Origin of the sequence: Pseudomonas sp. MN1F (genome assembly GCF_009391885.1) — a bacterium.
GTDB lineage: Bacteria > Pseudomonadota > Gammaproteobacteria > Pseudomonadales > Pseudomonadaceae > Aquipseudomonas.
The window spans coordinates 1-57405 of record NZ_VZII01000008.1 but is presented as its reverse complement, the minus strand read 5'-3'; the positions used below and the strand labels follow the sequence as shown (position 1 = coordinate 57405).

The 57405-nt window shown below is 63.2% G+C and carries 48 protein-coding genes; 15 read left to right on the top strand and 33 right to left on the bottom strand.

Features of this window, described 5'->3' with window-relative positions; genetic code table 11:
• Positions 1–84 precede the first annotated feature (84 nt).
• The 4 genes from F6X59_RS04810 (at position 85) to F6X59_RS28580 (ending at position 6048) form a co-directional block, all read left to right on the top strand.
• Positions 85–702, top strand: coding sequence for a TetR/AcrR family transcriptional regulator (locus F6X59_RS04810; RefSeq protein WP_152954947.1), 618 nt, complete (start codon positions 85–87; stop codon positions 700–702).
• Between the two features lie 175 nt (positions 703–877).
• Positions 878–2026, top strand: a complete 1149-nt coding sequence (locus F6X59_RS04805) for an efflux RND transporter periplasmic adaptor subunit (protein WP_152954946.1) — start codon at positions 878–880, stop codon at positions 2024–2026.
• A 9-nt stretch (positions 2027–2035) separates the two neighbouring features.
• Entirely contained in the window at positions 2036–5353 is a 3318-nt protein-coding gene (locus F6X59_RS04800) for an efflux RND transporter permease subunit (RefSeq protein WP_152954945.1), read from the top strand.
• Positions 5354–5748: 395 nt separating this feature from the next.
• On the top strand, positions 5749–6048 hold the full coding sequence (locus tag F6X59_RS28580) for a hypothetical protein (protein ID WP_256669065.1): 300 nt from the start codon (positions 5749–5751) through the stop codon (positions 6046–6048).
• Positions 6049–6168: 120 nt separating this feature from the next.
• Here F6X59_RS28580 and F6X59_RS04795 read toward each other — a convergent pair whose 3' ends face one another.
• Both F6X59_RS04795 and F6X59_RS04790 read right to left on the bottom strand, forming a co-directional pair.
• Positions 6169–6813 (bottom strand): hypothetical protein, encoded by a 645-nt coding sequence (locus F6X59_RS04795; protein WP_152954944.1) that lies wholly within the window; start codon positions 6811–6813, stop codon positions 6169–6171.
• Positions 6814–7025: 212 nt separating this feature from the next.
• Positions 7026–7268 carry a helix-hairpin-helix domain-containing protein gene (locus F6X59_RS04790; protein ID WP_152954943.1) on the bottom strand — a complete coding sequence of 81 codons (243 nt, stop codon included), beginning with the start codon at positions 7266–7268 and terminating at the stop codon, positions 7026–7028.
• 151 nt (positions 7269–7419) lie between these two features.
• Between F6X59_RS04790 and F6X59_RS04785 the strand changes: the two genes are divergently transcribed.
• The 3 genes from F6X59_RS04785 to F6X59_RS04775 all read left to right on the top strand — a co-directional run bounded on the left by F6X59_RS04785 (position 7420) and on the right by F6X59_RS04775 (position 10251).
• Positions 7420–7608, top strand: coding sequence for a hypothetical protein (locus F6X59_RS04785; RefSeq protein WP_152954942.1), 189 nt, complete (start codon positions 7420–7422; stop codon positions 7606–7608).
• A 314-nt stretch (positions 7609–7922) separates the two neighbouring features.
• Positions 7923–8771 (top strand): helix-turn-helix transcriptional regulator, encoded by an 849-nt coding sequence (locus F6X59_RS04780; protein ID WP_152954941.1) that lies wholly within the window; start codon positions 7923–7925, stop codon positions 8769–8771.
• 85 nt (positions 8772–8856) lie between these two features.
• Positions 8857–10251, top strand: coding sequence for an aspartate aminotransferase family protein (locus tag F6X59_RS04775; RefSeq protein ID WP_152954940.1), 1395 nt, complete (start codon positions 8857–8859; stop codon positions 10249–10251).
• A 38-nt stretch (positions 10252–10289) separates the two neighbouring features.
• On the opposite strand, the gene F6X59_RS04770 is transcribed toward F6X59_RS04775, so the two are convergent.
• From F6X59_RS04770 to F6X59_RS04760, 3 genes are all read right to left on the bottom strand, one after another.
• Positions 10290–12290 (bottom strand): U32 family peptidase, encoded by a 2001-nt coding sequence (locus F6X59_RS04770; RefSeq protein WP_152954939.1) that lies wholly within the window; start codon positions 12288–12290, stop codon positions 10290–10292.
• A 107-nt stretch (positions 12291–12397) separates the two neighbouring features.
• Positions 12398–14494: a TonB-dependent receptor gene (locus F6X59_RS04765; RefSeq protein ID WP_152954938.1), complete on the bottom strand. Its 2097-nt coding sequence runs from the start codon at positions 14492–14494 to the stop codon at positions 12398–12400.
• Between the two features lie 59 nt (positions 14495–14553).
• Positions 14554–14913: a RidA family protein gene (locus F6X59_RS04760; RefSeq protein WP_152954937.1), complete on the bottom strand. Its 360-nt coding sequence runs from the start codon at positions 14911–14913 to the stop codon at positions 14554–14556.
• 140 nt (positions 14914–15053) lie between these two features.
• Here F6X59_RS04760 and F6X59_RS04755 point away from each other — a divergent pair, with 140 nt between their 5' ends.
• Positions 15054–15749: a tRNA (adenine(22)-N(1))-methyltransferase TrmK gene (locus F6X59_RS04755; RefSeq protein ID WP_152954936.1), complete on the top strand. Its 696-nt coding sequence runs from the start codon at positions 15054–15056 to the stop codon at positions 15747–15749.
• A gap of 1 nt (position 15750) precedes the next feature.
• On the opposite strand, the gene F6X59_RS04750 is transcribed toward F6X59_RS04755, so the two are convergent.
• Positions 15751–16011, bottom strand: coding sequence for a DUF2790 domain-containing protein (locus F6X59_RS04750; RefSeq protein ID WP_152954935.1), 261 nt, complete (start codon positions 16009–16011; stop codon positions 15751–15753).
• Positions 16012–16134: 123 nt separating this feature from the next.
• Here F6X59_RS04750 and F6X59_RS04745 point away from each other — a divergent pair, with 123 nt between their 5' ends.
• The gene (locus F6X59_RS04745; protein ID WP_152954934.1) at positions 16135–17067 is read left to right on the top strand and encodes a LysR family transcriptional regulator; all 933 of its coding nucleotides are present in this window, start codon (positions 16135–16137) and stop codon (positions 17065–17067) included.
• Between the two features lies 1 nt (position 17068).
• Here F6X59_RS04745 and F6X59_RS04740 read toward each other — a convergent pair whose 3' ends face one another.
• The 24 genes from F6X59_RS04740 to F6X59_RS04625 form a co-directional block, all read right to left on the bottom strand.
• On the bottom strand, positions 17069–17620 hold the full coding sequence (locus tag F6X59_RS04740) for a YbhB/YbcL family Raf kinase inhibitor-like protein (protein WP_152954933.1): 552 nt from the start codon (positions 17618–17620) through the stop codon (positions 17069–17071).
• 48 nt (positions 17621–17668) lie between these two features.
• Entirely contained in the window at positions 17669–17974 is a 306-nt protein-coding gene (locus tag F6X59_RS04735) for a hypothetical protein (RefSeq protein WP_152954932.1), read from the bottom strand.
• 112 nt (positions 17975–18086) lie between these two features.
• On the bottom strand, positions 18087–19385 hold the full coding sequence (locus tag F6X59_RS04730) for an MFS transporter (protein ID WP_152954931.1): 1299 nt from the start codon (positions 19383–19385) through the stop codon (positions 18087–18089).
• Positions 19386–19706: 321 nt separating this feature from the next.
• Entirely contained in the window at positions 19707–20339 is a 633-nt protein-coding gene (locus F6X59_RS04725) for a hypothetical protein (RefSeq protein WP_152954930.1), read from the bottom strand.
• Positions 20340–20453: 114 nt separating this feature from the next.
• Entirely contained in the window at positions 20454–21596 is a 1143-nt protein-coding gene (locus F6X59_RS04720; protein ID WP_152954929.1) for an HlyD family secretion protein, read from the bottom strand.
• Positions 21593–23242: an MFS transporter gene (locus F6X59_RS04715; RefSeq protein WP_152954928.1), complete on the bottom strand. Its 1650-nt coding sequence runs from the start codon at positions 23240–23242 to the stop codon at positions 21593–21595. The genes F6X59_RS04720 and F6X59_RS04715 overlap by 4 nt, the downstream gene beginning before the upstream one ends.
• Before the next feature lie 88 nt (positions 23243–23330).
• Complete coding sequence (locus F6X59_RS04710) at positions 23331–25085, bottom strand: L-lactate permease (RefSeq protein ID WP_152954927.1); 1755 nt, start codon at positions 25083–25085, stop codon at positions 23331–23333.
• A gap of 182 nt (positions 25086–25267) precedes the next feature.
• The gene (gene uvrA, locus F6X59_RS04705; protein WP_152954926.1) at positions 25268–27775 is read right to left on the bottom strand and encodes an excinuclease ABC subunit UvrA; all 2508 of its coding nucleotides are present in this window, start codon (positions 27773–27775) and stop codon (positions 25268–25270) included.
• A gap of 88 nt (positions 27776–27863) precedes the next feature.
• Positions 27864–28961 carry a type VI secretion system protein TssA gene (gene tssA, locus F6X59_RS04700; RefSeq protein WP_152954925.1) on the bottom strand — a complete coding sequence of 366 codons (1098 nt, stop codon included), beginning with the start codon at positions 28959–28961 and terminating at the stop codon, positions 27864–27866.
• 93 nt (positions 28962–29054) lie between these two features.
• The gene (locus F6X59_RS04695; RefSeq protein ID WP_085679560.1) at positions 29055–29573 is read right to left on the bottom strand and encodes a type VI secretion system tube protein Hcp; all 519 of its coding nucleotides are present in this window, start codon (positions 29571–29573) and stop codon (positions 29055–29057) included.
• A 144-nt stretch (positions 29574–29717) separates the two neighbouring features.
• Positions 29718–32210 (bottom strand): type VI secretion system membrane subunit TssM, encoded by a 2493-nt coding sequence (gene tssM, locus F6X59_RS04690; protein ID WP_152954924.1) that lies wholly within the window; start codon positions 32208–32210, stop codon positions 29718–29720.
• Positions 32207–33115 (bottom strand): type VI secretion system-associated protein TagF, encoded by a 909-nt coding sequence (gene tagF, locus F6X59_RS04685; protein WP_152954923.1) that lies wholly within the window; start codon positions 33113–33115, stop codon positions 32207–32209. Before tagF ends, tssM begins: the two co-directional genes overlap by 4 nt.
• Complete coding sequence (locus F6X59_RS04680) at positions 33112–36912, bottom strand: type VI secretion protein IcmF/TssM N-terminal domain-containing protein (RefSeq protein ID WP_152954922.1); 3801 nt, start codon at positions 36910–36912, stop codon at positions 33112–33114. The genes tagF and F6X59_RS04680 overlap by 4 nt, the downstream gene beginning before the upstream one ends.
• Positions 36913–36942: 30 nt before the next feature.
• A complete protein-coding gene (gene icmH, locus F6X59_RS04675) occupies positions 36943–37659 on the bottom strand; it encodes a type IVB secretion system protein IcmH/DotU (protein ID WP_152954921.1) in 717 nt (238 codons plus the stop codon).
• Positions 37656–38999: a type VI secretion system baseplate subunit TssK gene (gene tssK, locus F6X59_RS04670; protein WP_152954920.1), complete on the bottom strand. Its 1344-nt coding sequence runs from the start codon at positions 38997–38999 to the stop codon at positions 37656–37658. The genes icmH and tssK overlap by 4 nt, the downstream gene beginning before the upstream one ends.
• Positions 38996–39718: a type VI secretion system lipoprotein TssJ gene (tssJ, locus tag F6X59_RS04665; RefSeq protein ID WP_152954919.1), complete on the bottom strand. Its 723-nt coding sequence runs from the start codon at positions 39716–39718 to the stop codon at positions 38996–38998. Before tssJ ends, tssK begins: the two co-directional genes overlap by 4 nt.
• A gap of 24 nt (positions 39719–39742) precedes the next feature.
• Complete coding sequence (tssH, locus tag F6X59_RS04660) at positions 39743–42340, bottom strand: type VI secretion system ATPase TssH (RefSeq protein ID WP_372240299.1); 2598 nt, start codon at positions 42338–42340, stop codon at positions 39743–39745.
• Positions 42337–43407 carry a type VI secretion system baseplate subunit TssG gene (tssG, locus tag F6X59_RS04655; protein WP_152954917.1) on the bottom strand — a complete coding sequence of 357 codons (1071 nt, stop codon included), beginning with the start codon at positions 43405–43407 and terminating at the stop codon, positions 42337–42339. Before tssG ends, tssH begins: the two co-directional genes overlap by 4 nt.
• A complete protein-coding gene (gene tssF, locus F6X59_RS04650) occupies positions 43371–45191 on the bottom strand; it encodes a type VI secretion system baseplate subunit TssF (RefSeq protein ID WP_152954916.1) in 1821 nt (606 codons plus the stop codon). Before tssF ends, tssG begins: the two co-directional genes overlap by 37 nt.
• Entirely contained in the window at positions 45191–45673 is a 483-nt protein-coding gene (tssE, locus tag F6X59_RS04645) for a type VI secretion system baseplate subunit TssE (protein ID WP_110638565.1), read from the bottom strand. Before tssE ends, tssF begins: the two co-directional genes overlap by 1 nt.
• A gap of 26 nt (positions 45674–45699) precedes the next feature.
• Positions 45700–47202: a type VI secretion system contractile sheath large subunit gene (tssC, locus tag F6X59_RS04640; protein WP_060511716.1), complete on the bottom strand. Its 1503-nt coding sequence runs from the start codon at positions 47200–47202 to the stop codon at positions 45700–45702.
• A 14-nt stretch (positions 47203–47216) separates the two neighbouring features.
• Positions 47217–47756, bottom strand: a complete 540-nt coding sequence (gene tssB / locus F6X59_RS04635; protein ID WP_060511758.1) for a type VI secretion system contractile sheath small subunit — start codon at positions 47754–47756, stop codon at positions 47217–47219.
• A gap of 64 nt (positions 47757–47820) precedes the next feature.
• The gene (locus tag F6X59_RS04630) at positions 47821–48570 is read right to left on the bottom strand and encodes a hypothetical protein (RefSeq protein ID WP_027917412.1); all 750 of its coding nucleotides are present in this window, start codon (positions 48568–48570) and stop codon (positions 47821–47823) included.
• Positions 48571–49008: 438 nt separating this feature from the next.
• Positions 49009–49287, bottom strand: coding sequence for a hypothetical protein (locus tag F6X59_RS04625; protein ID WP_256669061.1), 279 nt, complete (start codon positions 49285–49287; stop codon positions 49009–49011).
• A 41-nt stretch (positions 49288–49328) separates the two neighbouring features.
• Here F6X59_RS04625 and F6X59_RS28575 point away from each other — a divergent pair, with 41 nt between their 5' ends.
• Both F6X59_RS28575 and F6X59_RS28570 read left to right on the top strand, forming a co-directional pair.
• Positions 49329–49490, top strand: a complete 162-nt coding sequence (locus F6X59_RS28575; protein ID WP_256669060.1) for a hypothetical protein — start codon at positions 49329–49331, stop codon at positions 49488–49490.
• Positions 49491–49571: 81 nt separating this feature from the next.
• The gene (locus F6X59_RS28570; RefSeq protein WP_256669059.1) at positions 49572–50021 is read left to right on the top strand and encodes a hypothetical protein; all 450 of its coding nucleotides are present in this window, start codon (positions 49572–49574) and stop codon (positions 50019–50021) included.
• Between the two features lie 30 nt (positions 50022–50051).
• Here F6X59_RS28570 and F6X59_RS04615 read toward each other — a convergent pair whose 3' ends face one another.
• From F6X59_RS04615 to F6X59_RS04605, 3 genes are read right to left on the bottom strand one after another with little or no spacing between them, the layout of a single operon-like run.
• Complete coding sequence (locus tag F6X59_RS04615) at positions 50052–50594, bottom strand: hypothetical protein (RefSeq protein WP_178120034.1); 543 nt, start codon at positions 50592–50594, stop codon at positions 50052–50054.
• Positions 50581–50925 carry a hypothetical protein gene (locus F6X59_RS04610; protein ID WP_178120033.1) on the bottom strand — a complete coding sequence of 115 codons (345 nt, stop codon included), beginning with the start codon at positions 50923–50925 and terminating at the stop codon, positions 50581–50583. Before F6X59_RS04610 ends, F6X59_RS04615 begins: the two co-directional genes overlap by 14 nt.
• Before the next feature lie 8 nt (positions 50926–50933).
• Positions 50934–52394, bottom strand: coding sequence for a DUF6861 domain-containing protein (locus F6X59_RS04605; RefSeq protein ID WP_152954915.1), 1461 nt, complete (start codon positions 52392–52394; stop codon positions 50934–50936).
• Between the two features lie 715 nt (positions 52395–53109).
• Between F6X59_RS04605 and tssI the strand changes: the two genes are divergently transcribed.
• The 4 genes from tssI to F6X59_RS04585 form a co-directional block, all read left to right on the top strand.
• Entirely contained in the window at positions 53110–54966 is a 1857-nt protein-coding gene (tssI, locus tag F6X59_RS04600; protein WP_152954914.1) for a type VI secretion system tip protein TssI/VgrG, read from the top strand.
• A 10-nt stretch (positions 54967–54976) separates the two neighbouring features.
• Positions 54977–55561, top strand: a complete 585-nt coding sequence (locus tag F6X59_RS04595) for a DcrB-related protein (protein ID WP_152954913.1) — start codon at positions 54977–54979, stop codon at positions 55559–55561.
• Positions 55562–55595: 34 nt separating this feature from the next.
• On the top strand, positions 55596–56063 hold the full coding sequence (locus F6X59_RS04590; protein WP_152954912.1) for a DcrB-related protein: 468 nt from the start codon (positions 55596–55598) through the stop codon (positions 56061–56063).
• A 6-nt stretch (positions 56064–56069) separates the two neighbouring features.
• A partial coding sequence (locus tag F6X59_RS04585) for a DUF6531 domain-containing protein (protein WP_178120032.1) occupies positions 56070–57405 on the top strand: 1336 nt, incomplete at its 3' end.

Here is a 57405-nt window from a genome sequence, read left to right as displayed (position 1 = left end):
CCACCCGGACAGGCTCCTGCTTGACGCGGAGTCGGACCTTTTCGATAATGCGACTATCTAGTCCTATTATCGCCCAGGAATACCATGGCCCGAACTCGCAACGACGAACTCCATGAGCTACGTAGGGCTCAGATCTTGAGTGCTGCCGCCAGGGTGTTTAAGGACAGAGGCTTCCACGGTGCACGCACGGAGGACATTTGTGCGCAGGCTGGGATGAGCGCGGGAGCAGTCTTTCGCTATTTCCGCGATAAGCGCGAAATTATCGATGCGATCGTGAAGCTCGAGTCCGAACGCTACGCCGCTCAATGCCAACACCTCTTCACCAGAGAAGGCCTGCTGCAATTGGCAACGATATCCGATGCCGAGCTCGAGCGCACGTTCTGGCCTGACGAGTTTGACCTCAGCCTGGACAGCTGGCTGGAGATCGCTCGCGGCCAGGATCAATCGCGCATGCTCCAACTGGACGAACAGCTCCGCACCGCGTTTGCCGAGCTCTTGCGCAATGGGCAACGTGAAGGCTGGGTTCGTGCTGATCTTTGCCCACGTTCTGCCACAGGCCTCATGTTCGCGCTCGTCAACGGCCTCTGGCTCGAATTGAGCCTGGGTATGCCAGTCAATTCGGTTCAGGCAGCAGCAGCGATACGGGACTTCGTCACAGTCTACTTATTCTCCTCACAACCGGAACCAGCAGCAGGAAATTGATCTCAATGTCATCCCCCCTGATTTCGAGACACGCCTGTGAAGCGTGTTTTTTTTCACAAATTAAGAGACGAACTACTCCATCTATTTATTTAGACAGTGCTGAGGCGCGCCCTGGCAAGGCCCAGCGACAGCTATCAACTGGCGGGTACCTATGAGGCCTTTGAGGATCGATACCATGCATGCTCAGCGAACGAGTGTTCCGAAAACGCTTGTGAAGCTCGTTTGTGTAGTGGCCATCGGCATGCTGCTGTGTGCTTGCGAGGGACCCAAGGAGGCGCCGGCTCCCACAACGAGTGATAGAACCGTTCTGACAGTAATGGTCGCAACGCCCACCAAACAGTTGCTGATCGATAGCTTGACGGCCAACGGCCCAATCGCTGCGTGGCAGGAGGCAGTGATAGGTCCTGAGGTGAACGGTTTACGGGTGGATGACGTTCTGGTGCAGGTTGGGGATCAGGTTCGTAAAGGTCAGGCGCTTGCCACCTTCGCAAAGGACACAGTGCAACACGACTATCGCTTGGCTAAAGCAGCGCTGGATGAGGCCATCACCCTGGCACATGAGGCACGAGCGGATGGGGAGCGAGCGCGTAAATTACGGGATATCGGCGGCCTGAGCGGGCAACAGATTCAACAGATGCTCACTCAGGAGCAAGCCACACAGGCACGTGTGGACGCAGCGCGGGCTCGGCTTGCGGTTCAAAAGCTCCACTTGAGCCAGACCATACTGCGGGCGCCAGACGACGGAATCATCTCTGCTCGCTTGGCAACGGTTGGCTCGGTTCCAGCACAAGGCACCGAAATGTTTCGGATGATTCGGCAAGGTCGCCTTGAGTGGCGGGCGGAGCTGACCGCCCAACAGTTGGCGCAGGTGCGCCCTGGCCAAGAGTCGAGAATTGCATCGCCTGATGGAGGTTGTTGGAACGGTCGGGTCCGCAAAGTGGCACCGACGGTGGATTCAACTTCTCGCCGAGGGGTTGTGTACGTGGACATTACTGGCCCCGCCTTGAAAAACGTTGCTCCCATGCCAGCAGGGGCCTACGTCAAAGGCGAAATGCTCCTGGGGGAAAGGCCAGGTATGACAGTGCCACAGACGGCAGTTGTGGCTCGCGACGGCTTTCACCTGATTTTCAAGGTGAATGATGATCAGCGTGTGGCCGGCCTCAAGGTTGAGGTTGGACGCGTTGTCGGTGATCGCCAGGAAATCCTCTCGGGGCTTGAAGGCTCCGAGCGCATTGTTGTCGCTGGCGGCGCCTTTCTGAACAGTGGTGATCTTGTTCAGATCGCAGAGGGTGCTGAACTGCCCCCGATAAAAAATCCACGATAGAGGCCCGACATGAACCTTTCATCTTGGGCTATTCGAAGCCCAATCCCCACTATCCTGCTCTTCTTGATTCTGAGTTTCGCTGGCTTCAAAGCGTTTCATGCGATGAAAGTGCAAAACGTTCCGGACATGGATCTGCCGACTGTATCAGTCTCAGCTGCGCTCCCTGGTGCCGCACCACCGCAGTTGGAGACCGAGGTTGCCCGCAAGCTCGAAGACTCAATTTCTTCGGTCCAGGGGCTGAAGTACATGCGCACAACCATTCAAGATGGCGTAGTGATTATTTCCGCTGAATTCCGCCTGGAGAAGCCCATTCAGGAGGCCGTCGATGATGTGCGAACGGCTGTCCAGCGTGTACGCGCGGATCTACCGACAGCCCTCCGTGACCCGATTGTTAGCAAGCTCGATGTCACGGGTAGCCCCATCCTGGCCTTTTCCATTAGCTCGTCACTGATGGATGAAAGCGAGTTGTCGTGGTTTGTGGACAACACGCTGTCACGCACATTGAGGCGTATCAACGGGGTTGGGTCGGTCACGCGTGTGGGAGGCATCACCCGTGAAGTCCATGTTGAACTCGACCCGGTGAAACTGGAAGCCATCGGCGTGACGGCCCTTGAGGTTTCCCAGCAACTGCGAGATGTGCAAACGGATGTCACTGCTGGGCAAGTTGACCTTGGCCTCGGCAAGCAACCGCTGCGTTTGGCTGCACGTGTGAAAAGTGCGGATCAATTGGCCAATGTCGAGCTCGCATTGCCAAGCGGACACCATGTGATGCTGAGGGAGGTCGCGACGATCAAAGATACGATCGCTGAGCGAAACGCACTTGCCGTGCTCGGAGATCAACAAGTTGTCGGGTTCGAGATCACCCGTGCCCGCGGCGCCAGTGAAATTGAAGTAGGCAAAAGCGTTCAGGATGCCTTGGCAGAGCTGCGCCTAGACCGCCCCGACTTACAGATCACCCAGGTCTTCGATTTCGTGCAGCAAACCCAGGATGAATTCGACGCTTCAATGAGCATGCTCTATGAAGGCGCGCTGCTAGCGATACTGGTCGTCTTTCTGTTCCTGCGCGACATCCGGGCGACCGTTATATCGGCCGCTGCTCTGCCGCTTTCAGTTTTACCTGCATTCATCGGCATGGATGTCATGGGTTTCTCGCTCAATGTGGTGACCTTGTTGGCCTTGTCATTGGTCATTGGCCTTTTGGTTGATGATGCCATTGTGGAAGTCGAGAACATCGCTCGACATCTTGCGATGGGTAAGACGCCGATGCAGGCCGCCATGGATGCCGCGTCGGAAATTGGCCTCGCGGTAGTGGCGACGACATTTGCACTGATTGCTGTATTTCTTCCGACAGCTTTCATGGATGGCATCGCGGGCAAGTTCTTCAAACAGTTCGGCTGGACCGCAGCGCTTGCGGTGTTTGCATCCTTGGTGGTGGCGCGGCTGCTCACTCCGATGATGGCGGCCTACTTCATGAAATCAAGAGTGCAGCACCTCACTGACCCATTCTGGATGCCCGTCTACCTAAAAATAAGTCGCTGGACCTTGAACCATCGGTGGAAGACGTTAGGTATCGCGATGGTGATTTTCATCGGTTCATTGTCACTTATTCCTCTGCTGCCTCAAGGGTTCTTTCCACCGGACGACAGCTCTCAGACTCAAGTGACTTTGGAGCTGGCACCCGGCGCCACGCTTGCTCAAACCCAGGCCGTAGCTGAAGCCGCCAGCGCGCGACTGACAACACTGGATCACGTAACACGCATCTACACCACTATCGGGACGAGCGGTGTGGGCAGTGATGTGATGGCTGGAGGCGGCAAGGCTGAGGTTCGTACCGCCACACTGACGGTCTTGTTGGCTCCACGAAGCGAGCGCCCCAAAAAACATGTGATCGAGGCTCGCATGCGTGCAGTGGTCAGCAAGTTGCCAGGTGTAAGAAGCAAGGTCGGCTTTGGCGGCTCGGGTGAGAAATACCAGCTCGTGCTCACAGGGGACGATCCACGGCTTTTAAATACTGCCGCTGATGCAGTGCTGCAGGACCTGAGGCGTATTCCTGGTCTAGGAAACATCTCGTCAAGTAGCGGGCTGATTCGGAATGAAATCACCCTAACCCCGGACTATGCAAAAGCCGCCGAGCTGGGCGTTTCAGGTGTAGCAATCGCGGACACCTTGCGCGTTGCGACGGTGGGCGACTTTGACGAGTTGCTTTCGAAGTTGAACCTGGAACAGCGGCAGGTCCCCATCGTCGTCAAATTTTCAGAAGATATTCGAAAAGACCTGACGAAACTGGAACACCTTACCGTGCGTGGTGCTGATGGTCCCGTGCAGCTCAACCAAGTTGTGAACATTGAGCAAAAGGGTGGCCCTACTGAGCTGACACGACTCAATCGCGCGCGCAGCGTATCTCTTGTCGTGGAGCTATCGGGCATCGCACTGGGCGATCTAACGAAGCAGGTCGCGAGGCTACCCTCTATTCAGAATCTCCCGAGGGGCGTTCATCAAGTCGTCCAAGGTGACGAAGAAATGATGGAGGAGCTGTTCATCGGATTTGGGACAGCCATGTTGGTCGGCGTTGTAGCGATCTATGTCGTACTGGTATTGCTCTTCAAGGATTTCTTCCAGCCGATTACGATTCTGGTGGCATTGCCATTGTCGCTGGGCGGAGCCTTCCTCGGTCTTTTATTCGCAGGCCAGGCGTTCTCTCTTTCCTCTTTGATTGGGCTGGTCATGCTGATGGGGATCGCCACAAAGAACTCGATCTTGCTCGTCGACTATGCCATCGAGGCACGTCGGGGCCATTTGGAAAGTGCGAAACCCATGGCACGTCTGGAGGCGTTACTGGACGCCTGCCATAAGCGCGCCCGCCCGGTGATCATGACCTCTTTGGCGATGGGGGTAGGCATGCTCCCTGTCGCGCTGGGTTTTGGCAGTGCCGACCCGAGCTTCCGCAGCCCCATGGCTGTGGCGGTCATCGGTGGGCTGATCACCTCCACAGTCCTGAGCCTGTTGGTAGTTCCTGCGTTGTATACGCTTGTGGATGACCTTCAGTTGTTCCTGCGCGAGCTCCCTCGGAAACTAGCAGGACTGAGCATCAGGAAGAGGGTCGGGTTCGTCATGCTGGGCGCTGTGTTGCTATATTGGCTTGCGTTCCCAATCGTGCCATTCCTGGATATCCCCAACAAACTGATAGTGATGCCGGTGATGGCCGTAATAGGTGAAGTCCTGTTTATCTGTACCATCGCATTGCTAGGTAAGGAATACTGGGGGCAGACGAAGGCGTGGGTCCGAAAAAAAATACTCCAGCGCCGTGACGATTGTGCATTACCTTAACCAAGCCACCGGCTGCTTTCGACCCATTTTGGCGGACGGTCGTAGCTTGGCACCTGCGTGGTGGCTGATGTGTTTGCCTGAAGATCTTCAGTGCCTATGAGATCGAGCGCTGAGTATTTCACGGCGAACACATCCTGCCCAGCCTGCTGCGCTCTGCGTACTGCTTGGCGAACGCCAAGGCGTGCAAGGCCCTGTCGTTGAGCAGATCAGTCCTCTCCCTGCCTGTCGTCGTCCTTTATTGTCCTGAGCACGATCATTCGCCGCACGTGGGTAAAAGATAAATGGAGCTTTTGTCCGTGACCGGTGGTCAAGCTAGTTGGATAGGCCTAATTACAAATGAGTGGCCTGCCCGACCTGGTTTCACCAACAAGCCACCGGCGGTGGAGGAGAGCACCATGCGAAGACGAGGCGGCGTGTACTGGGCTTGGTCAGACCCCACAGTTCATCACCGATCCCACGAAGAAACCCTGCACGGCGGTACCCTTATCGATGTCCAGGTGAGGCTTTCGCGCACCGGCGGCACCCAACTTTTTATAGGCGTCTACGCACACTCCGGCATGGCACTGCATGAAGAGGCTTATGATTCCAGGCCAGGCGAATCGGTGTACCGGTCGTTAGCCTGGGGTATTGGTCGAGCACGTCGAATTGCTGATGAATGTGCCCCTACTGCGCCTGCTAACGCCGCTTCGCACTAAAGTGCTCTGAAGCTTGAGGTGGCAAAGGATACGAACCTTGGCCGAACTGTTCGGATGTGTTCGCCGTGAAATACTCAGCGCCCATGAGATCGAGCGCCGCCCGCGCGGCGCTCGATCTTGCTAGCTTTTGCAGGCCACCTGCGGAGGCGCGGAGGGATTCAGCCTCATGGGAAATATGATTGAGTTTCCAGCCAGGGGCCTCAGCTCGGAAACCGCCACGATGCAAACCAGCCCCTGCCCGCCATCGCTCCTTTTTCCGCTGCCTACACCTACCACCGCTTCGTAGTCTTTCCCTGGCTCCAGCTTGTAGACAGCTGCCTGGCCACTGCAAGCCCTGTAGGTGCTGCCGTAGCTACCGATGGTCGCGCCCAGGGTTGCGATTTGGAACGGTCGATCAGCCCTGACGCGATACTCGGATACGACCTCTTTATAGACACCTTCGCCCATCCGAATAGAGGGGATGTATTCGATCAGTGCGGAAGCGGCTCGCTCGGGCATACCAAGGCTTACCGACTGCTGAGGGTACTGGGGGTAGTTGCTATTCGCCCCGCCGTTCTCTGCGAAACGTCCGGCCTCGGCCATCTTGTGACGAGTGGCCGGGGCACAACTGCCCATGATGCTATCGCCATAAACATCGGAGTTGGTGATTACGCGAAGACGCGCCACCCCCTCTGATGTAGCAGGCTCCTCATAGGGAACTGAGGGGATACCGGAGCAACCGGCAAGGGTTAAAGCGAAAAGGGTCAGGAAAGGGGCAGCCCGCATGAACACGTCCTTGTAAGCGAAAGCTCAAAAAAAACCCGACTCGATGGTCGGGTTATCCATGTCACTCCTCTACGTGCAGGAATGACAGAAGGCCGAAATAATTGGCTATGTGGCTATTTGATGTCAAGCGGCATTTTCTCTCCCCCGGTACAAAGCTCGCTGAGCTTTGCTCAACAGAGCCTGTGACAGCCCAAGCGCTGAGTGAAGATGCGCTATGCGTCATGTGAGCCTTTTGCAAGCTCGACGGCGGCGATGATGGCTGCTCTTGCTTGAGGGCTATTTTTCCAGCATGTCGAGCCCACGGCGGCAGATGCCCGAGCCAGGATGTCGGTAACGCTGGCCGTGCTCAGATCGGACAATGACTCGATACCCATCTGTTCAAGCCTGGCAATGACTGTTGGACCTACGCCCTTGAGGGTTAATAGTGCAGCGCGTTCCTTCGGTGAAAATGGCATCCATGCAGTCCTTTTCTGAGTAGTGAACTGTCCGAAGATTGCCCTAAGTTGGGTGGCGCCGCCACAAGGCCTGGGGTTACGGGTACAGGCCGACTGATACCAGGTCGATACCCAACTAGACTTTGAGAGTAGGGGGAGGTGGAGGTGAGTTATGCGCTACTCGAAAATCAGACCGTTCCTGTGGTGGGCTGGCGCCCTGCAGTTTTTTGCGATCGTGGCGGCTATCGAGCACAGGGCATGGGACGTTGTGTTCATTTGCCTGATGGTGATTGCAGTCGGGGTCTGGTTCGCCAAAGACGCTCAACGGCTGGAGACTCACAAGCAGCCAGGCATCAGGTAGGCTTCGTTGCGCAAAGTCGATTGAAAACATCGTTCAATGTGGAACGGGAATTGCTCCCTCCCTGTAAAACCGGGGAATTGGGGGGCACTGCGATGACTCAGAACGATTACCGCTACATGATCTTCGTTGTGGTTGCTGTACTGGTCCTGACTGCACTGGCGTCCTGGGTGTTTCTTGAGGCCATCAGCTGAGCCCCTCCTGGGGGCCTGCCTTACCCTGAACCGGGCCTGGGGCTCACCCCGAAGGGTGATGGTCTGTATCCAGGCCCCATGCAAGAATCCCAGCCACAACAACCCTGGCATGGGATCACGACAATGAGCAAAGACCGGCTGAAATCGCCCGACTGGTACGCGCAGATGGCCCGTGTCGTCGACGCCCAGGGCTCGCCGGGCTTCGTCGAGGCGCTGTTCGCCGCACTCAAGCTGATTGCCCCGTGCCAGGCCATCACCGTGTTCCTCTACCCGCGCAAGGGGTTGCCGTCGGCGCTGTTCGAAAAGGACGAGGAAGGCCCCTGGCTGCCGGAAGGCAATATCCACAAGTACCTCGAAGGCTACTACTTGCTGTGCCCGTTCTATCGCGCCTGCATGGACGGTATCGCCCCTGGTTGCTACCGCCTCAGCGATGTCGCCCCCGACCACTTCAAGCGCAGCGAGTACTACCTGGCGTTCTACCAGCACGCCCACCTGGAAGACGAACTCAACTTCATCGTGCCGCTCGACGAGCACCTGACCATCGCCGTGGCCCTGGCCAGCACCCGCCGCCTCGACCGCCAGCAGGTCAATGACCTCAAGTGCGTGGCGCCGTGGGTGGTGGCCACGGTACGGCGGCAGTGGAGCCACCTCGATGTCGATGCCCTGGGCGGGCGCTTCGAGAGCGCCCTGGGCCGGCAGATCAACGCTGCGCTGAACAACTTCGGCTCATCGTTGCTCACCGAGCGCGAGTGCCGCATTGCCCAGTACCTGCTGCGTGGCCACTCGACACGCTCCCTGGCCGAGCGCCTGGGCATCAGCGAGGACACGGTCAAGACCCACCGCAAGAACCTCTACACCAAGCTCGATATCGCCAAGCAGTCCGAGCTGTTTTCGCTGTTCATCGACTCGCTCGCCCAGGCCCAGGAAGGCCTGAGCAAGGACCCGCTGGAAAGCTACCTGCGAAGGCGCTGAACGCGCCGTTTCAACCCATCCGATTTTTACTGTCAGCGGTCTGGCAGGGCCAACTGCACGCCGCGTTTTACCCCGGAGAACAACAATGAACGCACCGTTCCAAGCCAAGCTGCAAGCCCAGCGCGATACCCGTGACTATCAGGCCGGCGATGCCGCCCACCACATCCACGCCTTCCTTGACCAGAAGGCGCTGAACGCCGAGGGCCCACGGGTGATGGTCGGTGGCGAGCGCCTGCACCTGTGGGACAGCGACGGCAAGCGCTACCTGGATGGCATGTCGGGCCTGTGGTGCACCCAGCTTGGCTACGGCCGCAAGGACCTGACCGCCGCCGCCGCCGCGCAGATGGACCAGCTGGCCTACTACAACATGTTCTTCCACACCACCCACCCGGCGGTGATCGAGCTGTCCGAGCTGCTGTTCAGCCTGCTGCCGGGCCACTACAGCCACGCCATCTACACCAACTCCGGTTCCGAAGCCAACGAGGTGCTGATCCGCACCGTGCGCCGCTACTGGCAGGTGGTCGGGCAGCCGAACAAGAAGATCATGATCGGCCGCTGGAACGGTTACCACGGCTCGACCCTGGCCGCCACCGCGCTGGGCGGCATGAAGTTCATGCACGAAATGGGTGGGATGATCCCGGATGTCGCGCACATCGACGAGCCGTACTGGTATGCCGCCGGTGGTGACCTGACCCCGGCCGAGTTCGGCCGCCGCTGCGCCCTGCAGCTGGAAGAGAAGATCCTCGAACTCGGTGCCGAGAACGTCGCCGGCTTCATCGCCGAGCCGTTCCAGGGCGCAGGCGGCATGATCTTCCCGCCGGAAAGCTACTGGCCGGAAATCCAGCGCATCTGCCGCCAGTACGATGTGCTGCTGTGTGCCGATGAAGTGATCGGTGGCTTTGGCCGCACCGGCGAGTGGTTTGCCCACGAATACTTCGGCTTCGAACCGGACACCCTGTCGATCGCCAAGGGCTTGACCTCGGGTTACGTGCCGATGGGTGGCCTGGTGTTGAGCAAGCGCATTGCCCAGGCGCTGGTCGAGCGAGGCGGCGTGTTCGCCCACGGCCTGACCTATTCCGGGCACCCGGTGGCGGCAGCGGTGGCCATTGCCAACCTCAAGGCGCTGCGCGATGAAGGCATCGTGCGCCAAGTCAAGGAAGATACCGGGCCGTACCTGCAACGCATCCTGCGCGAGGTGTTCGCCAACCATCCGTTGATTGGCCAGGTGCAAGGCGCCGGCCTGGTGGCGGCGCTGCAGTTTGCCGAGGACAAGGGCAGCCGCAAGCGCTATGCCAATGAGAACGACCTGGCATGGCAGTGCCGCACGTATGGCTTCGAGGAAGGGGTGATCATTCGTTCGACCTTGGGCCGGATGATCATGGCGCCGGCGTTGGTCGCCAACCACAGCGAGCTGGATGAGCTGGTGGACAAGACCCGGATTGCGGTGGATCGAACCGCACGCGGGTTGGGCATTCTGTAAGTAACAAAAAGCGGGGCTGCACAGCAGCCCCCATGTCTTCAATGCATCCCGCGTGGGATGGTCTTGAGCAAGTCTTCCGGGCTGATATGCCCCACCACCTGAGCCACCGCGCTACCCGGGGTCGGCAGGTCGATGATGTGGTTCTTCATCTTGCCGATCACATGCATCTCGCACGGCTTGCAGTCGAACTTCAGGGTCAGCACTTCATCGCCCTGGATCAGCTGCATCGGCGCCACCTTGGTACGCACGCCGGTCACACCCTTGGCCTGCTTGGGGCACAGGTTGAACGAGAAGCGCAGGCAGTGCTTGGTGATCATCACCGGCACTTCGCCGTGTTCCTCGTGGGCTTCGTACGCCGCGTCGATCAGCTGCACGCCATGGCGGTGGTAGAAGTCGCGGGCCTTCTGGTTGTAGACGTTGGCCAGGAACGACAGGTGCGACTCCGGGTACACCGGTGGCGGCGTGGTCTCGGCCTTGCGCGAACCGCGCGGGTGGGCCTTGACACGAGCTTCGGTCAGCGCCTCGATGGCCTCACGGCGCAGGGCCTTGAGCTGCGAGTTGGGGATGAAGAATGCCTGCGGCGCATCCAGCTCGATGCTGTTGGCGTGGTACATCGTGGTCCCCAGCTGGCCGAGCAGGTCGTGCAACTGGTCCAATGCCTGCTGCGGCTTGTTGGCAGCGCCGAACGGGCCGTCCAGGGCCACCTGCACGCTGACGCCTTCTTCGCTGCTGAGGGTCAGCATCAGGCGCTGCTCGCGCAGCACCGCGTGCCACTCGACGCCGACGCGGCGCTCCGAGGAGGTGCGCTGCAGGGCCTGCTGCCAGTTGTGGTCGAGGTTGCGCGACAGCGGGTGGTTCGGCCGCAGCTTGTGCAGGCCGTCGGGCATTTCGTTGGGCTCGACGCGATAGCGGTAGCGCTTCTGGCCGTCTTCCTCGAACTCGCCACGCAGCTCGGCGATGTTGGCACGGAAGCCCACCACCTCACGCTTGACCAGCACGTTGAGGCCGTCGCCGTTGGTCAGCGGCACTTCGGTGACCACTTGCATGTCACGCTTGCCGACTTTCTCCACCACGCCGACCGCAAGGCCGGTGAAGGTTGGCGAGTCGAAGGCGCCGATGTCGACCTTGCGGTCGGTGACGAAGTAGTCGGTGCTGCCGCGGTGGAAGGTCTTGTCCGGGTCGGGCAGGAAGAAGTGCTCGGTACGGCCGCTGGAGGCGCGGGCCAGTTCCGGGCGGCCTTCGAGGATGGCGTCGAGTTCCTTGCGGTAGTGGGCGGTGATGTTCTTCACATAGCCCATGTCCTTGTAGCGGCCCTCGATCTTGAACGAGCGCACGCCGGCATCGACCAGGTCGGCCAGGTTGGCGGTCTGGTTGTTGTCCTTCATCGACAGCAGGTGCTTCTCGAACGCCACCACGCGGCCCTGGTCATCCTTCAGGGTGTAGGGCAGGCGGCAGGCCTGGGAGCAGTCACCGCGGTTGGCACTGCGCCCGGTCTGGGCGTGGGAGATGTTGCACTGGCCGGAGAAGGCCACGCACAGCGCACCGTGGATGAAGAACTCGATGGCCGCGTCGGTCTCGCTGGCGATGGCGCGGATCTGCTGCAGGTTCAGCTCACGGGCCAGTACCAGTTGGGAGAAGCCGGCCTGGTCGAGGAACTTGGCCCGCTCCAGGGTGCGGATGTCGGTCTGGGTACTGGCATGCAACTCGATGGGCGGGATATCCAGCTCCATCACCCCCAGGTCCTGCACGATCAGCGCGTCGACGCCGGCGTCGTAGAGCTGGTGGATCAGCTTGCGCGCCGGTTCCAGCTCGTTGTCATGGAGGATGGTGTTGATGGTGGTGAACACCCGTGCATGGTAGCGACGGGCGAACTCGACCAGTTCGGCGATATCGCTGACTTCGTTGCAGGCGTTGTGGCGCGCGCCGAAGCTCGGGCCACCGATGTAGATGGCATCAGCGCCGTGCAGGATCGCCTCGCGGGCAATGGCCACGTCACGGGCAGGGCTGAGCAGTTCCAGGTGATTCTTTGGAAGGGACATGTCGTTATAGGTTCGGGCTGTCACGGTTAGGGCGGCATTGTAGCGGTGAAATGCCTGGCTGGCACCTTCGGGTGCCGAGAGGTGTGCAGCCAGGCCTGGGGCAAATGTCAGAACTGGTATGCCAGCCCGGCCCCGGCATACCAGGACCTGCCCGGCGCCGCTTCGTAGTACCGGCCATTGCCATCGCCGACGATCACCGAGCCCACGTATTGGCGGTCGAGCAGGTTGTCCAGGCGCACCAGCTGGTGGAACGTCCACGGCCCGACATGCTGCTGGAACTGCGTGCGCCAGTTGAACACCGCGTAACCCGGTGCCGCGTGCTGGTCGTTGGTGTCCTCGACATACACCTTGCTGCGGTACTGCCCCTCCAGCCCCATGCTGATGCCATCCCGCGGCTGCCACACCAGCTCGCCGAACAGGCTGCTGCGCGGCACGCCGGGCAGCTGGTTGCCCTTGTCGATGGTCGTGGTGCCTTGGGTGAAGGCTTCGTCATAGGTGGCATCGAGCAGGGTGTAGGCCAGGTTGGCCTGCCACTGTGGGCCCAGTTCACGCTGCACGCTCAGCTCGAAGCCACGGCGCAGGGTCTTGCCGGCGTTGCGGTAGCTGGTGCGGCCATCGGTCGAGGCGGCGACCACGATCTCGTCCCGGGTGCGGATCTCGAAGATCGCCGCGTTGATCCGCGTGCGTTGATCCGGGCGCATCTTCAGGCCCAGCTCGTACTGGGTGCTGGTGGCCGGCTCCAGGCCGAAGTTGAAGCCTTCCAGGGCACCTGGCGCGTAGGCCATTTCGGCCTGGGTCGGGGTCTCGAAGGCCTTGCCGGCGCTGATGTAGCCATGCAGGTCGGGAGTGAAGGCGTACATCACCGACAGGGTAGGCGTGGTGCGCTGGTATTTCTTCGAGCCACTCGCGTCGCCATTGGCCAGGAAGTGGTCGTCCACTTCCATCTCCATGCTGCTGTGGCGCAGGCCGGCATCCACAGTCCAGCGGTCCAGTTTCCAGTGGGCCTGCACATATGGGTCGAGGCTGGTGGCGGTGTCCTTTTCATCGCGGCGCAGGTCGCCTTTCACGCCCAGGGTGTCGCCGCTGAAGTTCTGGAAGCCACGGCGGTCGTCGCGGCTGCGGTCGTAGTCGGCACCAAAGGTCAGGGTCAGGTTGCCGGGGGCGGCGCTGACCGGCTGGATCCAGCGCAAGGTGCCGCCGTGGAATTCGCGGTCGAAGTCGACCACGCCGCCGCCACGGTTGTTCGCGGGCGTGCCCTTGGGGATCGACAAGTACTGGATGACGCTGCGCTTGCCGCCGTACAGGTTGAACTGCAGGGTCGCCTCGCCGAAGTAGCGTTCGTAGTTCATGCCCACCTGCTGGTGGTGGATGCTCTTGCGCGTGTTGTACTGCTCGGCACGCGCCGTCACCGAGCGCGGGTCGTGCTTGTAGGCATCCCAGGTCTGGCCCAGCGGGTCTTGCGTGCCGTTCTGCTCAAGGGTGCTGATGATCAGCGCCAGGCGGCTGTCTTCATCGGGTTTGACGTGCACCTTGGCGAAGGTCTGGTCGCGGCGGGCGGCACTGTGGTCACGGTAGCCGTCGGTGTCCATGCGCGAGGCATCGACCAGGAAGCCGGCCTGCTCGCTGCCGCCTTCGCTGTAGACGTGGTTCTTGTTGAAGCCATCGCTGCCGAAAGTGGTTTCGGCGCCCACCTTGGGCGGCCCGGAACCGTCGCGGGAAAACATCTGGATCACGCCACCGGCATTGCTGCCGTACAGGGCCGAGGCCGGGCCGCGCAGCACTTCGATACGGTCAGCCACATCCAGGTTCAAGGAAGCCGCCTGGCCCTGGCCATCCGGGGTGCTGGCCGGGATGCCGTCGCTGAGCAGCTTGATGCCACGGATGCCGAAGGCCGAGCGGGCGCCGTAGCCGCGCGAGGAAATCTGCAGGTCCTGGGCATAGTTTTGACGGTTTTGCACCACCAGCCCAGGTACGCGGTTGAGCGCTTCGGACAGGTTGACGCCCAGTTGGCCATCGGCGATCTGCTGTCGGTCGACGGTGTCGATGGAGTAGGGCAGGTCGAAGCTTGGGTTGGGGGCATAGGTGCCGGTGACCACTACCGGTTCCAGGAGGTTGAAGGGGGTGGCGGGTTCGGCCTGGGCCAATGGGCATAGGCCGGGAAGCAAAGCGATCAGGGCCTTGCGGCGAAACGGGGGGAATTGCATGCAGCGTCCTGCTTTCTAGAAGAAGGCTCCACCTGCAGGCGGAGCCGGTAAAACGGTAATCAGCGTTTGGCGGCCATGGCGGTCACTTCGACGCGCATCTCTGGGTAGGCAAGTGCCGCCACACCCACGGCGGCACGTACCGGCCACGGCTTGCTGAAGAAGCGCTGGTACACCTCGTTGAAAGCAGGGCGGTCGGCCATGTCGGTCAGGTAGATGGTCAGGTGCATGACCCGGTCCATGCCGCTGCCGGCCTTTTCCAGGGCATCTTTAAGCGCCTGCAGGGTGCTCTCGCTCTGGCCGGTGATGTCGGCATCGAGATCGGCGGGGATCTGCGTAGTGACGAGGATACCGTTGTACTCAGCGACGTCGGAGGAAATGGACTCGGCGTCGGAATCCGGTGTGTAGATAAGATCTGCCATGGGGGTTCGCCTTGCAACGGAAGGAAAGCGGCAAGCCTACGCGAGCCTGCAGCAAGGGTCGAGCCGGTGGGCGCTTATGCATTGAAATACCGCGCCCCGACCGTCAGAATCGCCGCCGATTGTCGAGCAAGGGGCTGGAGTTGAACGAACAGACATTATCGATGCGCCTGGAGCGTGTGGCGGCGCATGTGCCGCAGGGCGCGCGGCTGGCCGATATCGGCTCGGACCACGGTTACCTGCCGGTGGCACTGGCGCTGCGTGGCGTGATCGAAGCCGGGGTGGCTGGCGAGGTGGCGCAGACGCCCTACGCCTCGGCCCAGCGCAACGTGCGCCGCAATGGCCTGACGGAAACCGTCACTGTGCGCCTGGCCGATGGCCTGGAGGCCATCGAGGCCAACGACCGCATCACCGCCATCAGCCTGTGCGGCATGGGTGGCAAGACCATGTGCGAGATTCTCGAGCGTGGCAAGGCACGCCTGAACGGCACCGAGCGCCTGATCCTGCAGCCCAATGGCGATGAGCGCGAGCTGCGTGGCTGGCTGATGGAAAACGGCTACCGGATCGTCAACGAAGAGCTGCTGCGGGAAAACCGTTTCGACTACGAGATCATCGTCGCCGAACCCGCCGAGGTGGTGGCCTACAGTGCCGAAGAGCTGTATTTCGGCCCGGTGCTGATGCGTGAGAAGAGCCCGGCGTTCCTGACCAAGTGGCAGCGCATGCTGCGGCAGAAACAGCAGAGCCTGGCCAACTTCGAGCGTGCCCGCGATGCCATCCCGCAGGAAAAACTGCGTGACTTCGCCCGGCAGATTGGCTGGATAAACAAGGTGCTGGGCTGACTCACTGCTGCGAGCAGTTACCCATTTCGCGGTAGTCGATTTCGCGTTTCTGGCCCTGGTGGTCGACGTACACCATGTGCGCGGTACCGACCTGGCAGTCGGCGGCGTTGCTGGCTGGGGTGATCGAGATGACCTTGGCCACATCCAGTGGCATGCCGTACTCATAGTTGCTGGCGGCGGGCTGTTTGGCCGAGGCATCGGCGAAGGCGCCGAACGAGGCCAGGGCGGCAGACAGGGCGACAAAGGCAATCGAACGTTTCATGGCAGGCTCCTTTTCAATGTTTTACCAATGATGTATTCATTGGTGATCCTCAATAAATGGGCTAAATCGTGATAGATTCCTGCCTGGAACGTACGAATCTGATCGATCAAGGAGCCAGTCCCCATGGACATGCTGCACGCCATGCGCACGTTTGCCCGGGTGGTGGAGTGCGGCAGTTTCGCCGCTGCCGCCAATGCCCTCGACATTTCCGCAGCGCAGGTGTCGCGGATCGTCGCCGAGCTTGAGAACCAGCTGCAGACCCGCCTGCTGCACCGCACCACCCGGCGTTTGCGGATGAGCGAGGCGGGCGAGCGTTTTCTGGAGCGGGCGCGGCAGATCATGGCGCTGACCGACGAGGCCATGGACGAAGCACGCGGCGCCCACCTCACCCCGCGAGGCCGCCTGCGCCTGCATTGCCCGCATGGCCTGGGCCTGTTGCTGATGCCGCTGGTGGCCGGCTACAACGCCCTGTGCCCGGAAGTGGCCATCGAGCTGACGCTGTCCCAGCGCAACCCCGACCCCCTGGCCGAGGGCCACGACGTGGTGATCACCGTGGACGAGGCCTTGCCCGATTCGCAGCTGATTGCCGTGCCGTTGGGTACCATTTTCAGCATCCCCTGCGCGGCGCCCAGCTACCTTGAAACCCATGGTGTACCCGAGCGGCCGCAAGACCTGCACGAGCACCGCTGCCTGCGCATGGCCTATCCGATGCATGAAGGCGACTGGGTATTCCCTCAGGGCGTCGACCACTGCGTGATCGCCCCGCGCGACAGCTTCCTGACCAACGTCGCCGACGCCATGCTGGTGGCCAGCGAACTGGGCATGGGCATTGGCCTGTTGCCGTTCTACACCGCCAGCCAGGCCATCGAGCAGGGGCGCCTGCGGCGGTTGCTGGCGCCGTACCGGCTACGTGAGAATGCGCTGTATGCGATCTACCCGTCGCGGCATTACCTCGATGCCAAGGTGCGGACCTGGATCGACTATCTGAAGGAGCAGCTGCCGGGGGTGTTTGCCAGCCATGAGCGGATTGTCGACGATTCGCAGTTCTGGCGTTGAGTCAGTGGCCGTAACGGCCGACCAGGCTCTGCGCACCTAGCGCATGGTCTTTGAGCAGCGCCATCAAGCCGCCGCGATCCAGCTCCGGCGGCAAGGTGCCCAGCGGCAGGTCGGTGGCAATCAGGGTCAGCGCATAGTGGTGCGGCTTGTCCCCGGCGGGCGGGCAAGGGCCGCGATAGGTCATGGTCCCGTGCGAATTGCGCCCGACGATCAGCGCCTGGCTGGTCTGCCAACCTGCGCCTTCCTCCAGCCCGTCGAGCGCCGGGTCTATGTCGTAGGCGAGCCAATGCACCACGCCCACGCCCTTGCCGCCGTCCGGGTCGAACATCACCAAGGCCAGCGACTGCGTGCCATAGGGCAGGTTCTTCCAGCTCAACTGCGGCGTGCGCCCCTCACCGGCTCCACAGGCCGGATCCGGCCCAACCTGCTGCAGGCCGATGACACCGCCATCGGTGAACGACGACGAGCTGATCGACAGTGCGGCAGAATCGCCGCCGGCAGCCAGGGCAGTGCAGGGCAGCAAGGCGGCGAGCAGCCAGGGTTTGAGGCGCATGGCAATTCCTCGAGAGGGCTTTGCGCCGCAGTGTAGACCAGCTGCCGATCAGCGGCTGTCCTGGTCTTCGGCGGTGCCGCCGGTGTACCCGGCGCCGGAGCCTGTGGCTTCACCGGTGCTGTTGGAACCACCGGCCGCGCCATCGGCAGCGTCCGAGTTGCTGCCGGTGTCGCTGCTGTCATTGTCCTGGCTGCTGCCCGGGCTGTTGACGCTGCTGCCTTCACCGGCGGTCTTGCCACCTTGTTGGTCGGTTTGCGGTTGACTGTCGGTGTTGCTGGCATCGCTGGCAGCGTAGCCGGTAGTGGAGGCGATACCCAAGGCGAGGGCAAGCAACAGCGATTGAATGCGGATCATGGCAAAGTCTCCTGAGAGGATGATCTGTCATTGGTTGGGCTGGCGCAGGGCACTGGGGTGCCCGATGGGCGACGGGCGGTCATGAAAAAGGCCGCAATCGCGGCCCCTTCATTTACTTGGCTTGTGCTTGCGCTGGCGGTGCAGCGGCTGCCACCGGTTCCAGCGGCGGGTGTTCCTGCGCCGCATGCATCAGGTCTTCGGTCACCCGCAGCTCCGCACCGGTCGGCGAGAAGGTGGTCGACGCCGTGAACGGTGCCGGGTGCTCCGCTGCCGGGCGCTTGCCGCGACGCCAGAGGAAGAAGCAGACCATGCCCAGATTGACCACGGCAAAGGCCCAGAACAGCCCCACTTCGCCGAATTCGGTCATCGCCGGCGAGATGGCCAGCGGTGCCATGGCCGAGCCCAGCGAGTTGATCAGCAGCAGGCCCTGGATCATCGGCACCAGGGCATCGGATGGCGCGCGGTCGGCAGCATGGCTGACCGCCACCGGGTACAGCGCGAACACGCCGCCACCGAGCAGGAACAGCATGGCCGGCAGCAGGGCCGAATCGAAAGGCAGGAACACCGTGATCAGCGACAGCACCATGCACAGCGCAGCCAGGGCGATCAGCACATCCTGGCGGTCCTTGCGGTCGGACCAGCGCCCCACCGGGTATTGCAGCAGCATGGCGCCGAGGATCACCCAGGCCATCATGTTGCCGACTTGGCCGACATCCAGGCCGATGCGTTGCAGGTACAGCGGCAGCAGCGCGTAGATGCCGGCAATGATCACACCGGAGCCGAAGCAGCCGACCAGCCCCGACGGCGCCACGCCCAGCAGTTGCCGCGGCTTGAGCGGTTCGACCTGGTCCAGCAGCGGCGACACCCGCGGCAGGATCACGATCGGCAGTGCCGACAATGCGGCGAGCATGCCGGCCAGCATGAACGGGGCACTGTCGCCCAGCTGGGTGATCACGCCAAGGCCGGCCTGGGCGATCACGCCGGCGCCGTAGAAGGTGATCATGTACAGCGCCAGCAGGCGCCCGCGGATCTTCGCGTCACCGGCCAGCAGCAGCCAGCTTTCGATCACCAGGAATACGCCGACGGCCGCCCAGCCATTGATCAGGCGCAGCACCGACCACCAGGTGGCGTCGTAGAACAGCCCCTGCAGCAGGATGGTCGCGGCGATCAGCGAGGCGAAGCTGGTGTAGGCGCGGATATGGCCAATGCGCAGGATCAGCCGGTCGTTGAAGATGGCGCCGAGGGTCAGGCCGATGAAGTAGGTCGACGAAACGATACCGATGGTCGTTGCCGATTCGCCGGCAGCGTCCAGGCGCAGGGTGGTAAGGGAAGACATGAAACCGTTGCCCAGGGCAATGATGAACAGCCCGAGCAGGGGCGCCAGCGCCATGGCCAGCAAACGCGCAGACATACATACCTCAAGTTGGTGTGGCGATTGAAGGAATGCCTCTTCGAACGCGCACGCCAAACGGACCCATCAAGGGCCGAAGAAAATGCACGGATGTGCCTGGGCTGGATGCGACCTGGGCAAGACTCAACCGCTGGCCCTTGATAAACCGGGCCGGGCGGGTGGGTTGAGCCTATTTCACATGGGCGTCATGTGTTCAGGCCTGGACTCTGTCGTTGCTGCCGGTTGCCACCGTTCAAGGCGACGGGCGAAAAGGAAGCGCGATTCTACGGCTTGCGACCGATTTGCCCAAGGGGCCAGGGCCTGCGACGAGACGACGCAGGGCTATTGGTCGAACAGCCGTTCGTGCACCCAACCCTGGTTGGTCAGTACCATCACCCGCTTTTCCCGGGCCGGTGTTTCATGGGTCGCCACTGCATTGCCCAGGTCACGGATATTGGCCCTGACCTGGTCATTCGCCGCCCAGTCTGGCAGCCCGGTGATCTTGTAGGCATAGGTCACATCGGAAACGGTGCGCCCCATCATCAGGCCCGGCTCGCTGAACTGCTCGATCGCCGTCACCTCGGCCTTGCCGAAACACAGCCCGCCGCGGGTCTGGCCGTTGAGCATCTTCTGGGCACCCGCCTTGTAGTACTTGCGACCTTCATCGGTGAGGTCGTAGGCGTAGTAGATATCGGTGCGGGCCGGCTGCCACAGGCGCTCCGGCACTTCGACGCGGGAGATTTCCTTCTCGCTGACGATGCCGACCCTGGCCAGGGCATGCAGCGCCTTGTTGGTGCCGGTGACGTCGAAGTCCTGGGTCTTGGTGGGGAAGTCGGTGACCACGAAGCAATGCGGATACTGCGTGTCGAGGTAGGCCTGGGCCGCCTTGTGGAAATTGGCCTCGCTGGCGTCCTTGGTGTCCGAGCAGCCGGCCAAGGTGGCCAGCAGCGCCAACGGTACGATCGTCCTGTACATGATCAAGCGTCCTTGGATTGCGAAGATAAACCGGTGCGCGGGCATTAAAACCCACGGCCTAGAGCGGCGCAATCGTGGCAGTACGGCATCTGGACAGGGTTCACATAGCGGCGGTCAATGATGCCCTTGCGGCTCCCGGGTATCGATGCTGACCACCACCGACATCCCCGGGCGCAAGCGCGCCGCGTCGGGCTGATCGGGGTCGACGGTGATGCGCACCGGGATGCGCTGGGCAATCTTCACGAAGTTGCCCGTGGCATTGTCAGCCTGCAACAGGGCGAATTCGGAGCCGGTGGCCGGCGAGATCTGCTGCACATGGCCATACAGCTTGAGGTGGTTCAAGGCATCGACGGTGAAGGTCACCGGCTGGCCGATGCGCACGTCGGCCATCTGGGTTTCCTTCATGTTGGCGATCACCCACAGGGTGTCGGGCACTAGCGCCATCAGTTGCGCGCCCGAGTTGACGTAGGCGCCCAGGCGCGTGCCGATCTGCCCCAGTTGGCCGTCACGCGGGGCGGTGACGCGGGTGTTGTCGAGGTCGATGCGGGCCAGCTCGACGGCGGCCTTGGCGTTCGCCACCGAAGCCTCCAGCGAGGCGCGGTTGACGATCACCGTTTCGCGGTCCTGGCGGGCGATTTCCAGTGCGGCCCTGGCCTGGGCCAGGCTGGCGACAGCAGCGGCCTCGCTGGCGCGGGCCAGGTCCAGCGAGCTGCGCGACACCGAACCATCGCTGACCAGCGCCTGGTTGCGGCTAAGGTCGGCCTTGGCCTTGGTCGCCTGGGCCGAGGCATCGCCGATCGCCGCCTGGCGCTGGGCGATGGTGGCTTCGGCGCTGTTGCGCTGCTGCAGGTTGTTGGCCAGCGCCGCTTGCTGCTGTTGCAGCTGGGCGACGGCCTGGGCCAGGCGTTGCGTGTAGATGCGGTCGTCCAGCTGCACCAGCAGGTCGCCGGCCTTGACGAACTGGAAGTCATGCACCGGCACGTCGACGATGTAACCGCTCAGCTGTGGGCCGATGATCGTTACCTGGCCGCGCACCAGGGCATTTTCGGTGCTTTCGATGGCGCTGCTGAATGGCGGCAGGTTCCAGGCATAGAGCACCAGCAGGATGCCGGCCAGGGCCACACAGGCGAAGCTGATCGAGGACAGGATGCGCACCCGCCGCGTGCGCACCGGGCTGGTCGGTTCGCTGGGCGGCGTGCTGCCTTCCGGGGTTTCGGCGATGGCGGTGGTGGTCGTGGTGCGGGTTTCTTCGGTCATCGGTTGGCAGTACCGCTGGTGGAGTCGGATGAAGCAGCCTGGCGGGCGACATACCACAGCCAGGAGCCGCGAAGGGTAATCCAGATCATGGTCAGCACGGCGATGCTGCCGATCAGCACGAACACGTCGTTGTAGGCCATCACGTTGGCCTCGCGGGTGGCGGCGCTGGCCAATACGCGCAGGCCGGCCTCGCTGCGCAGCGCCGGGTCGGCGAGGATCCCGGCGTAACCGGAGCCGCCGCTTTGCACGCGGGCGTTGACCAGCGGTTCGAGGTAGCTGAGGCGGTCGATCAGGTGGCTGGAGTGGAACTTCTCGCGCCAGGTCTGGAAGGTGCCCAGCAGCGCCGCGCCGATCAGCCCGCCGAGGTTGTTGCAGATGCCGAACAGCACCGAGAAACTCACCAGGTTGCGCGGGTTGGCGCGCACGTGGCTGATGCCCAGGGCCATCGACGGGCCGAGGAAGAAGGTGCTGCCGAAAGCCAGCAGGAACTGGCTGAGGTACATCTGTGCCGGGCGTGTGAGGTTGCTCGAACTGCTGTCCATGAACGCCCCGGTAGCCATCGCCAGCAGCGAGATGAAAAGCGGTATCACCAGGTGCTTGGGGTCGATGGTCATTGCGCTGGTGGCAAGGCCCGCCACGGCGCCGAGCAGCATGATCCAGTACAGCGAGCGCATCTGTTCGCTGCCCATGTTCAGCACCTGCAGAAAGCCCACCGCACCGGTGGATTGCTCCGAGGTGACCATGCGGATCAGGATGACGCACAGGCCCAGGCGGATGATCGCGCCACTGCCCAGCCAGCGCGTCATCAGCAGCGGGTTCTGGCGGTTGTGCTCGATCGCCAGGCCGGTGAAGATCAAGGCGATCGAAGCGGCCAGGGCGACGCCGATCCACGGTGCCTCCAGCCACCAGTCGATACGCCCGAGTGACAGTGCGGCGCAGAGCAGGGCGACGCCGCTGGCCATCAAGGTGAAGGTAAGGAAATCCAGCGGTTCGAAGGTCTTGAAGCGGTCGCCGGGCGGCAGCTTGAGCAGCAGTACGCAGCCCAGCGCGGCCAGCGCCAGGCCCAGCTCGAACAGGTACAGGCCGCGCCATTCGGCGATCTGCAGCAGGTCCTCGGAGAAGATCCGTGCCAGTGGCAGGGCCAGTTGCGAGGCACCCAGGCCCAGCACCATGGCCTTGAGGCGCCAGCGCTCGGGGAACGCCTGGATCATGTAGTACAGGCCCAGCGAACTGAGCGCCGCGCCGACCATGCCATGGGCCGCGCGCACGGCGATGGCCGAGTTGAGGTCGTTGACCAGCAGGTGGGCGAAAGTGACCACGGCATACAGCACCAGGAACACCTCGGTGAAAGCGCGCAGGCCGAACTGCTGGCGGAACTTGACCAGCAGCAGGTTGATCGACACGTTGGTCATCACATAGGCCGCCGGCAACCAGGCCATCTCGGCGCTGGTCGCGCCCAGCGCGCCCTGCAGGAACACCAGGTTGGCGGTGACCAGTGCGTTACCCAGGCCGCCCGTAATCGCCACCAGCAGGCCGACCACGCCATACGCCAGGCGCTTGGCCGGCGTGTGCAGGGGCGTGGAAGGGGAGCCGGGGAGGCTGGGCTTCTCGTGCGGGAGCCACTGGCGCGGGGTGTATTTGTCCATGGGGCTGACTGTACTTCAGGGCCTGCGGCTTTGACACTGCCGCGCGCGCTTTTTGTGGGAGCGGCCTCGGGCCGCCCCCGCAAAAAATCTAGTGGCCCACCACCATGGCGGTGAACGGCGCCACATACGCCTGCAAGGTCACCAGGCAACCCACCAGCACCGCCAGCACGATCGAGTGGAAGAACACATAACGCAGAATCTCGCCCTCATGCCCATACCAGCGGGTTGCGGTGGAAGCCACGACAATCGACTGCGCATCGACCATCTTGCCCATCACCCCGCCCGAACTGTTGGCCGCCGCCATCAGCACCGGGCTCAGCCCCAGCTGCTCCGCCGTCACCCGCTGCAACCCGCCGAACAGCACGTTGGAGGCCGTGTCCGAACCGGTCAGCGCCACGCCTAGCCAGCCAAGCAGGGAGCCGAACATGGGGTAGAAGATGCCCGTGGCGGCAAATGCCAGGCCCATGGTCGCGTCCAGCCCCGAGTAGCGTGTGAGAAAGCCCAACGCCAGCATGGCGACAATGGTGATCAGCGAGTAGCGCACCACCCACAGCGTGCGTAAATACTGCCGCCCAAGCTCCAGAGGCGAGTAACCCATCAGCAGCCCGCCGAGGATGGCCGCGAGGAAGATGCCGCTGCCAGTGGCGGTGAACCAGGTGAACTTGTATTGGGCATCTTCTTTCTTCGGTGCGGGCACCACGGGCGGCACTTTCTCGATCTGCTGGTGGATCGAGTCGAAGGTGAACACCGGGGCAAACACCGGGTTGCCTTCACGCAGCGGCTTGCCCTGCGGGTCGAGCATCGCCGCGCCACTGGCCGGGTCGAGCGCCGGGCGGGTGTCGAACAGGTTCTTGAAGCCCGCCGTGCCCCAGGCGAACACGAACACGGTCAGGATGATCCATGGCAACCAGGCCTTGAACACACTGCGCTGGTCGCTCTGGGTAAAGGTGGCAGCGGTGCCGGCCTTGCCGTCGTCCTCGACCTTGGAGTCGTCCACCCGCCCGGTGAGCGCCGCCGAGGTGTGCACGGTGGCCGGCTTCCACACCCGCAGGAAGCCGGTCAGGCAGGCCATGGAGATCAGCGCGGCGATCACGTCCACCAGCATCGGCCCGTGGAAGTTCGACACCAGGAACTGCGGGACCGCGAACGTGACCCCGGCCACCAGGATCGCCGGCCACACTTCGAGCATCTTGCGCCAGCCGGCAAAGGCCCAGATCAGCCAGAACGGCACGATCACCGAAAAGAACGGCAGTTGCCGGCCGACCATCGCCGACAGCTCCATTTCATCCAGCCCGGTGACCTTGGCCAAGGTGATGATCGGCGTGCCGAGCGCGCCGAACGCCACCGGCGCAGTGTTGGCGATCAGCGCCAGCCCGGAAGCGGCCAGTGGCGAGAAGCCCAGGCCGATGAGGATCGCCCCGGTTACCGCCACTGGCGTACCGAAGCCCGCCGCGCCCTCGAAGAAGGCCCCGAAGCAGAAGGCGATCAGCAGCAGCTGCAGGCGGCGGTCGTCGGTGATGCGTGCCAGTGAGTCCTGCAGCACCTTGAACGAGCCGTTCTCGGTGGTCAGCCGGTGCAGGAAGATGATGTTGAGCACGATCCAGCCGATCGGCAGCAGGCCGTTGGCCGCGCCGTACAATGCCGCCGAGCCGGCCATGTTGGCCGGCATGCCGAAGGCAAAGATCGAGATCAGCAGCGCCGAGCCCAGGGCGAGCAGGGCGGCGATGTGCGCTTTGATATGGAAGAAGGCCAGCGCCGCCAGCATCACCACCACCGGTACGGCGGCCATCAGCGTGGAGAGCACGGGGCTTGCGAACGGATCGTAGATTTGCTGCCAGACCATTTGCCACCTCGGTTGTTGTTATGTGAGGTATTGCGATTTTTGGGCAGTCGGCACGCAAGATGCCAAGGAGAGTATAGGAAGGATTGTTTTACCTGCACCGGCCCTTCGCGGCTGAAGCCGCTCCTACAGGTAATGCAAATCCCTGTAGGAGCGGCTTCAGCCGCGAAGGGCCAGCACAGGCGCTACAAGGCCCGGGCAAGAAACTCGGCAGTACGACTGTCCCCACACCCAGCCACCACCTGCGGGGTACCACTGACCACCACCCGACCGCCAGCAGCCCCAGCCCCCGGCCCGATGTCGATCACCCAGTCACTCTGCGCCACCACGCGCATGTCATGCTCGACCACCACCACGCTGTGCCCGGCCTCGACCAACCGGTTGAGCTGCACCAGCAAGCGGTCGATATCCTGCGGATGCAGCCCGTTGGTAGGTTCGTCCAGCACATACAAGGTCGCGCCACGGGCCACCCGTTGCAGCTCGGTGGCCAGCTTGATCCGCTGCGCCTCGCCGCCGGAAAGTTCGGTAGCCGGCTGCCCCAGGCGCAGGTAGCCCAGGCCGATATCCTGCAGCACCTGCAGGCAACGCCGCGCCGCTGGCTGCTCGGCGAACACCTGTAGTGCCTGCTCGACTGTCAGTTGCAGCACCTGGGCGATGTTCATGCCCTGCCAGGTCACCGCCAGGGTCTCTGGGTTGTAACGAGCGCCGTGGCAGGTCGGGCAGGGCGCATAGACGCTGGGCATGAACAGCAGTTCGACGCTGACGAAGCCTTCTCCCTCGCAGTTCTCGCAGCGGCCCTTGGCCACGTTGAACGAGAAGCGCCCGGCATCGAAACTGCGGGCCTTGGCCTGTTCGGTGGCGGCGAACAGCTTGCGTACATGATCGAACAGCCCGGTGTAGGTTGCCAGGTTGGAGCGCGGCGTGCGGCCGATCGGCTTCTGGTCCACCTGCACCAGGCGCTTGATGCTGTCGAGCCCGGCGGTGACACGCCCGGCGCTGAACTGCTCGGGTTCATCTTCAAGGCTTTGCTCTTCAGCTTCGGCCTTTTGCTCGGCATGACCGAGGTGAGCGCCGACCAGCTCCAGCAGGGCCTGGCTGACCAGGCTTGACTTGCCCGAACCGGAAATGCCAGTGACCGACGTGAAGCAACCCAGCGGGAAACGGGTGCTGAGGTTGTCGAGGTTGTTGCGAGTGATGCCTTCCAGCGCCAGCCAGTCGTATGGCTGACGTGGCGTGCGCGCATGACGCTGCTGCTCGGCGAACAGGTAGGCGGCGGTGCGCGAGGCCTCGACCTGCGCCAAGCCGCTTGGTGGACCACTGTAGAGGACTTGCCCGCCGTGCTCGCCGGCAGCAGGGCCGACGTCCACCAACCAGTCGGCGCGGCGCATGGTATCCAGGTCGTGCTCCACCACGTACACCGAGTTGCCGGCCTGCTTGAGCCGCTGCAAGGCCTCGAACAGCGCTTCGCTGTCGGCCGGGTGCAGGCCGGCGGAAGGCTCGTCGAGCACGTAGATCACGCCGAACAGCTGCGAATTGAGCTGGGTGGCCAGGCGCAGCCGTTGCAGCTCGCCAAACGACAGGGTCGGTGTGCTGCGCTCCAGCGCCAGGTAGCCCAGGCCCAGGTCGATCAGGGTGTCGATGCGCTCCAGCAGTTCGTTGGCGATGCGTTGCGCGGCCAGGCGTTTTTCCAGGGTCAGGTTGTCGTCGTGCTGCTCCAGGTAACCTGGCGCTGCGACCTGGCGGAACACCTCGGCCAGCCCCTGCAACGGCAGCCGCGACAGCTCGCCGATGTCGCGGCCGGCGAAGGTCACCTCCAGCGCCGCACGTTTGAGCCGCTTGCCCTGGCACAGTGGGCACGGGCTGGGGCGCATGTATTGCGACACGCGCTTGCGCATCTGTGCGCTCTGCGAGTGCATGAAGGTATGCAGCACGTAGCGCCGGGCACCGCTGAAGGTGCCCTGATAGCTCGGTTCGAGCTTGCGCTTGAGCGCGGCGCGGGTCTGTGCCGGCGTGAGGCCGGCGTATACCGGCACGGTGGGGGTTTCTTCGGTGTAGAGAATCCAGTCGCGCTGTTCCTGGGGCAGCTCGCGCCAGGGAATATCGACGTCATAGCCCAAGGTCACCAGGATGTCGCGCAGGTTCTGCCCCTGCCAGGCCATCGGCCAGGCTGCCACGGCACGCTCGCGGATGGTCAGCGACGGGTCGGGGACCATGGTCGCCTCGGTCACCTCATAGACCCGCCCCAGCCCATGGCACTCCGGGCAGGCGCCTTGTGGGGTGTTGGGCGAGAAGTCCTCGGCGTACAGCATCGGCTGCCCGGCCGGGTAGCTGCCGGCGCGCGAGTAGAGCATGCGGATCGAGCTGGACAGGGTGGTGACGCTGCCCACCGACGAGCGCGCGCTGGGCGTGCCGCGCTGCTGCTGCAGGGCCACGGCCGGGGGCAGGCCTTCGATGGCATCGACGTCCGGCACGCCGACCTGGTCGATCAAGCGCCGGGCATAGGGGGCGACCGATTCGAAGTAGCGGCGCTGGGCTTCGGCGTAGAGGGTGGAGAAGGCCAGCGAGGACTTGCCCGAGCCGGACACGCCGGTGAACACCACCAGCGCGTCGCGGGGGATATCGACGTCGATGTTCTTGAGGTTGTGCTCGCGGGCGCCGCGGACGCGGATGAAGCCTGGGGGAGTGTGCGTCATGAGGCGGTCCTTGGCAGGGAAGAGTGCTCAAGGTAGCAGTATTTATGTGCTCTGTGCCCGCGAAGAGGCCCGCGAGCCTGGCGCAAGGTCAGGACCTTGGCTCGCGGGTACCCAGCACATCGCGGATGTTGTCGACCACGTTGCTGTCCTTGATCACATCGCTCAGCCAGCCTTCCAGCGGCATGTTGCCCCATTTGATGGCGCGTTCGATCAGGTACGGCACCGGGCTTTGCGGTTCGCTCTGCTTGAAGAACTGGGCGATGCCGGCGAGCATGGTGAAGGCCTCGTCGCGGGTCAGGGGTGTGGTGCGCATGGGCGCAGGCGCGGTGGCCTGGACGGGCGTGTTCATCGGTTCACCTGCTTCGCTGGAGGGGGCAACGGTGGCGACGGGTTCTGCTACCGGCACGGCCACCGGGTGCAGTTCGACGCCGCGGTCCTTGAGCAGTTTCTCGGCCAGCTGGCTGGCCCGCGACAGCATGTCGGCGAGGCTGGCAAAGCTTGGCGCTTCGTGGCCGAACAAACGGTCGGCACTGGCCTGCAGGCGGTTGCAGGCCTGCAGGCAGGCGGCAATCTGCAAGGCCTTGGCGCGCAGGTGTTCGGTATCGCTGAGGGCTACCGAACGCTGGAAGATCTCGGCGTTGATCTTGCCTTCGTTCAGTGCGGTCTGCATCGCCTTGGGGTTCTGCAAGGCGAGGTTTTCTACATGGCGTGATTCGTCATAGCGCAGCACGCCGAAATGCTGCCCTTGGGTAATGGGCAAGCCACCGGCAATGTCGGTGAGTGTGGTCTTGAGCCAGGAAAGGCGCGCGGCGCGCTCGTCCAGGCCGTCTTCGAGCGACGGGTAGACGCTGTCCCAGAACGTGTCGAGGATGCGTTCGGTCAGTTCCAGGCCGAAGCTGATGCCTTCGAAATGTTCGCGTTGGGCCAGGCCTTCGCTGAGCCAGGCGACCAGCATCAGGTCCTTGCTCTGTTTTGCCAGCCCCTCGGCCGCCAGCTGGATGACCTGTTCCCAGTCGGCGGTTTTCAGGTCGGTCTGCCAGTCGCCCTGGGTCAGGTAGTCAGGGTCTGCCCGGCGCGCCTCCTTGATCTGGTCGAACAAGGCAGAGAAGCTCAAGTCTTCGCCACTGCCACCGTCGATCGGTGCGGCCAGTTCGGCCAGCGATAGGTCGTTGAGGATTTCAGGCATAAAACACTCTGGTCAGGGGAGGGAGCAGCGTGCCGGCAAGCCGGCACGCTGTGGAACATGGGCCGCCTGCGCGGCCCATGGACAAGCAGTTGCTTAGGCGAACACTTTGTTCGCGGTGCGGTCCCAGCCACCGACGATGTTGCCGCCAGCCTGGCCGTCGGTGCGGTTCTGCTGGGTGTAGGTGGTCTTGATGCGGGCGAAGTTGAAGCTGATCTCTTCGATCGGCAGGTCGCTCACGGCCTTGTCTTCACCGCCCTGGTTGCCACCGGCGACGAACTTGACCGACGACACCACGACTTCTTCCATGTCGATGGTCAGGTAGGTGACCTTGTCGCCACCGGCACGGTTGACGTTCAGCTTCAGCTTGGCGATGTGCTTGCCGGTGCAGCAGTGTTCGAACAGCTTGGCCGAAGCCTTGTCGACTGCCTTGCGGATCTTGAAGTCGCTCAGGGCAACACGCTCGGAGGACGCACCGCCCGAGGAGCTGGCGGTCGCCGAGGTGGCCTGGGTGGCGCCGTACTCGTAGCCCAGCACTTCGATCCAGTCCTTGTGTTTTTCATCCAGTACTTCGCCTGGGATGCCGTCGATTTGGATATACGCGTCAAAAGCCATTGTGAAACTCTCCATTAACATCATTTGAAGGGCTGCTCATGCACCCCTTGGTTTTGACCTCGCCGCACACGTCGGCAGAGGTAGCTTGCCGCCCTCCGGGCCTCCTCCTGTGAGGCCCGGGTGGCCGGTTCTTGCGGCGCGGCCTCAGTTGAGCCCGCGCACTTCGATTTCCACCCTGCGGTTGGGCTCCAGGCACTTGATCAGCTGCGCCCGAGGTTGCTGCAGGTCGCAGTTGACCAGCGGCTTGCGGCTGCCTTCGCCCTGGGCGACCACCAGTTCGGCGGGCACGCCCTTGCCGACCAGGTAGGTGCGGATGGTCTGCGCCCGCTGTTTCGATACCTGCAGGTTGCCCTGGCTGTCGCCGAGCTGGTCGGCGTGACCGGAGATGACGATCTTGCCGATGTTGGGCGTGTTCAGCAGTTTGCTGGCGATCGCGCTCAGCTGGTTCTGGCCTTCGTTCTTCAGGCTCTGGAAGTCGGCGCGACCGAAGGCGAACAGCGTGTCGGACTCCAGCGTGATGGTCTCGATCGCGCGCAGCGACTGGGCCCGCAGGCTGTCGATGTAGTTGCGCGAACTGGACATCAGGAACGCGTTGTCGAGGATGCGTGGCACGTCCGGTTCACGGATCTGGTCGCTGTAGAAGGTGATCTGGCGGCTGGCGTACAGGTAGTCCTGGTTGCCGCCTTCGCTGCTGGCCGCCGCCATGCTCTTGCCGGTCTGGCGGGCGATGGCCGGGTACCAGTAGTCCGGCAGGCGCGCCTTGAGGAAGGCCGGATCGGCTTTCTCGCGCTGGGCCGGCGACAGCATCACGTAAGTGTCCAGGGTCGCCTTGCCGAAGTCGGCGATCGACTGGGCGCGGTTGTCATGGGGCAGGGCTTCGGCCTGGACGCTGTCGACGCCGCTCACCGGCTGCAGCTCACGGGCGTTGCGCTGGTAGACCTTGAGCGTGGTCAGCAGGTACAGGGTGCGGGTCAGGTTGTCGGCCGTGGGCTTGAGCATCACGTTCTGCAGGGTGGCGAAGTAGCGTGTGCGCAACATCGGCTCAACCTCGTGGCCTTGGTAGAGGCCCAGGCGCATGCCCAGTGGCACGCCCTGTTCGTGGTGCTGCTGGTAGTAGTGCGCCGTCCAGAAGCGCAGGCGGTCGAGGCTGCGCCAGGCGGTGTACTGGCCGCTGGCGTTCTTGTCTTCGGCCTTGGCCTGGGCCAGTTCGGTGGAGATGCTGGCCAACGTGGCGCGGTTGTTCAGGTACGACCAGCCCCACAGGCTGCACAGCACCAGCCCCGCCAGGCTGGCAGCGCCCACCCAGGCAGCCTTGCGCCGGCGCTCGCGATGGTTGCTGGTGTACAGCGCCACCAGATGCTGGTCGGGGATGATCACCTTGCGGAACAGGCTGTTGATGAACAGTGGCGCGGGGTGGCTGCCAGTACCGGCGGCGTCTGCGTCATGTTCCAGGGCGAAACGCTCGGCCACATGCTGGCCGTGGCTACCCCATTGGGCTTCGTCAGCCTCCAGCGCGGCAGTGAAATAGAAGCCACGGAGCATTTGCGCATTCTGGTAAGGGTTGGCTCGCAGCAGGCTGTCGACGAACTGTTGCAGGCGCGGCTTGAGCGCCGCCAGCTCCAGCGGGAAGCGGTAGGCGGCATCGTTCTGCCGGGTCACCTGGATGTCCTGTTGCACCAGCTGCTGGCTCGCCACGTGCTGCCAGTAGCCGGTCAGCTCGTCCATCGCCTTGCCGAAGCGCTGGCCCCAGTCGGCCTGCTCGTAGCCCTTGTGCGAGAAGGTCTTGCCCATCACCTCGCCGCGTGCGGTATCGTCCAGCTGGCGGTAGAACGGGGTGAAGCCGGGTATCAGGTCGCACTTGGTGAACACCAGGTAGATCGGCAGGCGCACTTCCAGCAACGCGCAGCTTTCCTGGATGCGCTCGCGCAGGCGTTTGGCCACGCGCTCCTGGTCTTCGGCCGAACCGTGCAAGATGTCGGCGATGCTGACGCTGACGATCAGGCCATTGAGCGGGCGGCGTTGGCGATGTTGACGCAGCAGTTGCAGGAAGCCGCGCCACTTGCCGGCTTCTTCGGGGCTGTTCATGTAACGCCCGGCGGTGTCCAGCAGTACCGCTTCGGAGCTGAAGAACCAGTCGCAATTACGCGTGCCGCCCAGGCCCGAGACCCGTGCGCCTTCGCGTTCGGCATAGGGGAAGTTCAGGCCCGATTGCAGGATCATGGTGCTTTTGCCTGCCGCCGGCTGGCCGATCACCAGGTACCAGGGCAGGGCGTACAGCGCATCCTTGGCGCTGCTGCCACGCGGCTTGTTGCTGTGCAGGCGCTCGATGCTCTGCAGCAGGCGCTCGCGCAGCAGGCTGATTTCCTCTCGGTCGGCCGGGGTGGCGTTGAGCACGGCCTGGTCGGCGTCGTCACGCAGCAGCCCTTCGAGGTTGTGGTGCTGGCCGGCCCCCCGGTACAGCAGCAGTACATAGCCTGCCGACAGCAGCAGGAACACGCCGATACCTGCCAGCAGGCTGTGCAGCGAAGCGAAGCCCAGGGCGCGGCCGATGGCCCAGACCAGGAAGATCCCGAGGAAGAATGCGACCCCCAGCAGGTAGGGTTGGTAACGCAGGCAGTAGTACTTGATCTTGTTCATACAGGCGTCGCATCCGGCGCATCGACGAACTGGTCGATGACGTGTTCAAGAGGTCGGTCGTAGTCGTATTGGCGCGGCGCCGCCGTCAGCGGGCCGAGCAGCGCCAGGTGCTGATGCGGGGCGGCGCAGCCGCTGAGCAGGCGATACGCGCTGCTGGCGTGGCGCGACGGGAAGCAGTACAGCCGCGGGTGCATGAAGTCGTCGGCCAGCAGGCTTGCCGCCGGCATGCTCGGGTGCCCGCTCATGCGTGTCAGCCAGGTCAGCCAGAGGTCGGCCGTGGGGTTTTTCAGGCCGCGTTCGGCCGGCAGCGGTAGTTCGATGCCGCCATCGAAGTCGCCGTGCAGCGTGGCCCGGCTGGCCTGTAGCCGCGCCAGCGCAGTGGCACTGTCGAAGCTTGGCCAGGAGCCCTGCAGGGCACGGGCGACATCGGCAAAGCTGTAGTCGTGGAGGAACTTGGCGTGCACCCGGCGGAACAGGTCGAGGTCCTGGGCCTGCAACGGGCGCAGGGCCTTGATCCGTTCGAACAGGCTGGTGCGGTCGGCGCCTTGCACCGCCTGGTGCAGCAACGGCTTGATCTGCGCGCTGAACAGCTCACCGAGGGTGAACGGGTTGAGCAGCGCTGCACCTTCCTCGCCCTTGAGCAGCTGGAAGATGAAGAACGGGTAGCGCCGCTGGCTGGCGTCACGCGAGCTGAGCAGGCCACCAAGCAGCCAGTTGCCATTGCGCGCACGGTAATTGAAGAAACACATCGGCAATGCGTCGAACAACGCCTGCCAGTCTTCGCGGTGGCGCATGGCCGCCAGTGAAGACTGCAGCCAGGCGTCGAACTCGCAGACCTCTTCCGCCGCGCCATGCAGGCTGACGAAGTCCGCGCTCGACGGCAACTTGCCGAAGCAACCGATCATTGCGCGCCCCTGCCGTTGAGGGCGCTGAGCGCCTTGACGTCACCCAGGTCGGTCAGCTTGACCCCACCGAAGTTGCGCACCACCAGGCTCACGCGGCCGTTGGCGGTGTTCCAGCTGAAGCGCTGCTGGATACCGTCGAGGTCCTCGACCCGGGCGCTTTCGTTCATGCGCAGCAGGCCCCAGCGCCCCGGGAAGTCGAACACGGTGACCCGTGCGCCGCTCAGGGTGACCACGTCCAGGCGAGCGCCCGGGGCATTGCTGGTGCCTGGCCAGGCGAAGCGGTTCCAGCTGCTGCGGCCGTTGCGGTAGTGCTGCTCCTGGCCATCGAGGGTGAACACGATGTCGGTGAAGTTGGCCGAAGGTTCCAGCATGATCTCGAAGCCGTTGTCACGGTCCGACAGGCTGGCGATCACCTGGCCTACGGAGCTGGCCTTGTCGATGCTGTTGAGCATGCCCGGGTTGACCAGCGCCGGCCCCTTGCCGTCGCCAGCCCCCAGGCCCTCACCGCCGGCCAGGTTGCCGATTTCGTTGCGCTTGAAGGCCGGCAGCAGGCCGCTGTCGGGGTCGACGAAGCGCTGCAGGTCTTTCACCGAAGCTTCGTTGCGGCTGCCGCCAGCAATCGGGTAGCGGTGCGCCATGACCTGCTCCCACGGCTTGGCGATCTGCTGTGCCCAGGCCTTGGCGATTTGCTGGCCGGCCGGGTCGCGCAGGGTCGCCCAGGCGTATTGGATCGGCAGGCTGAACAGCCCCTGCAGCGAGCGCGACAGGCCGTCCTGGCTGGTGTCGACGCTGCTTTCCACGTAGTTGCGCACGGTGGTGACTTCGCTCGGCTGGCCTTCCAGGGTTTCGCTGATCAGCTGCTTGCTGCTCTTGCCGACATCCTGCGAGCGCTGGATGTTGTTCATGCGCACCTTGAGCTTGCGCAGCGCCGCCAGGTAGCGGTCCATGATGGTGCTGTCGGCGCCTTCGGCGTTGTTCTCGGCAAACACTCGTGCCACCGGTTCGAAACGCTTGGCCAGGCTACCGTCATCGACCGCCGGCAGGGCCGGAGCGACGCTCACGGGCAGGGCGTCCTGGTTGTCGAGCAGGCCGCTGACCTTGCTCCAGAAGCCGTCTTCGCGGGCAGCACCCGGGGTCGGGATGGCGTGCTTGAGCGGCAGGTCCCACTGGGTGTTGTCGTTGACCGCCGCCAGCAGGTTCTTCACTGGTGAATTCTGCACGTCGCTGAGCAGGCCCAGCTGCTCGGTGGCCGAAGCCAGGTCGGCGAAGTGGCGCACGCCGACGCTGCTGACCATCTTGTACCAGGCCTGGGTGTAGTCGCGCTTGTAGCGGGTCATGAACTCGCGGACGAAGTTGGCCTTCTGCACGATGGCATCGCCGCCTTCGCCGTCCAGCACCCAGTCCGACTCGTTGCGCAGGTTACCCGACACCAGCTTGATCAGCTCGGGCTTGACGAAGGTGTCCCAGCCCTGGCGGGTATAGATCGCCGGGACGCCAGCGGAGCCGTACAGCAAGGCGCGGCCCGGTTGCGGCACCAGGTCGTTGAGGCTCAGCGCCGGGAACTGGCGGCTCGACTCGAGCTGCAGGCGCAGGTATTCGCGATCGACCAGGGAGCTGGAGATCATGAACGACTTGAGGTTTTCCCGGGTTTCGTTGATCAGTTGCTCATTGCGTGGCAACGACGGTGCCTGGCCCTGTTCCAGCAGCTGCACATACAGCGGGGCGTTCTCGTCGATCACGCCGGCATCGGCCAAGGTGCCTTCACCTGCGGCGCTGGCCCAGGCCTGGGGCAGGCTGGCGGCGACGAAGGCGGCGTCCGGATGGGCCTGGGGTTCGGTCAGCAGCAGGTACAGCTTGAGGGTGTTGTAGGCATCGATGATCGACGCCACCTGTTGCTCGTCGAGGCGCCCGAGCATTTCCTCGGACAATGACAGGCCACCGGTGGTGGCCGACAGGTCGGCGGCATCGCTGGCGGTGGCCAGGTTGACTTTGGCGGCATAGCCACCCATGCGGGTATTGCTCAACGCAGCCTGAGCCTTGGCGGCAACAGCCGGTGCCAAAGGCTTGCCATTGCGCTTCTTCGGCGGCGCCGGGGTGAATTCCAGTTCCTGGTTGATGCTGCTGGCGAAGGTATTGAACGCGCGCATCTGTACTTGCAGGCTGCGGGCGATCGGCTCCAGCGCCTGGCTGCGCAGTTGTGCCAGGTAGGCGGTGCGGGTCACCTGGTGGATGGCCTCGCCGTGGTACAGGCCGGCACTCAGTTGCAACGGCACGCCCTGCAGGCGATGGGCCTCGACGGCGGCCATCTGTTCACGCAGCACTTCCAGGCCCTTGCCGGCAGCCAGTAGCTGCTCGCGGTCTTCTGCCTGCTCGATCTGCGCCAGTTGCCCGCGCAGGCTTTCCAGCCACTGGCGGTTGTTGGCGAACGACAACGCTTGCCAGCCGATGAACAGCACGCCAGTGGCAGCCGCCAGGCCCAGCAGCAGCGGGCTGAAGCCGGCCTGGCGGCCCATGCGCGACTGGAACAGGGTCAGGTCTCGGTCGGGGAAGATCACCCGGCGGAAGGTGTCGGTGATGAAGTAGCTGCGGTTGCCCGCGGCCTTGCCGGCGTTTGCGGTGCCGTCATCGTAGGCGGCTTTCAGGGCGAACTCGTCGGCGATGGCATCTTCGTAGACCTGCCCCAGCTGCTGGTCGGTCTGCAGTGCGCTGGTGAAGTACAGGCCGCGCAGCAGCAGCGGGGCGCCGCCGCGGTGGCCACGGGTGAAGTGTTCGAGGAACTGCTCGAGCACACCGCTGAGGGCAGCGAAGTACTGCGGGAAGTTCAGCAGGGTGCTGTCGGCCTCCGAGCCGAGGGCGATCATCTGCGCGTCGACGTGCTGGCGAACATGGCCCTGGAGGTTTTTCAGGCGCGTTTGCAGCACGGCATGCAGGCCATTGCTGCGGATTTCCGAGAGGCCGAAAGTCATGCCCAGTGGTTGCTGGCGCTCGTGCAGGTCTAGGCCGTCGAAGGCCTGGTTGAAGCCCGGCAGCTGGTCGGTCTTGCTCAGCATCAGATAGATCGGTGGGTTGGCGTCCAGGCAATCCGCGTACTCTACCACCCGCGCCACCAACTGGGCGGCCAGGGCGTTGCGATCTTCACTGTTGGCGGCCAGCAGCTCGGGCAGGCTGACCACCAGCACCAGGCCGTTGATCGCCGCCTTGCCGCGCTGCTTGCGCAGCATGCGCAGGAAGGCGGAAAACTCGCTGGCCGACTGGTCGTCGCGCAGGTAGCGGCCGGCGGTGTCGATCATCACCGCTTCAGGGCTGAAGTACCAGTCGCAGTGCTGAGTGCCGCTTTCGCTGTCGTTGGCCGTGGCGATGCTGGCCGAAAGGCCCGAATGGGTCAGCAGCGAGGTCTTGCCGGCAGCCGACATGCCAAGCACCAGGTACCACGGCAGGTCGGACAGCGCCGCCTTGCCGCCACCGCCGGCCGAGCGGTCGGTGCGCAACATGGCGATGGCGTGCTTGAGGCGTTCGCGCAGCACCTGCTGGTCACGGAATTCGCCGGTGGAATTCCACGAGCGGTCGACCTCGATCTGCAGCATGTTCTCGAGGTTGTGCTCGGCGCGAATGCGCTGGTACTGGCGCAGCACGATCACCAGCAAGAAGCAGGCGCTGATGATCGCCAGCGCTTCGGGCACGTGATGACGCAGCCACGGCAACAACGGCGCGGCCAGCCAGCAGATCAACAAGCTCGCCAGCCACAGCAGTGGCAGGAGAATCCAGAAACTTTTCAACAGACGCAGTAATGTTTTCATGTCTTCCTGACTCGGCTACCTGAGGTGTGCTCAGGCACTGAACAGCTGGCGGATTTGTTCGGAAAGGGCGGCAACGTCCTTGTCCAGCAACCAGTCGAGCGTCAGGTACACGGCGACGCAGACCAGCGCGATCAGCGCCAGGTACACCCACAACGGCACTTCGTGGCGCAGCATCTGCGACACCTGGTCGGGCAGCGCCCAGTCCGGCGACAGGGCCTTTGGCGCCTTGCGGTAGCGGGCGATGTCCTGGCCGAGGGTGTTGGCCAGGTAGCGCAGCTGGTCTTTCGGGCCGATGCTGAACTTGCCTTCGAAACCCAGGGCCAGGCACAGGTGATAGACCTCGAGCACGTCGATGTTCTGCTTGACGTCGGCGCGCAGCGCCTCGATTTTCTCGAAGAAGCCTTCACCGGCCAGGTGCACGCCGAAGTAGCGGAACTGCAACGGTTGCAGCTCGAAGTGCCGGCGCAGCTCGTTGTCACTGGCGCGCAGTACGCTTTCGTCGAGGAATGCGCACAGCGCGTACTGGGTGTCCTTGACCTGCTCGACGCTGTAGTTGGCGGCGCGGGCATCGCGTTCGAGGTTGGCGAAGAAGCGCTCGACGCTGCCTTCGAAGGCCTGCACCGAGGTGACCTGGCGGCCACGGCGCACGATCAGCGCCATGCTGATGAAGTCCTGGACCAGGTCCTTGAGCGTCGGTTTTTCGCTGGCGGCCGCGACGGCGCCTTGTTGCAGTACGGCTTCGGTCATTTGAGCACCGCCATCAGTTCAAGCTTGAGGTTGGTAAAGGCGCTGGGCGCGTAGAAGCACACGGTCTGGGCATTCATCATTCGCTCATACACATGGCCGTGCGGCTCGATGGCGAAGTACTGGTTGTCCAGGCGCACCGGGATCGCGTTGGGCAGCCGCGCGGCGTGGTTGAGGGTGACGCCGGGCATGGCGCTGTTGACCACCACTTCGATGTCTTCCGGCGAACCGACCTTGAACGCCCGCGGCACCAGTTCCAGCAGGCTGGCACCGGGCATGTCGGCCTGTACCGAGACATAGAAGTCGGCCTCGACCAGGCGCGGGTCGCGCAGCTGGCCCTGCCAGTACGACGGTTTGGTCTGGGTGAGGTTGATGACGATGCACTGGTTGGGCACGACGTTGTCGAGCATCACCCGGATCATCTCGTCGAGCTTGACCAGCGATGCCGCCGGGTCGTGGTGGTCGTACTCGGGGAGGTCACTGAGCTGGGTGTCCAGGGTAAAGGTCAGCAGGCCACCGGCCAGGTCGGCGAGGAACAGGTACAGGCGCTCCGGGTGCAGGCGCGGGTGGGCCAGCAGGTGGGCCAGCTGCGGGTGGGCGCGGTTGACCGTGTTCAGCAGCCAGAACAGCGTCACGTCGCTGGAGCCGAACTCGGCGATCTGGTCGGCGCGTTCACGGCGCCGGCCTGACAGCGCCTTGCTCTTGGCCTGCAGCGCGCCAAGCAGACGCTTGCCGATGCCGGCCAGGGTCTCGTGGTTGCCCAGGTGCAGGGTCGGGTGGACGAAATGCGGGTCGAGGTTGAAGCCGCCCATGCTGTTGCGCGTCAGCTTGGCCAGCGGGCAGTGGCTGTAGCCGTCGAGGCTGTCACCGTCGACCAGCAGCACCACGTTCAGGCGCAGGCTGGTGATCTCGTTTTCCAGCTCGCCTTCGTTGAGGTCGGGCAGGGTATCGAACTGCTTGCGAAAACGCCGGGCGGCCTTGTGCTCGTGGCCGTCCTCGACGTAGTTGAGGCCGAACGGCTCGGGCAGCTTGAGCGCGGCATAGACCTTCAGCTCGTTGGCCTTGAGCAGGTCCTTGAGGTCGCGCGCGGCCGGCAGCGGGTCGTGCTGCGGTGCGTCATAGAGGCTGCCGTCGGGGAACACCAGCTTCAGGCGCTTGAGCTGCAGCGAACCGTTGGCCAAGGCATCCTCGTCCACCTGCAGCGCCTGCACGCCCCAATGGAATGGAGAACTGCGCAGGGTCGCTTCGGCCAGCTGGTGCTGGTGGAACTCATCCTGGTACTGGAAGTGCTGGGGCAGCAGGAACATGCCTTCCGACCACATCACCCGGCTCTGCTTGCTCATTTGACGCTATCCACTAAAGAGTTGAGGGTTTTATCTGCGGCGTTCTGTGCCGACTGGCCGGCAACATCGGTGGCCTTGTCGAGCATCGCGTCCTGCACCTTGTCGGTGAGGGTCGGTGTGGCCTCCTTGGCCTTCTGCGCGGCCGCCAGTTGGTCGGCGGTCTGCGGCTTGTTCAGCACGTCGACGCCGCGCATGGCGCTGATTTCGGTCTTGTCCACCAGCACCCGCAGGCCGTCGGAAGAGAACCAGATGCCGTCCTTGCGCAGCGAGTTGGCGTCGAAGGCGACCTTCCAGCGTGCGTCCTGTTCGTCACGGAAGAACGCCGCCACACCCACGTAGCGCGCGCTCTTGGCCAACGGCCACTGGTCGATCTGGCCGATGCCCGGCAGCAGGGTGATCTCGCGGGCTTCCACCAAGGTGTTGCCGAGGGCTTTTTCCGGGGTGTCCCAGAGGGTCTCGGCATCCGTCGCGGCGAAGCGTTCGAGGTCGGTCAGCTGGTACACGCGCATCACCACCGACAGCGGTTTGCCTTCGGCGTCAGGGTTGAGCTGGTTGCCGCCGTCGGAGGTCAGGATGACCTTCTCGCTGTCGGCCAGCATGTCGGCCGCCCAGCTGTCGTCCATGCGCTTGCCGATGCGGTCGGTGACCCCGCAGCCAGCCAGCGCCAGCAGCAGGGCGGCGGTGGTCAGGCGCTTGAGGGCGGTGTGCTTGTGTTGCATGACGGCTAAACCTCCTTGTACGGGTCAGGCCAGGCGATAGGCGAAATCGCCATCGCTGCCCAGCTCGATGGTCAGACGCTCGATCGGCGCGTCCTGGGCCATGCGCTCGAGCACGCGCTGGGCGAGTTCGGGCATCAGGGTCTGGGACAAGATGTTGTCGATGTTGCGCGCACCGCTGTCGACCTCGGTGCAGCGCGCGGCGATGGCCTTGACCAGCGCCTGGTCGTAGCTCAGCTCGGCCTGGTGGTTGCGGGCGAAGCGCTTGGCGATGCGTTCCAGCTTGAGGGCGACGATGCGCTCGAGGATCTGGTCCTGCACCGGGTAGAACGGCACGATGCTCAGGCGGCCGAGGAAGGCCGGTTTGAACACCTGGTTGAGCTCTACGCGCAGGCCGTCGACGATGGCTTGCGGCGTCGGCAGTTCGCTGGCATTGAGGCAGGTCTGCATGATGCGCTCGGTGCCGGTGTTGGAGGTGAGGATGATCACCGTGTTGCGGAAGTTGATCTCGCGGCCTTCGCCGTCGTCCAGCACGCCCTTGTCGAACACCTGGAAGAACAGTTCGAGCACGTCGGGGTGGGCCTTTTCCACCTCGTCGAGCAACACCACGCTGTACGGCTTGCGGCGCACGGCTTCGGTCAACACACCGCCTTCGCCGTAGCCGACGTAGCCGGGGGGCGAGCCCTTGAGGCTCGACACGGTGTGCGCCTCCTGGTACTCGGACATGTTGATGGTGATCAGGTTGCGCTCACCGCCGTACAGCGTGTCGGCCAGGGCCAGTGCGGTTTCGGTCTTGCCGACGCCGCTGGGACCGAGCAGCAGGAACACGCCGATCGGCTTGTTCGGATCTTCCATGCGCGCACGGGAAATCTTGATGCGCTTGCCGATCTCGTGCAGGGCGTGGTCCTGGCCCAGCACGCGCTCGCCGAGCAGGGCCGGCAGGCGCTGCACGGTGTCGATTTCGTCACGCAGCATCTTGCCCAGCGGGATGCCGGTCCAGCCGCTGATGACCTGGGCGATGGCACCGCTGTCGACCAGCGCGTGGACCAGTGGCTGGTCGCCTTGCACCCGGGCAAGTTCGGCGCGCAGGGCGTTGAGCTGCGTGGCATCGGCGTCGTTGGTGGCGTCCAGCGCCTTGAGCTGTTCGACCAACGCCAGCTCTTGCTGCCACTGCTCGTTCAGTTGTTGCTCCTGCTGCTGCTCGGCCTGCAGGGCAGCCTGCAGCTCGCCGAGGCGACGGGCGTGGTCGTGACCCTTGCCGGCTTCGTGGCCGAGCACGGCGATTTCGGCCTGCAGGTTGTCGATCTGCCGGCGGCAGTCTTCCAGGGCACCGGGCTGTGACGATTGCGCCAGGGCGATGCGCGCACAGGCGGTGTCGAGCACGCTGACGGCCTTGTCGGGCAGCTGGCGGCCGGTGATGTAGCGGTTGGACAGGCGTACCGCCTGCACCAGGGCTTCGTCCATTACCGCCACCTTGTGGTGCTCGCGCATTTTGCCGAGCAGGCCACGGAGCATGTGGATGGCCTTGTCTTCGTCAGGCTCTTCGACCTTGACCACCTGGAAGCGGCGGGCGAGGGCGGCGTCTTTCTCGAAGTACTTCTTGTATTCGGCCCAGGTGGTGGCGGCGATGGTGCGCAGCTCGCCACGGGCCAGGGCCGGCTTGAGCAGGTTGGCGGCATCGTTCTGCCCGGCCTGGCCGCCAGAGCCGATCAGGGTGTGGGCTTCGTCGATGAACAGGATGATCGGGTGCAGGCTGCGCTTGACCTCTTCGATCACGGCCTTGAGGCGGTTCTCGAACTCGCCCTTGACCCCGGCACCGGCCTGCAGCAGGCCCAGGTCGAGGGTGTGCAGGGCAACGCCTTTGAGCACTGCTGGCACATCGCCCTGGGCAATGCGCAGGGCCAGGCCTTCGACCACGGCGGTTTTGCCGACACCGGCTTCACCGGTGAGGATGGGGTTGTTCTGCCGGCGGCGGGTAAGGATGTCGACCATCTGCCGCACCTCGAACTCGCGGCCCAGCACCGGGTCGATGCGGCCTTCGCGGGCACTCTGGGTGAGGTTGACGGTGTACTGGTCCAGCGCCGGGGTCTTGCCGCCGGCCTTGGCGGTGCCGGCGACTGCTGCTGCCGGGCTGGCCAGGGCGCTGGCCTGCTTCGATTCGGCGCTGCCTTCGACCAGGGCGGCGAGGTTCAGGCGCAGGTCGTCGGCGTTGATCTTCTCCAGCTCCGCTGCCGACGCGACCACCACGCGGCGCAGTTCGGCGTCGTCGAGCAGGGCTTGCAGCAGGTGGCCGCTGCGCACCTGGCCGACGCCGTATTCGATCGAGGCCAGCAGCCAGGCCTGCTCGATCATGCGGGTGATGTGCGGCGACAGCGCCGGGGTGCGGGTGTTGCCTTTCTTGAAGGTACCCAGGGCGGTGACCAGCTGCGCCTGCAGGCGCTCGGCGACCACGTCGTAGTGGCGCAGGATCGGCGTCAGGTCGCTGTCACCGTTGTCGAGCAGCTGCAGCAGCAGGTGCTCCACCTCGACGTCGTAGTGGTGCTCCGACAGGCACAGGGCCGCCGCGCTTTCAGTGGCCGAGCGGCTGGTTTCGTTGAGCTTGGCGAACAGAGACTTCAGGTTCACAAGGCGACCCCATCGTAAGGAATGTGGAAAACGGCGCAACGCGAAGGCTCCGCGTCACGGCCAGGGCGTTTGAGCCAGCCCAGCCAGCCCAGCGCGACATTGCCGCTGCGGCCCAGCTGGGCGCGTGGTACGGCCTCGCGCTTGAGGCGCGGGGCAATTTCGAAGTCCAGCTCGGCACCTATATAGAAGCGCACCAGTTCGACCAGCTTGCGGTAGCACGCGGTGCCCGGCTGAAAGCGCTGGTAATCGGCCAGGCTCAGCGGGCCCAGTTCGATGCGGATGCACGACTGGTAGTCCCAGACCCGCTTGCCGGCGACGGCACTGTGGCCCAGTTGCGCGTTCTTGCGCCCCAGCTGGGTGCATTGCTCGGGCTCAAGGTTCAGCCAGCGCCCGGCGAACTGCTTGACCTTGATCGGCAGCGAGAAATAGAAGCCGAGCATCACTTCAAGGTTGAGCGCGTTGCGCGGCTTCTGGCTGAGCAGCCCGGCAAAGTAGCTGAACAGTTCGCGGCGCAGCGCTGACGGCTGTTCTTCGAACTTGAGCTGTTGCGCGCGCGGGCCCAGGCCGACCAAGTTGAGCAGGTAGCCATCAAAGCCCGAGGTGCCATTGCGCTCATGCTCGATATGGAATTTGTACTTCTGCCAGGCCTCGTAGAACAGCGTGGTCATGCGGTGCGAGAAGATGTCGAGAAACGCATGGGCGGCATCGTCGCGGTACTGCACGTGGCGTTCGAGCAGCAGCTCGGTGTACGGGCGCGGCAGCACGCCGGATGGCCCGACCAGGCCCATGAAGGTGACCTGCACCTCCGACAGCGGCAGGCCGGCCGTGGACACCTTGCCTTCGCGCTCGAAGTGCAGGTCGCTGACCTCGCTGGCCGGGAACGCCAGCGACAACTGGGTGCGAAAACGCAGCGGGTCTTCGTGCGGCCGGGTCGCCAGGTCCATGCGCCCGGTACGGCTATAGTGCAGGCGGAGCAGGCGCACCAATTGAAAGAATTCGAATCGGTGCGGCTCGGCTCGGGCCTGATCGATCAGACCAGGGGCTGATCGCCAGTGCGTGCTGGCCATTGGACGATTCTCTTTTCTCGTTGTTGGGAGCGCAGGCTGAGTCGGGTGAAGCTGTTCATCGAGCAGTACTGGCCGAAGAAGTGGTCCAGCACCATGCCGAACAGGAACACGCCGCTGCCGGTGAACTGGCTTTCGTCGAGGGTCAGGGTGATGCCTACCCCGCGGACGAAGTTCGGCCGTGGGTGGCCGATGCGTGCGACCACCGGCTCGCTGCTGATGGCCTTGATGCCGTTGATCTGTTTGCGAATGGCCGAGACGTTGCGGTAGTTGTACAGCGACAGCAGTTCGAGCAGCACTTCGCGGCCCTGGCTGACCAGCGACAGGTGGTTCAGCGACAGGTGCGCGATCAGCCGCCAGATCAGGCCCTTGCCCAGCGGCACACGCACGGTGGCGGTGGGTTTGCGCAGGCAGCGGATGTCCTTGATCACCGAGTTGGCCGGGATGATGAAGTCGCCACGCTCGCCACCGAATGGCAGCATCAACGGCACATCGCGGTTGCTGCAGGTCAGGCCGATGCTCAGGGTGTCGCTGCTGCCATCGATCAGTTCCAGGTCGCGGTCGACCACGCGGATGCTCATGGCCGTGGCGTCGCCCTGGTTGCGCCGGCGGGCAATCCAGAAGCTGGTGTGCGGGTCTTGCTCGCCACGTGGCTCGAAGAACGGCTGGCAGGTGGCAACCTGGTCGATGCCACCAAGCTTGCGCACCCGGCGCACGCGGTCGATCGACACCACTTCGGCGGCATTGTGCAGCCGGGTGTCGGGGGTGACCGGGTATTCGTGCTGGGTGTGGGTCAGCTTGATCGGCTCGGCCTGCTGGCGGAACAGGTTGATGATCGGCGTGCAGTTGAGCTTGAAGTTGTTGCGCCCGATGTTCTGGGCCAGCCGCGCCAGGCGCTCGCTGAGGTCGTAGTCGGAGAAGTAGAAGTTGATCTCGACCTGCTCGATCGCCTTGCCCTGCAGGATGCGGGCAAAGCCACTGAGGTCGAAGAACATGAATTTGTCGGGGAAGGTGAAGTACTCGTGCAGCAGGCGATAGCCCAGGAACGAGCGCTCGGAGTAGTCCACCAGGCCTTCGTCACGGGCATAGCCGACGGCCTTCAGGGCGGTGGCCGGCAGCGCGACTTCGCGGCTGCGGCCTTCGTCCTGGAAGCTCAGGGTGGCTTTGGCCAGGTTGTTGAACAGCAGCTCGTACAGCTGCAGCATCAGCGTCGCTTCACCGTCGAGGAAAAACCGCAAGGTATCGATTTCCAGCTGGCCGAACAGCACATCGCTGGTGGCTTGCAGGCGGATGCGCAGGCGAGCCACCAGGTCGGCGCTGTGGCCGTTGAAGGCCGAACGTTCCATTTCCGCGAACGACGCCTGTTGCACGCTGATCGGCCACAGCTCCACCGGGTAGCAGGTGCGGAACTTGCACACCACACCTTCCACGGCATTGGCATGCATCTCGGTGTGGCGCGCCACGCGGTAGGCTTCGGTGACCTTCTCGTGCTTGCCCAGGCTCAGCTCGGCGATCGACATCGACGGGGTAGGGCGCAGGTAGTGCGGGTACAGCACCTCAAGGAAGGATTCGACGATTTCCGGAAACTCGTCATCGAGCTTCTTGTGCACCCGCGCAGACAGGAACGAGAACGCCTCGATCAGGCGCTCGGTGTGCGGGTCTTCGCAGTTGTCGCCCTCGATCAGCAGCCGCGAAGCAATCTTCGGGTACTGCGCGGCAAACTCCTGGCCGAGGAAGCGCAGGTGCGACAGTTCCTTTTCGTAGTAGGGCAGCAGTTCGTCGAGCATCAGTTGAGGTTCTGCACTTTGTATTCCTGGGTGTTGACCTGCAGCACGGCGTCGAACGACACCTGGCGGCTGATGTCCTGCAGACGCAGCACGGCGTCCACGCGGAAGGTCAACATGCGGTGGCCGTTCTCCTGGGCCAGCAGCTGCACCCGCACCCGGCGAAAACGCCGGTCGCCGGTGCTGATCGCCCGCTCCAGCTGTTGCTGGATGAGCCGGCGATCATGGGGGTCGAGCACGCTGCGGCTGATGAAGTCGGGCATGCCGTATTCAAGGATGGAACCACCGAGCTGGCTGAAGCCGTCGAGCTCCTCGGCGACCAGGGACTGGCGGGTATTCACCAGCACCTCGAGGTCGCGGACGATGCTCGCCTTGTACTCGGCCAGCGAACAGGTGCGCTGCGCGGCCGCTTCGGCCGACTGGTAGGGACGGTCGTCCAGCAGTCGGTCGAGCAGCGAGGGCAGCAGGCGGGCCTGGTTACTCATGTGTCATCCCTGTACACAGCGGCCGGTCAGCCGCGGGCGCCTTGCGGCAGTTCGGCGACCAGGCGCAGCGAGGCGGTCAGTTCGTCGAGCTGGTAGTGCGGGCGCAGGTAGGTCACGGCCTTGTACACGCCTGGCTTGCCGGGCACTTCGAACACCTCGGCACGGGCTTCGCGCAGCGGGAACTTGGCCTTGGCCTCCTGGCTTGCGGTGTCGTCGAGCAGCACGTAGCTGGCCAGCCACTGGTTGAGGAAGCGTTCCACATCCATGCGCGAGGCGAAGCTGCCGATCTTGTCGCGCATGATCGCCTTCATGTAGTGGGCGATACGCGAGGTGGCGAAGATGTACTGCAGCTGCGCCGACAGGCGTGCGTTGGCGTTGGCGATGTCGGTGTTGTACTGCTTCTGCTTCTGCGCCGACTGGGTGCCGAAGAAGGCCGCGTAGTCAGTGCCCTTGCAGTGCACCAGAGGGATGAAGCCGAGGTCCGACAGCTCTTTTTCGCGGCGGTCGGTGATGGCGATCTCGGTCGGGCACTTGAGGGCGATTTCGCCGTCATCGGTCTTGAAGGTGTGAGTCGGCAGGCCTTCGACCAGGCCGCCACCTTCGACGCCGCGGATCGCCACGCACCAGCCGTAGCGCGAGAACGCATCGGTGACGCGGGTGCCGAGGGCGTAGGCGGCGTTCATCCACAGGTACTTGTTGTGGTCGCGGCCGTCGACGCTTTCGACGAAGTTGAATTCTTCCACCGGCGTGGTATCCGGGCCATACGGCAGGCGGCCAAGCACGTGGGGCAGGGTGAGGCCGACGTAGCGCGAATCTTCCGAGGCGCGGAACGACTTCCACTTGGCGTATTCGACGGTGTCGAAGATCTTCGCCAGGTCACGCGGGCCGGACATCTCGGTGAACGAGTCCCAGCCGAACAGCTCGGGCGAGGCCGCCGAGATGAACGGCGCGTGGGCCGCAGCGGCGACGTGCGAGATCTCTTCGAGCAGGTACATGTCTTCGGGGCTGCGCTTGAACTCGTAGTCGCCGATCAGCATGCCGAACGGGGCGCCACCGAAGGTGCCGTACTCTTCTTCGTAGACCTTCTTGAACAGCGCGCTCTGGTCGAATTCGCTGGCGGCCTTGAGGTCGCGCACCAGGTCTTTCTTCGAGGCGTTGAGCAGGTGGATCTTCAGCGTGGTGCTGGTTTCGGTCTGGTCGACCTGGTACTTCAGGCCGCGCCAGGAGGCTTCCAGCTGCTGGAACTCACGGGCGTGCATGATCTCGTTCATCTGCTCGGAGAGCATCGAATCGATTTCGGCGATGCGCGCGTCGAGCACGGCGATCAGGTCTTTGCTCGGGGTCATTTCGCCCTCGAGCACCTGGTTTACGAGTTCGCCGATCAGGTCGCGGGTGCGGTTGCGCTCGGTGTCGGAGCGGGCCACGCGGCTTTGCGAAATGATGCTGTCGAGCAGCGATGGCTGCGGGGCGAAGTTTTCCACTTCGACCAGGTCGCCGGCCTGTTGCGGTGCGGTTTGCTTGTCGGTCATGTTCGGGCTCCTGCTCAGGCGCGATCGTCGCTGGACGGGTCTTTCACTTCGGCTTCACGGCCGAATTCCTGGCCCAATGTCTTGAGCTTTTCGGTGTTCTGCAGCACGTCCATCAGCAGCTCTTCGAGCTTGTCGTTGCCGCCCATCTTGTTGCGCAGGTCGGCCAGTTTGTTACGCACTTCCAGCAGCTTGCGCAGCGGCTCGACCTGCTTCACCACATTCTGTGGCTCGAAGTCTTCGAGGCTGTTGAAGTTCAGCTCGACGCCCAGCTGGGTGCCGTTCTTGGCCAGGGTGTTGTCGACGCGGTAGGTCAGCCGCGGCTTGATGCCCTTGAGCACGCCGTTGAAGTTGTCGCGGTCGATGAAGACGAACTTGCGGTCCTTGAGCTTGGGCAGCGGCTCCAGCGGGTTGCCGGAGAAATCGCCCAGCACGCCGACGACAAAGGGCAGCTCCTTTTTCTCGATGGCATCGCCGATGTCCACGTCGTAGGTGATATGGACCCGAGGCGCGCGAACGCGGTCGAGTTTGTGCTGGGTGCTTTCCTTCTTCGCCATCGTGTTCTCCAGTGCGAGCAATTCGCTGCGAATCATTGCGCGGCCCGTGACCGGGCCCTGCGCGTTACAGTCCTTCGATCGTCAGCAGCAGGCGCTGACGGATGTCGTCGTTCATTTCCAGGATGTTGTCGCGCCCCACCAGCTCTTCGAAGCTGGTGTTGCCGGCAATCTGCGTGCTGCTACGGATGACCGAATCGTCCGGAAGTTCCGAGCGCACCGGTGAGCTGATGACGCAGAACGGCAGGTCGCCAAAGCCCTTCAGGCGCTCGAAGCTCAGCCCGTAGCGCAGGCCTTCGAACAGGCGGCCCAGGCCTGGCGACTTGCTCAGGCAGTAGAACAGCACCAGGTAGTGCACCACGAAGCGGTACAGCTCGGCGCTGCTGCGGTTGGGGTCTTTGATGACGTTGCGAAACTGCGCCAGGTCGAACGCGTGGAAGCCCACCACCCAGCGCGTCGGGCTGGTGATACGGATGACCTGGCCGCTCTGTTCGAGGACCTTGTCGTATTCCAGCGGGAACAGTTCGGGGGTAGTGCTGATCAGGTTCAGCGGCACTTCCAGCTCGCTGACCAGCTGGAACGGCGCGGCCGAGCCAATGCGCTCGTAGAGTTCGATCAACGACTGGAAATGGCCCTGTGTTTCGCGCCCGCTGCTGCGCTGGGCGCCTTGCAGGTATTCGCCAAACAGGGTTTGCGGACGGATCAGCGGTGCCACGGTGGCAAGGTAATCCGCCGCCTGCGCCTTCAGCGCATCGGAGATCGCCCGCGTCTGGCTACGCAGCTTGATCAGTGCTTCGACATCGAATGTCTGTGTCATCGGTACATCGTCCATGAGCCTGCTTGATCGTCCTGAAACGCCAATGGCGTGGACCTGAAAATCGCGCCTCTCGGCTGCGGCAATTTGAGTGCTGGCACATGAATATCGTGTTGCCAGCAATGCCGAGTAGGGCACCCCACTGCGGAAGAAGTTCCGGTGAGGGGCGCGATTTTTTCCCTGTTTTGTGATGCGGCGCAATGATGGCGCCATGCCATTGGTTGAAGGTTTCGAGTGCGTGAAATGGGGCTTTGGCCCCTAAAGTCAGGGGGCGGAAGTGCTAAGAGAGCGGTAAAAATTGGCGTGAAAAGTTTTTTTCAAAAAGTGAAGCGGGTCTCATTTTTTGCCGTCGAGCCGGTGGAGCTCGACTGCCATTACGGCGCGTTCCAATGATGGCAATGCGACGGAATATGCCGCGCCAAAGCGGTTTCGCAGGGCTTGCTAGAGCGGCTTTGAGCCGGCCATGCGACCCTCGATTCCCCACTCCCGCAACCACCCGAGCAAGGCGTGTAATGCATAGGTGGCCTCGATCGACAGCGAGCCGTTTTCATGCAGGACGGCATCGCCGAGCGTGCCCATGCCGCAGGGCATTGCGAACACGCTCAAGCGATCCTGTTCGGGGTCGCTGTGCAGCCGTGCGTGGTAGCCCAGGAGCGTGTTGGCCCAACTTGGGTAGCCACCATCGCGCAGCAGCAAGGTGGCTGCTCGCAGGTTAGGCACGATTGGCGCTCTGCGTCCGATTGATCAAATGGATTGAACTCATGTTTACCGTTGAGCGTTTTTTTGCAAAAATTTGGTCGGCATGGCTGCTGGTGGTCATCATAGCGGTGTTGATGATTGGCGTTAGCCCGCCATTTTTTATCATCCTGTCAGCCATTGCGGTGGTCGTGATGACCGTGTGGTGCATTGAATGTGCCTTTTGAACTGAACGCTTTGTTGTCTATGCTAATCTGCGGCTCTTCTTTAATCTTTCTTTCGCTCCGTTGTTCGCTGCCCTGCTAACGATGGCCATCAGTTACAAAAAGATGAAGCTAGGCGGTTTTGCCTCAACTGCGCTGTGCCTTGCCCCTGTAGTTCTTACACTGTTGGCATATGGCCTGGTTTGCGTCTGGCCTGGCAAAAGCAGCGTGCTTCAGTTCGAGGGGCTTTGCGTAGTGTCCATTGAGCCTCCGGAGCCGGTGAGGTGGTGGCAAGCCGGGCTGGGTGCGGGGCTGAGCAGTTTGACCTACCCACTGATGAAAGCCCATGATGTGCCAATGACCGGGTTGATCTACTTCTTCATGTTCATAGCCTTGTTCATGGTGTTCTACAGTCGTGACAAAATTTGGGCTTTGAGGGCGCTGAAGGCACGTGAGGCAAAAAAGAACTGTCGATACACCTTCAGGGATGTAGATGCCATTAAAGACCTGCGCGCCGCTTCGTGGCTGGGCAGGCTTTTTGCTGTCAGGACGTGAGGCGTATTGCGCTGCGCTGGTGGACCCTGCTTATTCATCCATGTTGATGCATAACTGCTTGCCCTCTGCATTTTTGCAGGGCCACCTGTTTTCTGTATAGCTGTCAGGGACAAAGCAAAAGCCAGGGTGACTTACCCAATAGGTTTGCCAGGCCGAGCCAGATTTTCTGAGTTGGGGGAAACTTGTATAGTCGAGTTTGTTGAGCGCTACCGTGGTGAGAATGGCTGCGAGGGGTGCGACCGCAATTAATGAGTAGACAGAGGCTTTCAGCATTGCGGTCTGGAGTTTTCCGAACGCGGACTTGTTGTGTGGCGCGAATCGTTCGCCTGTATATATCGCAAAAGCACTGGCAACGACACAAGCGAGCATGACAGGCGGGGTCATGAGCAAGCCAAAAGCCATATACGGGACTTCGATAACAGAGGCGAAACGCCACATCTGGCCGTAAATGGGAAGCACGTGTGTGATTAGCCAATAGACGGCGAACAGACCCACGCTTGCACAGATGAGTAAGGTCAGAACAGCTCGAAGCCTGAATGCTATTAATCCAGTTTCGCTGCTAGCCGAGGTCATTGGGTTCGCCTTGAGATCCCAGCGAAGGCTTCTCCCCCATGCGCGCCTTGAGCTTGCGCAGGGTAGGGGACTCGCCCCCCGTCAGCTCAATGCGGAACTCGGCGAAGGCGTGCTCGAGATCGGCATACTGCTGCAGCCCTTCTTCGGTGAACAGGTAGCGCCCAGGGATGTCGCGCCACTCCATCGGGGTGCGGATGCGTTCCTGGTCTGCTGCTTTCAGCAGTGGCTCCAGTTCGACGCTCAGCTTCATCGCGGCAGGGTCTTGCGCCTTCAGGCTGTCGATGATCAAGCGAAGCTTGAGTGACTTCTGTTTGAGTGTTTCAGTGTTCATGGTCAGCCCTAGTTGGAGATGGTGCCCATCAGTTTCGGAGTGCCCCATTCGCCGCGATTGGGCGTGAGGTACTGCATCGCTTCGCCGCTGCGTGAGATGGCGCCACCCAGCTCGGTAGTAGGAGCAACTTTACTCACAAATACCTCGGTTGGCTGCAACGGTGACATTTCAAAGATCGAATAACGTGTCGATTCACTGCCCAGCGGCAAGCCAAAGCTGTCAGCCAGTGTCTTGCCGGATCTGGCCGCTGCCTGAAGCTCCTCGTGGGTGGTGAAGAAGGGCGAGTAGGGCGACACACTTTGCCCTTCGGGCACGATCTTGACCAGCGGGGAGTCGATCATCCTCACCTCGGGGATGGTGGACCCGGACGCCACCTGGTCGAACGCCCGCGAGTAGATGGTAGTGGCGTCGGCATCCGGGGCTGCGGCCTGCAGCTTGCTCAGCAGCTTCTCGCCATCTGCGGTGTTGAGGAAGTCTTCGATCTGGGCGTTCGACAGGCCCTTGGTCTTGAAGGTGCTGACCTTCTTGATCTGGTCTTCCATCGAGGTGAAATTCGGGTCCTGCTTGCTGTAGAACTCCCGCAGGGTTTGCGGCTCCGCTGGCTTGAGAGGAGTCGCCTCCTTGACCCGTAGTTCCGGGTTCGCCAGTAGCTTCTGCTCGTTTTTCGCCAGCCATGCTGCCAACTGTTTGTTGGATATTTCGGCCTGCAATCGGGCGCTACGTGTGGCAATACTTTCCGCGCTGCTGACTATGCCTGCTTTCAGCTGCCCCCGGGTCAGGTAGGTGACAATGGCCGTCAGCAGTAGCAACACCAACTGCTCCTGCCCGCGGGCCAGTTGGCGCGCGGCGCGCTCGACGCGCTCCTGGGCTTGCGCCGACGAGCCGCCGGTTGGGTCCAGGCCAGCGGGCTTGAGGCCATCCTCGGCAAACCATGCCGTGGCCATGCCTTGCTGAAGTGTCGACAAACAGGCCGGCAGGCCTTGGTAGAAGTACTCGGCGATGGCGGACAGCCCAAGCCCCATGAGGATAAGGTTGCCGACCTGCAGGCCGATGCCGGCGCCGGCCACCGCGCCCGGCGCCGCGCCGACGCCAAAAGCAAAGGCTCCGGCCACGCCACCGGCCAGCGAGCCAACCGCCACGCTGCCGCCGAGGATCATCGACACTTCTTTGACCAGTTGCAGCAGTACCGGCAGGATCTGCTCGATGCCGATGGAAGACCACTTGCGCTTGAGGTTGTCCTGGATGATCGGGTAGGACAGGGTCATGGCCTGGCGTACGTTGTCGATGCGCTGGCCACCCAGGTAGCCATAGGCCTGATTGGCGCCATTGCTCACGCGGCGGCTGAAACCGTCCCAGGCTTCGTGGGCGCTGTTCAGGCCGCTGTCGACGCTCTGGTTGAGCTCGCTGAATTTCTGCTCGAGATTGCGTTCGATGTCGCCCCAGCTGGGGATGTTGGTCAAAAGATCCATTTTCGCTTCACTGTCCATGGAGGTAGGCGGCGCTTCGGCGGCGAGCGCAGCGTGTCGCGTCAGACCTCGAGATTGGCGGGAAGATCCGACGGAGCGTTCATTGTTCTCAGGACAGGGGTGTGGGGCAATGATGGCAATTAAGCATCATCGCACGAATCATGGCTGTTCGCTTGCCGCAAGTGCCAGTACCGCCAGTGCCCACGCTAGCCATTTGCCAGAGTGGATGAATGTCGAAAAATTTGAACCAATCCACGTTATGAAACATTTTTCTCCGCAAGCGCCGTGGACGCAAACGGTAACGGATAGCTCGACTTGGCGTGGTCAGCTATGGGCTCCGTTCACCCCTTGAAAAACCTTCTGCTACGGGCCATTCGGCGATGGCCCATAGCGCTTTGATGCAGCGGTGACGGTTGCGAAAAGTGGCGATGTGATATCGCTTTGCGGGGCTCTAAGCTCGGCGTTTCAAGGCCTGCGATGTGTTGACAGGGCATCATTTGCCGGTGTCTCCTTTTGGGCGCTTCTGCCTGCCTGGCATTCGGTAATGTGAACCAGGTCGCATTAAATTCAACGCATGATGGCACTTTCCGTCATGCCGGCAGTCGCATGATTCCGCAGGGCACGCGCGTGATGCGCGCATGCCGAATACGCCCGCAAGAACAGAGTTGTAGCTGAGCATCGCATTAGCGTGCTGGCCGTGTTTTCAAGGAGATTTCGCATGATCATGGACCTGGCCTCCGCGCTGCTGTCGCCGCAGAACCGCCGCCTGTTCAAGTTCCACAACCTGGCCAACCCCGAGCAGGAACTGCTGCTGGAAACCTTCAAGGGCGTCGAGGGCCTGTCGCGGGCGTTCAACTACGAACTGCTGCTGGTCTGCGAAGATTCTGGCGTGCCGCTGAAGTCGATGATGGGCCAGCACGTCAGCATCGAGATCGAGCTGGCCGAAGGTGGCCCGCGCTACATCACCGGTTACCTAACGCGCTTTGCCAGCATCGGCAGCGACGGTGGCATGGCGCGTTACACCGCTACCCTCAACCCATGGTTCTCGATGCTCAAGAACCGCTTCGACACGCGGATTTTCCAGGGCAACACGGTCGAGGAAGTGGTCACCGAAGTGTTCGCCCTGTGCCCGGCGTTCTCCCGCCACGAATTCCGCCTGACCCGGCCACAAAAGCGCTACACCTACATCACCCAGTACCGCGAAACCGACTTCAACTTCGTCCAGCGCCTGCTGGAGGAAGAGGGGATGTTCTACTACTTCGAGCACACCGCCGAAGGCCACACCATGATCATCTGCGATGATTCCAGCACGCTGGTGGACATCCCCGAGCAGCCGCAGATCCGCTTCCACAGCGCTTCGGTCACCGAGACCGCCGACTCCATCACCCAGTGGAGCGGCAACCGCCAGCTGCAGTCCGGCAAGATGGCCACGCAGACCTTCGACTACCGCCAGCCCAACAACCGCTTGCCGGTGGCGATGAACAGCGTGAACAAGCAGGGCGACGTGGAAAACTTCGAAATCTACGACTTCCCCGGCCAGTACACCCACGGCACTTATGACGAAGGCGAAACCCTGCTGCGCCTGCGTATCGAGGCGCTGGAACTGCGTGGCAAGAAGTTCGAAGGCGCCAGTAACTGTCGGGCCATGAAGCCCGGCTATACCTTCGAGCTGCTGCAGCACTACACCCACGACCAGGGCGCCGTCGAAGACCGCCAGTTCCTGCTGATGAGCGTGGAGAGCGAAGGGCACAACAACTACCTCAGCGGTCAGCAGGCCAGCTACTTCAACACCTTCAGCTGCGTGCGCAAGAAGATCCCGTTCCGCCCGCAGCTGAGCACGCCAAAGCCGACCATCGCCGGCCCACAGACCGCCATCATCGTCGGCCCGCCAGGCGAAGAGATTTTCACCGACGAACTGGGCCGCGTGAAGATTCAGTTCCACTGGGACCGCAAGGGCCAGCACAACGACCACAGTTCGTGCTGGGTACGCGTCGCCCAATCCGGTGCCAGCGGCGGCTTCGGCAGCATCCAGATCCCGCGTGTGGGCGACGAAGTGGTGGTGGTGTTCCTCGACGGCAACCCGGACCGCCCGCTGATCATGGGCAGCCTGTACAACAGCACCAACACCCCGCCATGGTCGCTGCCGGCGAACAAGACCCAGAGCGGCATCTTGACCCGGTCGATGAAGGGCGACGGCGGTACCGCCAACTTCTTCCGCTTCGAGGACAAGGCCGGCGCCGAGCAGATCATCATGCACGCCGAGCGCAACATGGATACCGAGATCGAGCTGGATGAGACCCATGATGTGGGGAACAACCGCTCGATCACGGTGGGGGGCACGCACACCGAAACGGTGAAGAAAGACACCGTGGTGCAAGTGACTGAAGGCTCCTACACGCTCAAGGTCGACAACCAGTTCATACAGGTGGCGGCCAAGCAGCACATCATCCTGCAGGTGGGCGACAGCAGCATCACGCTGACCCCGGAAGGCATCGAGATCAAGGGCAAGGTCATCACCACCACCAGTACCGACATCACCAAGATCACGGGCGCCCCGGTGCGGATCAACGACTGAGGCCAGGCTCATGTACAAACCTTCGATCTACGACCGGATCTCCGCCCGGCGCGAAGCGCTGGAGGAGGAGGCACGCCTGGCCAAGCTGGCGGAAGCAGCCAAGGCGGCCGAGCCGCAACCAGAGGCCGAACCGGTCCCCGTGGCGCTGCAGGAGGTTGCCAGCGGTTTCACCTTCGGTGGTTTCAACTTGCAGTTCCCAGGCGGTTTTCGTTTTCGCGACATCCAGACCACCCTCGAACACGAAGGCGAGGCCGTTAGCCTGAACATTCGCCGCCGTGACGTGCGCGCCGGGCAGACCCTGGAGCAATTGTTCGAATCCGCGATTCAGGCCCTGCGCGAACTGAACCCGCAAATGCGCGTGATCCGCCAGCGCGATTGCCATGTTGCAGGCAGCCCGGCCAAGGCGCTGGACTTCCACTTCAAGGCCGGGCACGAGCCCCGTCACGGCCGCCTTGTCGGTGCACTGGTCCCTGTCGACGGCAGTGACATGCCGCAGTGGCTGGATATTGCCTGTGTGATCGATCCGACCAGTTCGGGCATGAGCCACTGGCTGGCCGAGTTCGACCGCATGCTCGATGGCCTCGCGCTGCGCTGACACCCACTTTTTTGTTATCAGGAATTTTCATCGCATGGACTACGAGTTGCAGGAAGGCAGCATCGCGCTGCCAGCAGGTTTCGAGGACCGCACGGTCAACATGTTCGTCCTCGGCGCCAGTGTCCCGGCACCGTTGAGCATCACCATCTCGCGCGACACCTTGCTGCCCGATGAAGCACTGCAGGCCTATGTCGACCGCCAGATCAAAATGCTCACCTCGAAGCTGCGCGGCTACACCCGCATGGGCAACAAGGCCGTTTCGCTTTCGGCGGCCGCGCCGATCGCTGGCATCCAGATCGATGCCTACTACATGAACCAGGGCCGCCCGCTTTACCAGCGCCAGGCCGCCTTCATCGTCAGCCCCGGGCGTGCGCTGATCTTCTCCACCACCGCACAGGCGGACTTCAGCGCTCAGCAAAACCAGGACTGGGACAATCTGCTGGCCAGCTTCAACCCGCGCAACCCGACCATAGCCAGCGCCGAGCCCGGCGAACAGGAGTAACCCCTCATGTTCGAAGCGGCCAGGTTCGGCGACGAGATATCGCACACCAGCGCGCTGGGGGGCTTCCTGATCGGGGCCGCCCTGGGCATCGCGCTGGTGGCCACGGTGGCCATCGCCACCTTCACCTGCGGGTTCGGCGTGGCCTTGCTGGCCGGCCTCGCAGCCGGTATCGGAGGCAGCTTGCTGACCGCCGCCGGAGAGGCGATAGGCAGTATGTTCTCGTCCCCCTCAGGGACGATAACCACTGCCTCACCCAATGTCTTCATCAACAGCCGCAAGGCCGCCCGGGTCGAGAAAAGCATCGGCGCCTGCGACAAGCACCCCGGGCCGGTGCAGATCGCCGAAGGCTCGACCAACGTCTTCATCAACAGCGTCGCCGCTGCACGCAAGGGCGACAAGCTGACCTGCGGCGCGACCATTTCCGGTGGTTCCGACAATGTCATCGTCGGCGGCGGCACCTACCGCTACCTGCCGGTGGATGACGAAATCCCGCAATGGCTGCGCACTACCGTGGATGTGCTGATGGCCATTGCCGGTGCAGCCGGCGGTATCGCCCAGTTGATCAAGGCCGGGACCCAGGCCGGCATGAAAGCCGTCATGCCCTGCGCCCTGAAGTTCACCGCAGGCTTCATCGCCGGTGAAGTTGCCAGCCGCTACGTGATCGAGCCCGTGGCACGCAGAGCCATCGGTGGCTTGGTCGGCAACCCGGTCGACCTCACCACCGGGCGCAAATTGATCCCCGATGAAATCGACTTCAGCCTGCCTGGCCTGATGCCGATCGAATGGTCGCGCTTCTACGCCAGCGACCTCACTGTCGACAGCGCGCTCGGCCGCGGCTGGGTGCTGCCCTGGGAACAGAGCCTGCGCCGCCAGGGCTCGTTCATCTACCTCACCGACAACCAGGGCCGCGAAGTCCCGTTCGTGACCCTGCAACCGGGCGAGCGCATCTACAACCCGCACGAACAGGTGTACCTGGTGTGCACCGAGGGCGGCCACTACCTGCTGCAAACCCTCGATAACCTGTTCTTCTACTTCGGTGAAGTGCCCGACAGCAACACCGAAGTGCCGCTGCAACGCATCGAAAACGCCCTCGGCCACTTCCTGCACTTCACCCGCACGCCCGACGGCACCCTGACCGACATCAGCGCCACCGGCGGCACCCGCGTGCACCTGCACTACGACAACCCGTTGGGTCGCCTGACCGACATCAAGCGCGTAGTCGACAACCAGGCCGTCGAAACGCTCACCCAGTACCGCTACGACGAACACGGCCAGCTGACCACGGTGATCAACCGCAACGGCGACACCGTGCGCAGCTTCAGCTACGCCGAAGGCCTGATGG

What these genes read in the sequence shown, in the direction of transcription:
- F6X59_RS04810 (WP_152954947.1), top strand. Translation starts at nt 85, where the DNA reads ATGGCCCGAACTCGCAACGACGAACTCCATGAGCTACGTAGGGCTCAG.
- F6X59_RS04805 (WP_152954946.1), top strand. Translation starts at nt 878, where the DNA reads ATGCATGCTCAGCGAACGAGTGTTCCGAAAACGCTTGTGAAGCTCGTT.
- F6X59_RS04800 (WP_152954945.1), top strand. Translation starts at nt 2,036, where the DNA reads ATGAACCTTTCATCTTGGGCTATTCGAAGCCCAATCCCCACTATCCTG.
- F6X59_RS28580 (WP_256669065.1), top strand. Translation starts at nt 5,749, where the DNA reads ATGCGAAGACGAGGCGGCGTGTACTGGGCTTGGTCAGACCCCACAGTT.
- F6X59_RS04795 (WP_152954944.1), bottom strand. Translation starts at nt 6,813, where the DNA reads ATGCGGGCTGCCCCTTTCCTGACCCTTTTCGCTTTAACCCTTGCCGGT.
- F6X59_RS04790 (WP_152954943.1), bottom strand. Translation starts at nt 7,268, where the DNA reads ATGCCATTTTCACCGAAGGAACGCGCTGCACTATTAACCCTCAAGGGC.
- F6X59_RS04785 (WP_152954942.1), top strand. Translation starts at nt 7,420, where the DNA reads ATGCGCTACTCGAAAATCAGACCGTTCCTGTGGTGGGCTGGCGCCCTG.
- F6X59_RS04780 (WP_152954941.1), top strand. Translation starts at nt 7,923, where the DNA reads ATGAGCAAAGACCGGCTGAAATCGCCCGACTGGTACGCGCAGATGGCC.
- F6X59_RS04775 (WP_152954940.1), top strand. Translation starts at nt 8,857, where the DNA reads ATGAACGCACCGTTCCAAGCCAAGCTGCAAGCCCAGCGCGATACCCGT.
- F6X59_RS04770 (WP_152954939.1), bottom strand. Translation starts at nt 12,290, where the DNA reads ATGTCCCTTCCAAAGAATCACCTGGAACTGCTCAGCCCTGCCCGTGAC.
- F6X59_RS04765 (WP_152954938.1), bottom strand. Translation starts at nt 14,494, where the DNA reads ATGCAATTCCCCCCGTTTCGCCGCAAGGCCCTGATCGCTTTGCTTCCC.
- F6X59_RS04760 (WP_152954937.1), bottom strand. Translation starts at nt 14,913, where the DNA reads ATGGCAGATCTTATCTACACACCGGATTCCGACGCCGAGTCCATTTCC.
- F6X59_RS04750 (WP_152954935.1), bottom strand. Translation starts at nt 16,011, where the DNA reads ATGAAACGTTCGATTGCCTTTGTCGCCCTGTCTGCCGCCCTGGCCTCG.
- F6X59_RS04745 (WP_152954934.1), top strand. Translation starts at nt 16,135, where the DNA reads ATGGACATGCTGCACGCCATGCGCACGTTTGCCCGGGTGGTGGAGTGC.
- F6X59_RS04740 (WP_152954933.1), bottom strand. Translation starts at nt 17,620, where the DNA reads ATGCGCCTCAAACCCTGGCTGCTCGCCGCCTTGCTGCCCTGCACTGCC.
- F6X59_RS04735 (WP_152954932.1), bottom strand. Translation starts at nt 17,974, where the DNA reads ATGATCCGCATTCAATCGCTGTTGCTTGCCCTCGCCTTGGGTATCGCC.
- F6X59_RS04730 (WP_152954931.1), bottom strand. Translation starts at nt 19,385, where the DNA reads ATGTCTGCGCGTTTGCTGGCCATGGCGCTGGCGCCCCTGCTCGGGCTG.
- F6X59_RS04725 (WP_152954930.1), bottom strand. Translation starts at nt 20,339, where the DNA reads ATGTACAGGACGATCGTACCGTTGGCGCTGCTGGCCACCTTGGCCGGC.
- F6X59_RS04720 (WP_152954929.1), bottom strand. Translation starts at nt 21,596, where the DNA reads ATGACCGAAGAAACCCGCACCACGACCACCACCGCCATCGCCGAAACC.
- F6X59_RS04715 (WP_152954928.1), bottom strand. Translation starts at nt 23,242, where the DNA reads ATGGACAAATACACCCCGCGCCAGTGGCTCCCGCACGAGAAGCCCAGC.
- F6X59_RS04710 (WP_152954927.1), bottom strand. Translation starts at nt 25,085, where the DNA reads ATGGTCTGGCAGCAAATCTACGATCCGTTCGCAAGCCCCGTGCTCTCC.
- uvrA (WP_152954926.1), bottom strand. Translation starts at nt 27,775, where the DNA reads ATGACGCACACTCCCCCAGGCTTCATCCGCGTCCGCGGCGCCCGCGAG.
- tssA (WP_152954925.1), bottom strand. Translation starts at nt 28,961, where the DNA reads ATGCCTGAAATCCTCAACGACCTATCGCTGGCCGAACTGGCCGCACCG.
- F6X59_RS04695 (WP_085679560.1), bottom strand. Translation starts at nt 29,573, where the DNA reads ATGGCTTTTGACGCGTATATCCAAATCGACGGCATCCCAGGCGAAGTA.
- tssM (WP_152954924.1), bottom strand. Translation starts at nt 32,210, where the DNA reads ATGAACAAGATCAAGTACTACTGCCTGCGTTACCAACCCTACCTGCTG.
- tagF (WP_152954923.1), bottom strand. Translation starts at nt 33,115, where the DNA reads ATGATCGGTTGCTTCGGCAAGTTGCCGTCGAGCGCGGACTTCGTCAGC.
- F6X59_RS04680 (WP_152954922.1), bottom strand. Translation starts at nt 36,912, where the DNA reads ATGAAAACATTACTGCGTCTGTTGAAAAGTTTCTGGATTCTCCTGCCA.
- icmH (WP_152954921.1), bottom strand. Translation starts at nt 37,659, where the DNA reads ATGACCGAAGCCGTACTGCAACAAGGCGCCGTCGCGGCCGCCAGCGAA.
- tssK (WP_152954920.1), bottom strand. Translation starts at nt 38,999, where the DNA reads ATGAGCAAGCAGAGCCGGGTGATGTGGTCGGAAGGCATGTTCCTGCTG.
- tssJ (WP_152954919.1), bottom strand. Translation starts at nt 39,718, where the DNA reads ATGCAACACAAGCACACCGCCCTCAAGCGCCTGACCACCGCCGCCCTG.
- tssG (WP_152954917.1), bottom strand. Translation starts at nt 43,407, where the DNA reads ATGGCCAGCACGCACTGGCGATCAGCCCCTGGTCTGATCGATCAGGCC.
- tssF (WP_152954916.1), bottom strand. Translation starts at nt 45,191, where the DNA reads ATGCTCGACGAACTGCTGCCCTACTACGAAAAGGAACTGTCGCACCTG.
- tssE (WP_110638565.1), bottom strand. Translation starts at nt 45,673, where the DNA reads ATGAGTAACCAGGCCCGCCTGCTGCCCTCGCTGCTCGACCGACTGCTG.
- tssC (WP_060511716.1), bottom strand. Translation starts at nt 47,202, where the DNA reads ATGACCGACAAGCAAACCGCACCGCAACAGGCCGGCGACCTGGTCGAA.
- tssB (WP_060511758.1), bottom strand. Translation starts at nt 47,756, where the DNA reads ATGGCGAAGAAGGAAAGCACCCAGCACAAACTCGACCGCGTTCGCGCG.
- F6X59_RS04630 (WP_027917412.1), bottom strand. Translation starts at nt 48,570, where the DNA reads ATGACACAGACATTCGATGTCGAAGCACTGATCAAGCTGCGTAGCCAG.
- F6X59_RS28575 (WP_256669060.1), top strand. Translation starts at nt 49,329, where the DNA reads ATGTTTACCGTTGAGCGTTTTTTTGCAAAAATTTGGTCGGCATGGCTG.
- F6X59_RS28570 (WP_256669059.1), top strand. Translation starts at nt 49,572, where the DNA reads ATGGCCATCAGTTACAAAAAGATGAAGCTAGGCGGTTTTGCCTCAACT.
- F6X59_RS04615 (WP_178120034.1), bottom strand. Translation starts at nt 50,594, where the DNA reads ATGACCTCGGCTAGCAGCGAAACTGGATTAATAGCATTCAGGCTTCGA.
- F6X59_RS04610 (WP_178120033.1), bottom strand. Translation starts at nt 50,925, where the DNA reads ATGAACACTGAAACACTCAAACAGAAGTCACTCAAGCTTCGCTTGATC.
- F6X59_RS04605 (WP_152954915.1), bottom strand. Translation starts at nt 52,394, where the DNA reads ATGGATCTTTTGACCAACATCCCCAGCTGGGGCGACATCGAACGCAAT.
- tssI (WP_152954914.1), top strand. Translation starts at nt 53,110, where the DNA reads ATGATCATGGACCTGGCCTCCGCGCTGCTGTCGCCGCAGAACCGCCGC.
- F6X59_RS04595 (WP_152954913.1), top strand. Translation starts at nt 54,977, where the DNA reads ATGTACAAACCTTCGATCTACGACCGGATCTCCGCCCGGCGCGAAGCG.
- F6X59_RS04590 (WP_152954912.1), top strand. Translation starts at nt 55,596, where the DNA reads ATGGACTACGAGTTGCAGGAAGGCAGCATCGCGCTGCCAGCAGGTTTC.